We start from the raw sequence: 57,671 nt of genomic DNA on the forward strand, positions 1-57,671 counted from the left end.
AAGCGATCCAAACATGTTCATACCAACTAATATGTGAGTAATCCCCACAATTGCTGGGAATAAGAATATGAAGAATAACTCTTTATAGATTGATTTTGTTAATAATTCTCGGCGAACACCAATTTTACGAAGCATTTGATAACGTGCTACATCTTTTGATGCTCCCGACAGAACTTTAAACATTAAGCAACTTGCCATCATTGCTAAAAATGCAACTCCAACGAAAAAGCCCATAAACATTAGTCCGCTGGAAAAATCATGACTCGTAATATATTTTTGATACTTACTATCCAATTCTTCCGCTTTCACATTTTTATATTTTGCTATCTGTAATTCATCAAGTTTTTTCCATTCTTTTATGTATGATCCAAAATCATCTGTTTTCCCTATAAATACAGTACTTTCTTTACCCTTCAACCCATCGTATATGTTTTGTTCTACAATTTTGATTTCATAATCAGGATACATATAATTTGGCTGGATCGTTCTGAAAGCCTGAATCCATTGTTTTGTGTCGATCTCTCCTTTAACCCATTTTATTGAAAATGCACCAATTGGTACTTCCTCTGAAACTTTCTCTATTTTCATACCTTGCAAGAAAGGACGATTTTTTTCTACATCTTCTTTAAGATAATAAACATACCTATCATCAACTTTGTAATGGTATTCAAATTTTTCTTGAAATAAGATACCACCCAAAATTGTCTTTTCTTCCGCAGTTGGATTATGAATGACTGAATCGTAAATTCGCATTTGATCTGTCATGTTTATAATGTTGTTTTTAAATGCCATACCACAAGCAATTCCACCAGCACCAAGAGCCACTAAAATTGCTACTGTTGCAAGCACATTTGTTAGACTATTAATGCGGAAATTTAATTGTGCAAAAGTAAAAGCATTGAGGCCTTTTTCACTACGTTTTTTATTACTCTTTAGCTTGTTAATCATAACTGGAAGAAGGGATCCAAATATAAGGTAAGTACCAACGGTTGCTGAGATTAATCCGACGGCCATTAATCCCAAAGCAATTAGCGGATTTGCATATGACATATAGATCAGTGATGCATAACCAATACCTAATAAAAGAATACCAAGGAATGCAATTACAACTGTCATTTTTCCTTTTATGGCAACACGTTCTGTTTGTGCATCTGCATGTACAAGTTGCAGTACAGAAATACGCGATAATTTAATACTATTCATAATTGCAGATAATACAAATAGTGCAAAGAAGAAGACGCAAGTAATAGCTATTGATGGCAGATAAAATGCTTTATAACCTTCACCAGCAAACTCGAGTTGTTTCATTAATAGCTGACCGATACCTTCTGCAAGTCCTACACCAATTGTAATTCCAATCAAAAGAGAGGTGGCACCTAATATGATTGTTTCAATGAACATAAGTAAGGTAACTTTATGCTTTTTTGCTCCTAACATCATATACATACCAAATTCTTTTTGACGAAGAGCTGATAAGAAAGAGTTTGCATATAAAATATAGAAAAATGTGATAATCGCTAACAAAACGGAACCAATTTTAAAGACAGCCACAATATCCCTAATAGAAGAGTTAGATTCAAGGAACGTTTTATTGGATGCTAGCGTTTGAAACATATAAAAAGTTGAAATAGAGACAATAAGACCAACAAGTAAAACAATGTAATCTTGCAACTTACTTTTTAGGCCTGACATAGAAAGCTTAAATAACATGATTGAACTTCCTTCCTTACGCTTTTTCTGTGCCTAAGTTTGCAAGCACATCTAAAATTTCTTTATAGAATTCTTCACGGGTACTACCGCGATGAATTTCTTTATATAACTCACCATCTTGAATGAATAAAATACGTTGACAGTAACTTGCGCTGTAAGGATCATGCGTAACCATCATAATGGATACACCTTGCTCTTTATTTAAGCTTGTCATGGCATTAAGTAAACTCGTTGCATTTTTAGAATCTAGGGCTCCAGTCGGCTCGTCTCCCAAAATAATTGCTGGTTCATGAACTAACGCACGTGCTGCTGCGGAACGTTGCTTTTGTCCACCAGATACTTCAGAAGGATATTTTTGAAGTATAGCTGTAATGCCTAACATATCAGCTACTTTTTCTACTTTCTTTCCAATATTACGAGATGAAACACCTTGAAGTGAAAGTGGGAGTGCGATATTTTCATAGATAGATAAATTCTCCAATAAGTTAAAGTCTTGGAAAATGAATCCTAACTTTTGTGAACGAAAATCAGAAAGTTCACCCTGCTTCATCCTCGTAATATCCGTTCCTGCAATTTCAACAACGCCGCCTGTCGCTTTATCTAACGTTGAAATTACATTTAATAATGTTGTTTTACCAGAACCAGAAGGCCCCATAATACCGACAAACTCCCCCTCTTGAATTGAGAATGATACACCTTTTAATGCATGTGATTGATTCTCACCTTTTTTACCGTACAATTTTTGAATGTTTTTTACATCTACAACTGACTTTATCATTTATATCCTCCTACATTTTTTATTTCATTACAATAAGCTACTACGTTTGTTTACTACTAATAAAATAGTCATATTGCATTCACCCTAAAGCTACAATGAAGTCTTTCCTTTTTTCTTCTTTGCTCACCTCATCACTTTGAATACACCCATGATAAACTATAAAAATTAGGAAACACCCTGTAAAATCCTTAAGAATTCTTAAGTTTTATAAAAAAAGCTTATGGAACCTGTAATTCCATAAGCCGTTCTATTTGATTGGATGTTCAACAATAAAGGACATCCAGCCATCTTTATATTCTGCATGTATATTACCATCATGAAGTTCAACAATTCTTTTTGAGATAGCAAGTCCCAGTCCATTTCCTTGATTATTTTTTCTTGCCTTATCACCCCTGAAAAACCTTTCAAACAATTTATTTGGATCGCTAACAGGCGATCTCTCGACTTTATTTGATACTTTTAAAATTGCTTTGTTATCCATTAATTCAAGACATATGAATAATTGGGATGGTTTCATGCTGTACTTTATCGCATTCATAAACAGATTTTCATATACACGTACCATTTTTTCTGCATCTATGAAGATAGGTATTATTTCTTGTGTAATTGATTTTTGAACGATTAAACTTTCCTTTTCAAATATAGGAATGTATTCTCCAACTATTTGCTCCAACAGACCTGATAAATCAACTTCATTAAGATTTAACTTAGCATCTATGCCTGATAAACGAGTATATTCAAACAGCTCATCAATTAAATATTTCAGTCTCTGTGACTTTGAATAAGTGGTTTCAAGGTATTCCTGTAATTGTGTGTTATTGTTGTATTGCCCTCTTTTTAATAAATCTAAATAACCAATAATAGATGTCAACGGTGTGCGTAAGTCATGAGATACGTTAGTTATGAGCTCATTTTTTGTACGTTCTAATCGTCTTTCTTGTTCAAATGTATTTTCCAATTCCTTAGACATATAGTTGATATTTTTAGCAAGTTGGGTCAATTCGTCCTTCCCCTTAATCCCAATTGTTAGACCTAGTTTTCCATTGGCAATATCATTCACGTTATCAGAAATAAGCTTCAAATATACTATTTTCTTTCGAACCAATATCAAAAAAAGTATAATAAAGGTAAAGATTGCGAACGCGAATAAGAACAACATTGCGACATTGAATTCAAACATACCAAATTCTTCGTGTTTTATAAATAATGGATCTATGACGTATGCCAAAATGAGGATTGTTAAACCAAATGAAATAAAAAAACTAATTGCAACAGCACCAAGAAGTTTTATAATGATCTTATTTCTGAAACTAACATTCTTCATATTTTATACCCAATTCCCCAAACAGTTTTAATGTAAATGGGATGTTTAGAATCCTCTTCAATTTTGTCTCTTATTTTTGTAATATGCACCATGACGGTATTGTCTGATTTATAAAAAACCTCTTTCCAAACTGCTTCATATATTTTTGCTACACTCAGGACAATCCCTTTATTGCGGGCAAGTAGTTCGAGAATAGCAAACTCTTTTGGAGTTAACCTTGTTTCTTTTCCTCTTACCCATACTTGACGTGTATCTGTATTTACGGTTAAGTCACCAATTTCTAGAATGCTTTTATTATGTTCTACGGACGTATTGTATTTTTTAAATCTTCTTAATTGGGATTTCACTCTAGCGATTAATTCTAATGGGTTAAACGGTTTTGATAAATAATCATCTGCACCAGAGGCTAGGCCCTGAATTTTGTCTATATCCTCAGATTTTGCAGATAGCATAATGATAGGCATATTGCGATCTTCCCTAATTTTCATACATGCTTCAATGCCATCCATATTCGGCATCATAATATCTAAAATAACCAAATCAAATTCCTTTTCTTCTAACAGTTGTAAAGCTTGTATAGCATCTTCTGCCTTTTGAGTTTTTAGGCCTTCATTTTCTAGATATACAGAGATAAGATTTCTAATCTCTTTATCATCATCAACAATAAGAATTTTTGACTCCATATTATTCCTCCACATTAAATGCAATAAGTATACAATAAAGCATATATTTGTTGTTACTTAATTAATAAACTTACTAGAGATAGTTTCTATCTTTTTTTCTTTAATTAAGACGATTCTTTGTAAAATACACAAAAAGACCGTCACAGTATTGTGACGGAAAAACAGGAAAATTTCAATAACTAATACTATTATTATTTATTTTTAGCTTTTAAGACGCCCAGCGCTATTTTGGTTGCTTCTGCAATAAGCTTATCATCGTATTTAGCATCCTCTTTATCATGATTAGAAAGTATCGCAAGAACAATTGGTTTTTTATTTGGTGGCCAAATAATTGCGATATCATTTCTGGTTCCATAAGATCCCGAGCCCGTCTTATCAGCTACTTCCCATCCTCCTGGAACTCCAGCACGAATTAAGTTGTCTCCGGTAGTATTCCTTTTCATCCAATCTATTAATAAATCCCGTTTCTCAGTTGAAAGTACATCTCCTAACGCAAAAGCCTGAAGACTAGTAGCTAATGCCTTTGGGGTACTAGTATCATGTACGTCTCCTGGATGCACTTCGTTTAACTCTGGTTCAAAACGTTCAGGATTTGTAACGGTATCTCCTATTTCTCTCAGTGATTTTTTGAATTCGCTAGGTCCACCTAATTGTTTAAGAATAAGATTTTGTGCAGTATTATCACTATATCGAAGGGAAGCATCTGCAAGCTCTTTCAGAGTCATCCCCCTATCAACATACTTTTCTGTAATTGGATTGTAATTAACAAGATCTTCACGAGTATACAAAACTCTTTGATTTAGATCTTCTATTGATTTCTTTTGTAAAAGTACTCCCACAGCTAAAGCTTTGTGGGTAGATGCGTATGCAAACCGTTTATCTGATTGATACGTAACGGTTTGATTCGTATCAGTATCCAATGCATAAATACCAAGTTTAGCATCAAATTCTTTTTCAAGTTTAGCAAAAGAATCATTACCAGTAGTTTCTTGTTTGATTTGATTTGTTTGTTTCGTTTGTTTAAGTGATTCAGATTGAGTATTACCATCGGAACAGCCTATAAGCGTTGCACATGAAAGAAATACTACAGGTACCATCTTTTTGTAATGTAAAATGTTAAAAAACTTGTTTAAGACTATCATACATTTTCAACCTCTTTCAAGAATATATAGTTTTTCTAGGTGTTATACATACCGACACAATGAAAAAGTCTATCGGATATCACTCTTCTTGCATCTCACTTTTCATAAAGTGAAATGCAAGAAGCCCTCACCAATCGGGCTTTTACGGGTAAATAGCGGGATAAAATGAGCGAATTATCATGAACACCTGTTTTATACGTATACTTAATAGACAACTTAAGTAACAAGTTTGTTCCATTTTTATCAGTAGTCGTATCTAGAAACCTAAAAAAGTCCATTTAGAAGATCTAAATGGACTTTTTTACTCATATAATCCTATCTATAGTTAAACGAATAAGATTAAATAAATTTAAATTTTCTTGCTTTATCTACTAAACTGTTTAGGCATTTCTTTAACGTGCTTATCATCATCACGCCAATCATAGGTTTCTTTCTGTGAAATATCTAAAGTTTGATCTCCAATTCTAACAATATTCTTATTTACCCATTCAATATATGGATCGGTATCTGGATAATTCCAATATATATTTTTCTCTGAATCTGTATCAAGGTTAACTAATTCACCCCTAACAGCATCCGCACTTAATGATCCTGCATTATGAAAATAAGTCTTGATGAGATATTTTCCATCTGGAGATTTCACTGTTCGAATTAATTCCCCTTTTGGAACACCTTGCAAACTAAAAAATTTCCAATATCCAAACCCAATTATAATTACTAACATAGTAATTATAGTTAGTAATACTTTTCTTTTTGTTTTTTTAATTTCACCTTTTGTATTTATAATACTCATTCAACTCCATTCCATAGAACTAATACCATATTATACCATTAAATAAATGGTATAATATATCAAAAATAAAAATCCTCCCGTAATAGTATTATAAAAAGGGCATGTGATGGTCTCCCTATTTATAAAGTGAAACTTTAATCCCACTCACCAATCGGGCTACCCGTTAATGCGGGATAAACATGAAAATTCCCCTTTAAGAAAAATATAAAAAATCAGACAGTATACTTGAATTGCTCTTCGCAAGAGAATATACTAATAAAGCAGGCTATGACGTTCCTTCCTTCTAACTTCTTTGGCGAAATAGGGATGTTACTTTCCTGCTAAACACATAGGCTATGACAATTCTTCCTTCTTTTCCAGAAATTTCAAATAGTTTTAGAGTTGTCAATTCCCTATGAAAAATAATTAGACTATAAAACCTCTTTCTTCTTTGGGATTGAATAAACTTTAGTTTATCAACCATTGATGTAGAGGTTTTCTTTTCTTAATTAACAAATTACCACTTAACAACTAAATGTTATACCCCTAATTTTTCACTAAAAAATAGCTATGTAACCTCTGTGTATTTTTCTACAATTAGTGTGTTTATGCATGTAAAAATAAAAATCTACCACTGAAAGGAGGACAGTCAGACTATTCCCCTCTTTTATAAGGAGTGAATAGCTGGCGTTCTCATGAAAAATTCTATTTACATAAGAAGAAGTTTGAAAGTAATTATAAAAAGAGAAGAAAATAAACTACCGAACATTTATTTAGCCACTGTTTTAAAAAACTTGGAAAGTTTAGGATTTACTTTTTCCGAGCCTTTAATAGAAGAGTTGCAAACACTTTCGGTTGATACATTCACATCGTTTTACAAAGAGTTGGTAAAACATTTAAAAGAAATGGTTGGTGCACATATTCAGTTTGCTCCTATGTATCCAAACTTTCCGCAACAAATGATGGATTTAAGTGACGCTGATTTATACATTAATGCTATTATTCATTATGTGACGTTGCGCCTACCTGTATCAAAAGTAGAAGAACGACTTCCTCTTTTAGATAGCGTTGATTTGAAAGTTATTAACTTAGGAAGTGAAGAAGATTTCAATCAAATGATTTCTCAATTGATTAGTGCAAACAGCTCTATTTCCTCAACTGATAAGACAGATGTAGAATGGGCTATTACACACACTGAAGATGTTTCCTGTTTTCTACCTAATGTAATTCCTCATAAGGAAAATATGTCTTTTATAATTGGAGTTTTATTAATAAACAGAAAAATATCAGCCGATGCTGCTGCAAAGTATTTTAAAACAGCAACTGATGTTCTTCGCCTTGCAGTTGCTTTATCTGAAGGCGATGTGAGTTTAGCATCTTCCGTTCGATTCAAGAAGTTTAACCGAGCAGAAAGACGCTTCCTTTTAGGATTGTTAGAGCAATGCGGAAACATTACCGAAGATATGCTTCGATACAAAAAACGTTGGATTCGTCTAGGTGAAATTCTTCATCCAGCAGAATATCATACTCGTTTCCCAAAAACCCACCGAGCATTTGAGATTCTTCGCAACAACATTAAAGTTGAAACATTTAATGGAAAAATAGAAGCAGCTTTGTTGAATCGTGATATCATGACAGCGAAAAATCTTTTAAAAACTCGCCCTGGGGAATTTGCCAGACGCTTGGATCATTTAATCCGTTTATGTAGTGATAAGTCAACAGATGTTTTCCATATTCTCGAAGAGTTTCTAAGTATAATAGGAGACGTTTCTACTCCTGTATTACTTCAACTCACAGCTCATTTTAAGCATCGAAATGATAAAAATGAATTTCGTACCTTTTTTTCAAAGGGAAATGTAGCAAAAGCTATAGGTATTGAAAATACACTTCCATTTATCTCAGAGGATATTTGTTTAATGATTGTAAAAATGTGTGAAGATACTTTAAAAAATCGCTTCGCAAAACTTCCAAGTCTCGGAAAAGTATTTTTGGATGAACAGTTAAAAAATCACTTAGTTCCCTTCTCTCAACGTTCAGCCAGCAAAGCGCTTCGCACATTATCTCGAGGAAGTAAAGTAGATTTGCCAGAAGGAGATACGATTCGTTTTTTCCTATGGTGGAAAGAAGGCTATGTGAATGGACAACATACAGGACGCGTTGACATTGATTTGTCTGCTGCAATGTACGACGAAGATTGGCAATACAAAGAACATGTATCCTTCACGAACTTACGTTCAAAAAATTTCAAAGCCTACCATAGCGGAGACATTACTTCTGCACCAAAGGGGGCATCTGAATTCATTGATTTCGATATTCCGTCTGTGCTGAAATATGGTGGACGCTATGTAGTCATGACTTTGCTTTCTTACACAGACCAACCATATAAAGATTTACCAGAATGCTTTACTGGTTGGATGGTTCGTCAATATCCTGGTTCAGGTGAAATATTTGAACCTTCTACTGTTCAAGATAAAGTGGATATTACTGCCGACACCCAAATCTCTATTCCAGTTATCTTAGACTTAAAGGAACGAAAATTGATTTGGACAGATTTATCTCTTACAAGAGATCTAACTTATGATAATACCATCGAGGCGAATCAAAAAGGTATGATACTAGTTGGAAAGGCTTTAACTAATTTAGTTAAACCGAATTTATATGACTTGTTCCGATTACATATTGAAGCTAGAGGTGAACTCGTTCAAGACATCGAAGAAGCAGAAACTATTTTCTCTTTGGATAAAGGGATTACTCCTTTCGATATTGAAAAAATAATATCTGATTTTATAGCTGACCCACAAGGCTAACTACATTACAAACATTGATAATGTGTGGAAAATATCCATGTATAATGTCTATGTGAAACAGGACCTGATAGATGCATATCAGGTCCTGTTTTTTATTTAGTAGATACTAAATAGTCCGGTTAATCATTATTCAGCTAAATACACGATACTAATAAAGTGAAATTTATTCGAAAGAAGTTCATTAGTTAATACGTATCTAATTAAGAAACATTCATATACCAGCCCAAACATCTTTTCCATATCGCCCTTCATCTTGCACACGATCCAACCAATTCCTTGCTTCTTGTTCACTGACTTCATGAATTTCTTGATATGCTTGACAAAGGGTATCTTCTACATCCGGAGCCATTTTACTGCCATCACCACATATATAAAGATGAGCTCCATTATCTAATAACGAAATTAAATTGATACTATCTTGTTTTATTAAATGCTGTACATATGTTTTGGGATGTCCCTCTAGACGAGAAAAAGCTGTGTGTAAAGAGATTAATCCATCTCTTTCATCATTTTCTAGCTCTGTACGATAGAGATAATCTTTTTCAGGATGACGACAACCAAAATATAGATGCGCTTGTCCTAAATTAATACCTTTTTGCTTTTGAACACGACGCGCTTGCAAGAATCCACGGAATGGTGCAACTCCAGTACCTGGCCCAACCATAATAATTGGTGTTTCTGGATCTTTAGGTAATTCAAAGTTTGATTGTGGCGTTCGAATGAAACAAATAATCTCATCTTTATTATGACGCTGAGCTAAATAATTAGAAGCGACTCCTTCATATGTCCCTTCTCCACTCCATGCAGGCGCATTAACAACACCGACCGTAATGCTCAGACGATTCTGTGCAACAAGTGGAGAGCTTGAAATAGAATAGTAACGCGGTTTGAGCGCAGGAAGCAGTTCTAAAAAGCGTTCAAATCGGATTTCACAAGCCTCATACTTTTCAAGAAGATCCAACATTGAAATACGTTTCTTTAGTATTTGTTCATGATAGACCCCTTCTTCTAATAATGCTTCCAATTCTTTTTTATGAGGAGGGCATGCTGTGAATGTTACCATTTCCCGTATTTGTGCACGAGTGGCTGCTTCTTGAACTTCGACACTATAACTAAGAAGGTCCAATAAACTAACAGGACTGTCTAAAGGTATGTGATTTATACTTCGTCCACTTGCACTCAGTATGACTTGATCCTTTCCGTTTAATCCAAAGCGTTTTAAAATTCGATTAACATTCTTCTCGCTATTAATTGGCAGCACTCCAAGGTGGTCTCCTTCTTGATATGTAGCGCCTTCTGGCAAGGATACCTCGATATGTCGTGTACTTCTATCGCTGCTGGATGATTGGAGTTCACGATTTTCTAGTATAGTTGCATAAACTGCTTCATATGTTCGTGCAAGAGGAGATCCTCCAAGACGACTGACAAATTGCAGACTCAAAGTACTACGCTCTTTCTCCATATTTTTGTTAAATTCCAATCCAAATGCCTTCATCGCATCAGACCACATGCCTTGTTTCCATTGCTCGAGCTGTTCCTCAAAATCACCACTTGCATCTGCTTCTCCGCGTTTAGAAAACCTTGTTGCTCCTTTTTGAGCCATCTGCTCATCAATGTATCTTGGAATCCGTTGATAGGTACTAGCCCAATTATGATCTCCACAACCAAAAACTGCGTATTGAACACCTTTTAGCTCATCTGGTTTTAGTTCCTCCAACCATTGCACAAACTGTCCTGCATTACTTGGCGGTTTTCCATTATAAGAAGAAGTTACAATAAGAACCGCTCCTTCTTTCGGTAGACTTCCAATTCGATCGTTAAGAGCTACTACTTCCGTTTGAACCCCTTCTAAACTAGCTGTATCTGCTAATTCTCTTGCAATACCTTCTGCTACACCTGTATCCGAGCCGTACAGAACAAGAAGTGAAAGATTATCAGCCCCAATAATAGAAGGTGTCTTCTGAACGTGCTGCTTAATTTCATGGTTTTTCAGCTTGTCCTCTGTAGGTGCAAGAACAGTAGGATGACTAATAGTTTGTTTTCGGGGTAGAATCCTAATCTTAAAATCACCGGGCTTTAGCGTTAATGTTTGTTTTACGTCCAGCTGATAGTTTTGATAATCGATTAATTCAAAATGTTGAAGAAGCATTCCCATTACAAGAGTGGCTTCATGAAGTGCAAATTGCATACCGATACATGCTCTCTGGCCATTTCCAAATGGCTTATAAGCATGATGAGGAACCTTATCCAGCTCTTCAAATCGTTCAGGTTGGAATTCTTCCACATTGTCTCCCCATGCATCTTTATCCCTATGCAGCTGTGGAATAAGAACAGAAATACGATCTTCTCCTTTCTTAATTGGGTATTTCCCGCCAATCACTGTATCTTCTTTTGCATAGAGACTGAATGCTGGAGCGGTAGGCCATAGACGTAGCGATTCATTTAAAATCATCCGTATATACTTCAGTTTCATAACTTGTTGGTATGTTGGAGTAGGATCTGTCAAAATACGGTCTACTTCTTCATAGGCTTTTTTTAACTTATCCGGATTCTTTAATAAAAAGTAAATTGCAAAAGATAACAATCCACTTGTTGTCTCATGCCCAGCTATTAAAAAAGTGATAATTTGGAAACGAATGTTTTCATCATCTAATTTTTCACCAGTTTCCGGATCCTGTACATTTAACATACGGGAAAGTAAATCATTTTCTTCCTGATCTCCACTACTTTTACGTTCAGCAATAATATTATCTACTAAAGAAAACATAGATTGGATATCATGCTGAAATTGACGTTTCGTTCTCCACATGAGTTTGTCTTCTATATCCAGCCGCTGCAATTGGTGCATTGCCTCATCTAGAGCACGGCTCATGCTAGTGATAAAAGGATGAGGGGTCTCACGATAAAAGCTATTAAATCGGTAATTAAAACCACATAGACCAATTGTATCTAACGTAAGGCGAGTCATATCCTCCGGAACATCTACGTCTTCATTCGGATTAAGCCGTGCCCATTTTTGAACGAGTTGTACAGCAAGATCGACCATCATGGCATGGTAATCTTTCATTGCCCGTTGGCTAAATGTAGGCATCAAAATATTATGAGCTTTTTTCCAGTTAGGCTCGTGAGTCTCGCTAGTAAATAATCCGTCTCCAGCAAAGGCACGAACCTTTGCCAAAGCACCCTCTATGCTTTTATCGAACCGCGTTTCGTCACAAACTTCTGCTACCAGTTCATGTCCAGAAACGACAATTATGGCATCACTTAAAGTTTGAATTCGAAAAATGGGACCATACTCTTCCGCCAGCTTAATAAACGATAGAGTCGGTTTATCTTTATCGATTAATGGGAGATTACCCAGCGGTCCATATGTTTTCGGCTGGGGAATGGCAGATACTTTTTTTTCCATTTAAAACACCCTTTCAAAAAAGCATGAAATAGCAACTAATTGCCTGGGATACAGATATGTAATTGATTACCTTATTTTATCTTTTCCCTAACTATTCATGATTATGATATTGAGTATAAGCTTGGCAATTAGATTTATAAATTGTAGAAAAATACTAAATTAAAATGAAGTGAATAAATATAATTGGATCCTTTTAATATTGGCGTTAAAAGATAAGCTAAAATTATAATGTTTATGAGAATTTGCAAACGGATCTCATCTCTTGCATTTGTTTATAAAACGATCATTTTGATTTATTTTCTTCTAAAACACCCCAAAATAGAGAAGTTGACGAGCTTAAGATTGTAGTATTCGAAAAATCAGTAGTTTAGTTAAACCAATACGATAAGCAAGTATACCGTGTTACTAATGAAAGAGGACCTGATATGAACGTCAGGTCCTCTTTCACTATATATAATTATTTCACTGCTTCTTTCAGCTCTTTTCCAGCTTTAAATATCGGCGCCTTAGCAGCAAAAAAACTTGTAGGAATCATTATCTAGCGTTTTATTCTTCTCTACCGATTTAACTTCTCGACAGCTTCCGCACTTGTATCTACACGTTTAACGAAAAAAACTAATAGTAGTGCAACAACATTCATGCCAAGCGCTACATAGAATGAATATTGAATTCCGGATAATAAAGCCTTCTGAGTTAACATTGCCTTCGTAGCCTCTGTGAAGGTTGTTGGATCTACATCAGCCATTAGACTTTCAGCTTTTGTTTTTGTTACAGAATTCATAATCGTAACAAGAATAGCAGTACCAATCGAACCGGACACTTGTTGAGCTGTATTATTAACAGCTGTACCGTGCGGATTTAAGCGCGTTGGCAATTGATTGAGGCCATTTGTCATAAGTGGCATCATCACCATCGCCATCCCAAACATCCGCAATGTGTAAATAAGAATAATATGTGTGTGACTAGAATCGAGTTGCAGATTTGCCAGCATATAAGTTGAAACGGCTGTAATGGAAAGTCCTACTATACCAAGAATCCGAGGGCCATATTTATCAAATAGTTTACCTGTAATTGGTGACATAACCCCCATTATTACCGCACCTGGAAGCATCATCAGCCCAGAGCTCAGCGGTGAAATACCGCGGACGTTTTGTACATAAGCTGGTGTTAAAATCATCCCCGAAAACATGGCCACTGCGTTGACAATTGCAATTACAGACGCAAGTGCAAACATTGGGTACTTGTAAACACGTAAATCCAATAACGGCTCATCCATTTTTAATTGGCGGATAATAAAAGCAATTAGGGCAATAGCGCCTATGATTAAGGTTGTTAAGACAACTTTATTTGTCCAACCATCGGAGCTTGCAGAACTGAATCCATATAACAAACCGCCAAAACCGACAGAAGATAATAGTAATGAGAGATAATCAAGTTTTGCATTTTTGTTTTGTTTCATGACATTCTCAGATTTCCAAATCCCTAACAGTAAGCTAATGATTGCTAACGGTAAAATCATTTCAAAAAGCAAACGCCAGTCATAATACTCTACAATATAACCTGATAGTGTCGGTCCAATTGCTGGAGCTGTAATCATAACTAGTCCAAAAATCCCCATTGCTGTTCCCCTTTTTTCTCTTGGAAAGCTTACTAGCATAATATTCATTAACAAAGGCCCCATAACTGAAGAGCCTGCCGCTTGAACCATCCGACCAGTAAGTAATAAACCAAAATTCGGCGCTACAGCTGCTAAGGCAGTACCAAGAATAAAAATCACCATAGATGTAATGAATAGGCTTCTATTCGAGAAACGCGTTATTAAAAATGCTGATGCCGGAATTAATATACCACTTACAAGCATATACCCTGTAGAAAGCCACTGGATCGTTGAATAATCTTGAATGTCTAAATCTTTCATTATTGATGGCAAGGCTACATTTAAAAGCGAGTTATTTAGAAATGAAACAAATGCCCCAATAAAAAGGATTACAAGCATTAAATATGGTGGTTTTCTTTTATGTAATGTTTCACTCATATATTTAATTGCCCCTTCATTATAAATTTCATTGATTCGTTTAAATCGTTTACATATTTGCACAAGAAAACATTACCCTTGCAGTATTTTGCCAAACTCTTCGAATGGATATTCTCTTTTTAGCAATTCCACTTGCCCAACATAACATTTTAAAATCTTTTTTTGATTAAACCTTTATAAAAACGTTTGTTAACGGAATTTAAATTAGGCTGAAATATATAAAAGAAGCGACTGAAAATACCCTTCTAAAATAAAGTGAAACTTTAAATCAACAAGGCCACACACCCATTCCTTTAAATACAGGCTTGTAGATCTAGTTATGTAACCATCCATAAAAAGGAATATTACATAGGCTAAGTCTAACATTACATTTTTAAAGTGAGGAGAATAAGCGTATGCACCAATATTGGTATTTGAATTCAAAGGGAAACGGGGAACAATATACTAACCAAATTTCATTATATTCACAGCCCGAAATAACTAAATCTGAGGTAATGAATGATTTGAAGATTCCTGAGAATTGGAGTTACCGAGTCTATCCAGTTAGTTGGGATTCATCAGCCAATTATACGGGATTCACTCCCCAACCCCCTCCCTTCTCTTGGGGGGAACCAATCAATTATGCAGGGATAATGCCACAAGGTCACCCTACTAATTGGCCTCCATTACCAGGTCATGCAGGTTTTAATTTTCAAAAACCTCCCTTCCCCTGGGCCCAACCATTCAATCATACAGGGATGTTCGCACAAGGTCATCTTGCCGCTTTATTATCGCCGCCAGCTAAGCCTTTTCATATCAATACCAATAACTCGGGTGTTTTTGGAAACCCTCCAGGATGGGGTAGTCCGTGGGCCCCAATGGGATGGGGAAATAACGGAGGTAACGGTCAGCTAGGAATGCTTGGAAACTTATTTACAGCAGGAAAAGGCACCATGAGTGGAATAGGAATGATTAGTAGTCTAATCGGGATGGGGAAGTTCTTCTTTTAGTTAATTAGAACAGGAGAATGTGGCTGTAGCTTTAATCAACCACATTTAAGGACAGTAATCTCCCACCTAACTTCCTAGCATAGCATTCGCGGAAATTTTAGGTGGATATGTATTGTTACAAGTTACTGTTTTACTTTGAGTGCTCCTTTACTTTCTTATCAAGTGCCTTACTATAAGCATCTTTGTTTTCCTGCGATAACTCATAAATTGCTTTTTTCCAATGCTCTCCGTCTACACCTGATAAAAATTCAGTACCTTTCATTGTAGCTTCTTGAACCTTCTGTTTATCTTCTTTACCAGCATCCTTAATTAACTTCGTTGCTTTTCTTGCCTCTGTTACCCCTTCTTGTATGGATTTGTGAATGTCTTTGTATGTATCAGGTACTTTTATGTGTTCCATATTGTCTAAAATTTTATCTATCTCGTTTGATGTTTTTAAAACAGCTTTTGCTTTTTCTTTGTCCTTTAAGGATTCTCCTAAGTTTAGTAATAGTTCATCCTTCTTAAATTGGAACTCTACCACTTGCTCACATATGTAGTACGGATACTGTTGTTCGGAAAGTACTGTTTTCGTTATTGCTTTACTAGTTTGCTCAGTCTTATGAGTAGAATCTTTATCTCCTGCCTCGCATCCGACTAACAGCATAAATGGAACTGCTAACGTTACTAGTTTCTTTGCTCTCATTATGTATTCTCCTTGTAGAAATTATTGTAAGTAATTAACATATCAAACTATAACATACATTACATTATGGTTCACTTCCATTACGCTTTTAAAATGCAAAATAAGAATACACCCCATAAGCCGCAAATAAGATTAATAGAATAGAAATGCCGAGTACTGTATATAATCCATTTTAAATTTGAATTCATATCATCCTCCTACCTCTCAATAATTCCAGTATATAACAAAAAAGCATTGGATACCCAATGCTTTTTACACTTACGCAAATAAAGACGTATTCGCATATAAAGCTGGTGAACCACCTGAATGTACGAATAAAATATTGTCTTCCTTATTAAATTTACCTTTTCTAATTAAGTCGATTAATCCCGCTACCGCCTTACCTGTATACACTGGATCAAGTAAAATACCCTCTGTTTTCGCAAGTAACTGAACTGCCTCTACCATTTCCGGCGTTGGTAACGCATAGCCTGGTCCTACATATTCATCAAAGCACGTAACAGCGTCGCGCGAGATAAAGTTTGGAATACCAACGTGTGCTGAAGTTTCATCTACAAGTTTTGCTACTTTCTCTTCTTGCTCAGCTTTTCCTCTACTTACGTTGATTCCAATTACAGGAATGTGGCTTTGTGTTCCAGCAAAACCAGTAATTAAACCAGCATGCATACCGCCGCTACCACTTACACAAACAACTGAACTGAAATCAATTCCTTGCTCAAATGATTGCGCCATAATTTCTTGCGCACAAGCAACGTATCCCATTGCGCCCGTAGGATTTGATCCACCAACTGGAATTACATATGGTGTATTACCTTTTTCACTAACTTCTTTCGCTACTTTATGCATCTCTTCCATAAGATCTGCCCCGTTTGGTACAACAATTACATTTTCAGCACCTAGTAAATGATATAAGAAATAGTTTCCGTTAAAATCTGGCTTCTCTTCTGGTTCAAGCCCTTCTTCTAATACAAGGATACATTTCATTTTTTCTTTTACCGCAGCTGCCAGTGTTAGACGGCAATGGTTTGACTGAATACCACCAGCTGTAATTAACGTATCTGCACCTTTTTCCTGTGCATCCGCAACTAGAAACTCTAACTTTCTCGTCTTATTACCACCAGCTGTTAAACCAAGTAAATCATCTCGTTTAAAATAAATAGTCGGCCCACCAAGTACTTCAGAAAAATTGTTTAACTTTTCAATTGGTGTATATGATTCTGTATATTTTTTTCTCGGGAATTTAGCTAAATTCATTGTAACGCTCCTTTTGTACTTCTTTCACAATATATGTAACATTACTATTATTACACGTAAAAATGGTGAAGTCATCTTTCAGGGTTAAAAATGTATTAGAATTTCGTTTTGATAAGTAAAACCGTATTAATGATTTTAACTTAATTACGGTACATGAAATTTATATCAACGATTTTTTAAATATATCGTTCATTCCTTACAATATATCAACGATTTTTCAAATATATCTATCGTAACTTGCAATATATCAACGATTTTCTTAATATATCAATCTATCGACAAAAAACGACAGACAGGCAGCCATTTCTCATCAACAAAAAGAGCCACACATTCAAATGCAGACTCCCTCCAATCACTTATTTATCGAAAAACGAAGTAACTGTGTTAATCCCGGCTCTAAATTCATTTCACCTTTATGGCGTACATATACCACTTTATCCCCATCAAATTTCGGAGGGTTTGCTTTACTATACGTATGCCACTCATTCGTTCCTTCTATAGAATACTCCATATATTCAGTTGCACCGACAATTATATTTTTACTATCATCTGCCGCTACATTTGGTGCCATCTGCGCAATTTTTGAATCACTAATTAATAACTTCTTTATATCCTTATCACGTTTGTAATCGTAAGCTGTCACAATTACATCGTTACCATATGCTTTCACTTGTAACCCTTGTTTAAATGAATAGCCATCTGGAGCAGTTTTCTCTCCTCCATTTGGTCCCGCTGACATCCAGCCTGTTTCAATCCCGCCCGTATTTACAACAGTGAAACCTTTTTCATCTCCGCCTTTAATTTTCTTTTTACCAGCCCAGTCAGGTAAGTTTAAATCCCAATGCGTATGACTCGTGAAGAAAACAACTTGCGGATAGTCTTTTAATATATCGTACAATTTATCCACGTTTAAATAATCTTGTAAATACGGCGATTGTCTTGATCCAGATACCGTATCAGGTAAAACGTGATGAGAGAAAATAAAGATTGGCTTATTTTTATCTTTTTGACTATACTCTTCTAAATTTTGTTTTAACCAACCTAATTGCTCATCACTCATATATACTTCGTCCCACATTTTTGAATCGTGGTATTTCATATATTTTTCAGTTCCTAAAAATAGAAGCGGATACCCATCTAATTCTTTTTTATGATATACCTTTTCTTGTCCACTAAATTTCAGATAGCGGTTAAATAAAGTTTCCTCAGTTACACCATTTGGCCATGTACTTTGAGAGAGTTTCCCATCTGCTGTCCATTTCCCAGCATAAAACTCATGATTCCCAACAGTAGACCATACATTTTCTGGATGCTTATTTTTATTTAACACACGCTTTACATCATCATATTGTGACTGTTGTCCAGTTGGCGTTATATCCCCATTCATAATAAGCGCTCTAGAAAGTGGCGTCACTTTGTTCATATCTTTTAGCACATGATCAAAATCCCCTAAATCCCCTTGAATATCACTAATAACGTTAAAAGTTGTAGCTGATTTCCGGACTTGCTCTTTCCCTTCCGCATGTGCTGAAAACGTCGGTAATAATGCCGCCATAACTGCTAACGAAGCAACTGTCTTTTTCATACAAATTCTCCCCCTAATAATAGAATGTACAAACTGACATGTTCTGCTTTCTCTTAGGTGCTTGTCCAATTCACATTATAGGGGGCGATTGTAAAGATTAATGGAGTAAAAATTTAAGTGTTTTTTAAGAGATTTTGTCTTTTTTACACGCCCCATTTAACAATTAACACTAATTTTTCTATTAACCTACTAATATTAACTGAATGTAAATTTATACGATAAATCACTTCGTTTAATATGTTGTGTTTTAATTTCCTTTACACAATTTCAATAAAGTACTTTACCATTTTAAATTCTCTTCATTAATCCTCAACTTCTATTCCAGCCTGTTTTAATGGTTCTAATACTTTCGGGTAACACATTGAAATATATTCCACTGTTTTTAAATTTTTTAGATTTTGAAATCCTTCAACAGATATAACATCAAATAAACTGTCTTCACCGTCCCAATCAGGCTTTAAAATATGATAAATTTCATTCCCACCATCAAAGCAAAGGGACTCAATCTTTTCCAAATCACTTATTTCCAAAGTTAACGCTTCTAAAAAAGCTTTGATTTCAACAATTGGCCCAGCTCCTGAATACCATTCAAAATAATTCGTATGCTTTTCTATTAAGTCTTTCAATTCTTTTAGAAATAGTGGCTCTTTATCTAATAAAGCTTCAATTACCACTAACTTAAAATTAAAATCCTGAAACATTTTACTCTTCCTCATTTTAAATTCCTCCAATGTTATAACATCCTTGTCCAAATTATTATAAGTAAAACATATCCAATTGCAGCTTCTTTATTTCTTTCAATATCACATTAAAAAGGGATATGCTTAATTGCATGTCCACAATCGAGAAAATATACATTATACATATTTTCTTACTAATTATATTCTTTATATACTTACCTTCGCTTCTCTAGCATCTTGTTTCTTAATTAAGTCTAAGTAAAAATGCGAGACAGTTGTGTTGTAATAAGGGGAAATGAATATGAATGACAGATTAAATGTAAACATGCCTATAAATGCAGTTAATAAAAACCAACCAATAAAAGATAACCAAAGAACAAATAACTTGAACTTATGTCCTTTCATTATTCTTTTACTCTCCCTTAATGCTTCACTTGCTGTATAATCCGGATTCTCTATTAAAATATAATATGCCATTGAATAAGAAAAATATTTAATAATACCTGGAACAATTAATAACAGACTCCATAAAAATAGAAAAACAGCCTGCAACACTCCTAATTTCATTGATTTACACAAATTATTTTTCCTAAACCCCACAAATACATCGTCCACCTTAGCATCTTCATTTTTACCTAAGCGTAAGGTGAAAACAGAATACCCATAATTAAAGATACCTTGTATGACACTGTAAATTAAGAAACAAATCAGTCCTATAAAAAAATAACTTAGAATAAGTAAAACTAGTGCTGTTAGATCTACTTGTAGTTGCCCACCCATTGAATAAATAAAGAAAACATCCAAACCAATTATCCCAATAAACAAGCCAAATATTAAATATATAAAACTAGCGATTGCTGATGCACTTAAAGTTGGTACAAAATAGTATAACGCCGATATCCCTATACTTACTCCCCATTTCCCATCTAACGAATTAAGTGCTGCTTTCTTTAAATTTCTTATCAAACTTGCATCCTCCTTTTTTCCATATTTTAGCCAATAAAAATTTTACAAATAAAAAACTTGTAGCAAGCCCCACTACAAGTTCTTTTAGCTAAACATTTTAGCTTATCAAAACAAAATATACCTTCTACACAATCGGGGGTAATTTCTAAAATATGGTTTATTAAAATCATTATATAATATAATCATGGATTTTTGTTGAATATTCTATGTTTTCCGACAAATATACCCGAAACTCTTCCTGATGTTCATTTAGATATAATAACTTATATAGCAATATATTTATCATTATCTTTCCCAATAAACCCTATCCTCTTGTTTTCCACAAAAAAGCACAGAGATTCCTCCCCATGCCTACTAATTTCCTACCTTTTTACCGCATGTACATAATGTACTGTCTCAAAAGCTTCTAAATAATCGTTTCGTCCTTCAAAATATAATACATCAATATCCTCTGGTGATAAATGCTCATAAATGAGTAAGCCCGCCTTCTCTAACAGTTCTTCCATTTCAGCATAAGAATAACATGATTTCATCGGTTCTCCGCCTACCGCAGCCATTTTCACCATATTTTCAACTCGATTGGACAGTCCTTTTTTCTTAAATAAGTTTTCATCGGGATAATCGAAAACGATAGAACTCCCTACTGGAACTATCTCAAACAAGCACTCTATTAAACTAGCAAGTTCCTCTTTCGTTAAATAGTATGTTACACCTAATAGACTAAAGAACGTCTTTTTATTTTCAAATCCTTCATTGCGTAACTGTTCATAGGAAAATCCTTTCGTGAAATCCATCGAAACAAAATGAAGGTTATTTGGAACTTCAAGTTCTACTTCTTTTATTCTTTCCTTCTTAAACGCCTGCGTAGAAGGATGATCCACTTCAAATATTTCTATTTTATTTTCTAATTCTCGGTGTCTAAAACTGAACGTATCTAAGCCTGCACCGAGTATGACGTATTGTTTCGCTCCTAATGTAATTTCATGTAGTAATACTCTTTCACAATATGCGGCACGTGCTAAAGGTGTTGGTGATAACTGAACTTGCGTAATCCATTTTAATATTTCTTTTGGATTGTCTTGAAACTGCTCTGCAATTTCTTTATTGAAAAAGTGAATCCCTTGAACCATGTTCGTTTCAATATTGTTACGTTCTTTTTGTGAAATGAAATCTTTAGCTACATAATCATCAAAGATTTTAGGATTATCAAATTCACTAGTAAATGTATTATTAACCCAAAAAAAGAGTCTTCATTATGAAGACTCTTTTTCTTTTATTTAAATGATCCCCAATAATCTACACGCTTTCCGTTTGCGCTCTTACCAGTTGCCATGTAACCATATGTTCCGTTTGCTCGTGGTTGTCTGATCCAAACGTGACCATCTTGCTCAATGCCATAGCCATCATATGAAACTGATTGACCCTTTGAAAGAGTCGCGATTAATGGTGCGTTACTGAATGGAGCTGTACGTAAATTGATAGTTGTATTCAACGTGAATGCTCCGCGCTCTCTAGCAAACCAACTAGAATCATATTGTCCAGAAGGTAATTGTGGTTGAGGTTGTGGTGTTGGTTCAGGTGGTACATAATCGCCAGAAACTAACTGTTGTTTAAACCACTCCACACGACCCTCAGCCAACATACGATGAGGACAATATTTTCCGTTTCGTTCCTGGTGTGTTTTAACGCGGTCGATTGGAATATTGAACTGATCCATTAACTGTCTAATGACAATGATCGTATTTTTTACAGCCTGTTCATAGCGTGAGCCACCAGATTTAGAATAACATATCTCAACTCCAATAGAATGGCGGTTACCGCGTCCGTTTGCGCCGTCTCCAGCGTGCCACGCGTTGCGATTGAATGGAATTAATTGAATTGCTTCTTTATCGTCTACAGCAATGTGAAAACTTGTTCCGGTTGAGTTGTTAGCGACATTGTTTCGCTCATTAATTGCTGGGGCGTCATTATAAGTATTATGGAAAGTAATTTCCGTTGGCGTCATAGGATTAGGACATAAAGTAGGGTAACGGCTTTCTGGTACTAACATTTGTTTGATTTGCATGTAATCAACCTCTCTAATTTTGTTTAATAGAATTGGATTAAAGTGCGCTGATATTAAATCAATGCACTTCGTCCACTTCTTTTTCTTTCGTTTTAATTTGTAATATATGTTTAATCTCGCCAATATCTCGAATTGATTCAGCTTGTTGTTTCATAATATCTTGATTGTCTCTAATGACTGTTACATATTCTTTTTCTCGTTCGACACCTCTTTCGATAGTGTTTTCTAGCTTCTCTTCCCTTATCTCGTTACGCTTTAAGACATAACGGAAAAGCCAAGCAAACCCACCGATACATAAACCGACAACGCCGCCACTTGCAAGTTGCTCCATGATGAAATTTTCCATTTTAATTTTATCAGTCCTTTCCAAGTAATTCTAACACGGCTTGTAATTGACTTTCTACCTTATAAATTCTATCGTTTAAAACTTTTATTTCTTTGTCTTTCTCCTGTATTGTTTTGTTATTCTCTTGTATCCCTTTCCACGAAACAGAAATCATAGCGTATAAATCGACTGCTGAACCATCTTCATTAGTAATAATTTCAGGCGCGAATTCAGAAATAACACCAACATGTATTCGACCATCTTCTTCAATATCGGTTTTAACTTCTACTTCTTTTCCATCTGCATCCACAAACGGTTCTTTAGGTCTCGTGTTTTTATAGCGATAGGTCATTACATTGGTATTCATAATTAAATCTAACGCCGATTCTTCAAAGTTTTGGATATCTTTTTTCCAAACTAACGACGATGCATTTTGGAAAGAACCTGCCGCCGCGTTTACCCAATTAGAATCGTTAGCATTACGAAATTCAAAACGTCCAGCATTAACTTGCCATTTCAAAATTCCTTGCCCTGGTCCAAATTGAGTTATGTAATTCGCGTCACCTTGTCGCCAAATCGAGAAAATACGGTTTCCGTTTTGATTAAAGCTGATTCCGCCTACATATGCAGAAATTTCCGTTGTTTGTGACGAACCTTTACCGACGCCAGTTAGGAACTTTATACGCCCATCACCATCTCTGATAGACCATGTAGCGTTCCCGTTAGAATGTGGACCACCCGAAATGTTTCCATAGCTATCGAAATGAATAGATTGATTATCTTCGCCAATTTGTAAAGCCGCACCACCATATGTATTTTTAACTAAAACACCGCCGTCGGCTTCTAATCGCCACCCATAACGATCACTTCTCGGTAAAACGTCAAGACTTGCCCGTGCATACATACCGCCTACAAACATTCTAAGCTCAGTAGGTTCTAGCGCTGAACTTCTATCACCTTGTCGAGCGTTTAATCTAGCGGGCAAAATGTATGCTTCTTTATCACCGAATGGAGAACCGCTTTCAGCCATTTCATAAATGTATAAGCCGCCTTCTTTCATTTCGGCGTAGTTTTGTTTCTTCAACACCTTATCCATAGGACCATAGCTCTTTATTAAACTGTTTTCGATAACTACTTTATTAGTAGCATTAGAAGGGTTAACACTTTCATATCTAACACCCTTAATTGTTCCAGCCTGGAAATGGTCAGCTGTAATATATCCCTTTAAATTAATTCGCTTAGCTTCTAGTAAAATTGTTTCTTTTGATACATTGATTTTAGAAATAATGTTATTTTCTTTAACTGAAATGCTAATATTCTTTTCGTTAACACCTATCCGCGCTTCCATTTGATTTACTAATGCTTTTCCTGCAAAAGTTCCATCAGCTTGCGTTTTAGTGTAGACTTCATTTTTTGTTGCTTTCAGTAAAATCCCATCAGCATTAGCTTTGATGTCTCTACTTAGTTCCGTCACCTTTTTGTTAAAATCTTCAGTAGCTACACGATGCGCTATATCATCCGCTAACTTATCATAGTCAGTAACATCTTTAGGATGTAACCAAAACTCTGTTGCAACTTTACCACGTTGTAACATAGGCATCGCAACACGTACACGTCCGTTTCTTTGAACATACCAACGCCAACGTATAAAAACTTCATTTGCGCGCGTTTTCTCTTGCAGTGCAACCCTTATCCATTCACCTTGTTTAGACCATTCGACTTTCACACGATTTGTTCTCACCCTAGTTTTACTAGTGTTAAAAAATTCGAGTTCTAACCAAATACCACTATCTATAGACGCGATGTTATCCGTTGCAAACCATGCTGAACCTACAAAATCCTCACCTTCTACACAATCAACAAATTCACTCATACCGCCTGACCAATGATCCGTAGTTTTGCCAGTGTATTCACTCCATGCGGTAATGTAAGTTTTAAACTTACTCGATGGTTGAATTGTTGTTCCAACAGCTAATCCCCAGTACAAACCACTGACAAAACCTGCATTTCTAAGCTCATTTATAGAGCCTAAACCGCCTACATAATCCTCCATATCTTTCTTTTTTAGAGTTAAAGAGATTTGCTCAGAATGTTGCTTGATTGTCGTTTGTGCTTCAGAAATTTGTTTACCTTGTGCCGTTTGCGCTTGTTGTATCTTGCTCACGTTTTGTGTAATACCCTCAGCGTTTTTTTCTACTGCTGTTACACGTTTATCGAAATTAGTTTGATCATTTTCAACCTTTGTTATAGTCTCTTTAATACCTTTAACACTAGTTTCGATTTCGGTTGTTTTCTTAGTAAAGTCAGTTGTAGAAACATTTTCTTCAGGTGCAGCAGTCCAATCCAACGGTTTATTGCCCACATATAAAGCGACCCATTCAACAACTGCCTTTGTCGTGTTGTTAGGATAGTTGTAAAGAGATAGTTTCTTTTCATTTCCTGCCGTTGCCGCTACCGCCTTAAACGTAACATATGTAACGCCGTTAATATATGCGTTTGTTGCGTATCCTACATTGTTGGAACCGCCATTTTGCCAAACACCAAACTTTTGTCCTGCAGGAACAGAACCTTTAATTATAAATGTATATTCTTGACCTGTAACCCAGTCTTCAGAAAGTGTATATTGATTAATCAAATAGTCAGTAGTGTTAAAAGCCTTCTTAGAATCCTTTAATAAGTTGCGGTTACCTACTTTAATATTATCAACTTTGCTAGTTACCTCTGTTAACTTCTGGTTAGTTTTTCCTGCTTCTGTCTTGATCTCTGTTGTAGTTTTTGTGAGATTGTCAACACTTCCGTTTATACCTTTTACATCGGTTTGGATTTTACTGATAGTTTGTTTCGTACCACTTGCATCCTGTTCGATTTTATTTATCTGCTCACTAGTTTTACTAGCATCAGTTTGAAGCTTATTAATAGATTGTTTGAAACCGTCAGCCGTTTGTTCTTGCGTAGTCATTCGTTTTTCAAGTTTCCCTTGCGAATCCTGCACATTTGAAACGCTTGAGTTAATGCCATTAACAGTTGTTTCAATTTCAGTTGTTTTCTTTGTAAGATTATTGACACTTCCAGTGAGACCACTAACATTAGATTTGATTTCACTTACAGTTTGTTTAGTTCCTTCAGCAGTTGTTTCAATTTCATTCGCCTTCTTCTCTAACTGATTCAATCCTTCATTTGTCTTTGAAAGCTCCGACTTCTCTGCTTTTTGAGTTAATGCTTCATTCGTTTGATTGATAGATGTATTTACCTCTTTAAATTTTTGGATATTCCCTTGTTTATCGGTTTCATATACTTGTTTTCCGATAAAACCAGCTTTAATTTCTTCTTTTGTGTAAACACCTGATTTATCAGCCTTATCTTTTAATTCATTGTTAATCCATTCTTGATCAACTTTATTTTCTATTTCCTTTGATACATCAGCAATTTCGCCTTTTATTTTAGAAGCTTCTTCTTTTAAAGATTCAACTTCTTTATTAAGATTACTTTGAACTTCACTTATTTCTTTTGCTACTTCTTCTAAAACTTCTTTTTTGATTCCTGTAACGTCAGGCACTACAGGCTCCCACTTTCCATCTTTCCACATTTTTAGAACTCCTGGTAATTCTTCAGAAGTATCTAACCATAATGTTTTACGATCAATTAAATTTTTAGTTGGAGCTACAGGACCTTCAAAAATTTCAACCAAACCCTCGTCTAAAATATTTTTAACCTTTTCGGCAATATCCATCGCCGCTCCACTTTCTTCTTTAACTGTTTCTAATTCCTTTTTCTGTTTCTCTAGTTTCTTTTCTAGCTCGTCTAGTAATGGTTTACTTGCTTTATCATTAAGAAGACTTAACACCTTGTTATAAAGCTTCTGAAGCTCGTCATTAGTGTTCTGTAATTCAACGAAATTACCAAACTTGTATTTATTTGTTTCAGGGTTGGTATGCGATTCTTTGCCGCCAATTGCGCGCGCTTCTAAATATAAAGCGGGTGTGAACCCTTTATCAATGATTCGCAGCGTGTCACCTTCACCTATCATTTCATGATTAAGACCAAATATGGATGCAATATCAGCAGCGTCAACTTCATATTGTACGGAAGCATCGGTATGTTTTTTAATCTCTGTTTTCATTAAAGTCATAAGGCGTTCAGGTGTTATTTCCTCTTCTGTTTCAGGTTGATAGATTGCAAAGATATGTTGTCCATTTTGGGACCAACGTTGAAAGGCTTCATTATCTACAATATAAGGAGAACCGTTATTAATACTTTCTACAGTGACAAGATTGCCCTCTCCTGTTTTAGAATATCCTAATAAAGCTGTACAGATATTTTGTGTATGCTCTTTTCGAATGATGTTATTTAGGTCCTTACCTAATCGAATTTCTTTACCTGTATAGGTCCCACGCTTTTCGATTAAATCAACGTACCATCCAGTAATTTTAGAAGCGACAACCTCAACACGGTACTGTAATTCTGATTGGAATAAGTTTTTAATACGTTTCAGGAAGTCTAAAGGATCAATAAATGTATCAATAGTCATAGTATGGAATGATTTGTAATCAATCTTCCCAATTTCGAATTTAGTCCCCGCTAATGCCAGACTTAAAAATTGGTGTGCCGTTTGTGATTCAATACGTTGCGGGCGAATAAAGTTCGCACCACGTAAAGAAACCCACGCACCCACGGCTCTGACTGTTATGCTTCTGTCGCTAGAATCCTTTTCGCATTCATCCATAATGATATAAGGAATCATTTTTCCATCACGAGTCATACGCAAGACATAGTTTTGTTGTATTAATGTAGCTGCTGCTTTTGTCCCATCAAATACTTTAAATTCAATATAATCCACATTATCTTTTAATTCCCACGTTCTAACATCTGCCCAATAGTCATGCGGTTGGAATACAGCCACGATCTTATTAGTCTTAAAATCAACAACGTGTAGAGATTTGTTTATTTTCATTATCTGTACCTCTCTTTATAAATAACTTTAGCGTCAAGGGTAGCGGGTAATACAGTTATTTTGTTTGTACCCCGTTTTATTACAGGAAATTCGCTGAATACATCTTTTGAAGCAATAGCATCCAAACCGTTTATAGTAACTAAACTTCGTTCTGTATCAATCACAACCTTATCGCCTTTTTCGATTAAATAAGGCGTTTGATTAACCAATACATTGTTTTCTTTCCAAATAACGACTTCATGAATGCTCATAACCTCACAAGGTTCATTGTTTTGCCAACCTGAAATTGCTATCATAACTTGTGCAACTTTAGTTCCAGTTACAGTCATAGGGTTAATATCATCATCAAAGAACCATTCCACTAACTTTCCGTCTTCTATATCTGTTCCAGGTCTAAATTTAGCAACATAAGCAGACCAAGTGTGACCACGGCGTGCCATCGCTATTTTACCCTTAAAATTGTTCAGGTTTACGTTTGGTTTTCCGTCACTATCCATAATCTTATAAGTGTTTCCCTGGTCATAGCGCTCACCTATACGCATATGTGCTTTAGTGAGTTCAGTTGTCCAATATAAGTCATTGATATTCATATGAGCTACTTCTTTTCCTGCTTCATCTAATAATATAATACTCACTCGACCCATTTCGAAAGAAGTTGACGCCAAGGAAACAGTGGCTTCAAATCTAAAGTTAGTAAGCGGACCGCCTGGTATGCTACGTTTCATAATCGCACTTCTAAATTTCCCAATAGTATTAGGTGGACCCCATTCATTGATATGGAAACCATTTTTATCTGCCCTCATTGTGCTGGAACCGTCCATGTTGTCATGTTCTAAAACCCTTGTCCACAACGCTGTATTATTCATAGAGTCTTTTAATTTAACCTCTTGCGCAGGTACAGCTTCATTTTCAATACTCATAGGATAACCTAAACGGAAATAATCTTGATTGTTTTTGTCGTATGTATTTCCGTGCCATACATCTATATATGTACTAGGTTGACTTGCTGTAAATTCAATTAGGGCAGGAGTATCAACGCTTCCCTTATTTTCAAACGTCGCAGAAGATACACCGTCCCAGGCTTTCAATTCTTGAACCTGCTTAGCACCTAGTTTGTAAGGCATAGGACAAACGAAATGTAAGACGCCTTCACCTAAATTCACCAATTGTTCAAGGTCAAACCCTTCATCAATGACAGCTAAAAAAGTTCTGTCTTTTTCGTCGTCAAAAATAAGTTCGGCGGGTTGATCAGTAATTAACCAGTCAGCAATTTCTTCTTTTAACTTCTCGCCTTCTTCAGCAGTTTCATATAAAAGAGCTACAGGTATTTCAATTCGTCTCATTTTCGTTTGTGTGCTTAGTAAGCGCCCGCCTGGATAATGAGGTACTTCTAAGTATTTCCTTTCTAATCTAGCCCAGCCAGGGCGTTTAACGCCCTGCAATGGAACTACATTAGACATGCGTTTCCCATTGAATGAGAAGAAACTTAAATCACATGTCATAATCTTTCACCTCTTAGAATAATTTTCTTGTTGCAACTGCTCTTTCTTGATTCTCTGTAACAGGCTCGTATAATTCTCTAGCAATCTCTTTCTTATCAAGATTGACTACTAACTCTATTGGTCTTCCATTATTCGAACCAGTGTTACCGCCATTCGGCATTGTTTCCATAATCTCGCGACCAATTCGACCTAATGTATCATTTTTCAGTGGTAATACAACTTCATCATAGTTAGGAGCATCCCCAACCCCTACGAGTGTAGGTGTACCAGGTTTGACAAGTGCACCATTTTTAGCCCATCTAACATTGACTGAAGGCAAACCTTGTGAAGCCCAGTTAACAGGATTCAACGAACCGTTAACGCTAAATTTTGGAGTAGGAATACTAATGCTAGTGAATAGAGATTTAAACGCGCTAGCTAGCGCACCGCCCATAGATGATAAACCGTCAATAATCCAATTGATTAAATCTTTACCTAGCCCCTTCCAGTCAATATCTTTAACTGCTTTCAAAGCATTATTAGCAACTTCTTTTAACTTATCCACCAGCCAAGAACCTGCATCAATAACACCGTTAACAATGTATTTGATAAGTTCTTTACCAGCAGAAAGGAAAGCGACCGCTACAGCAAGCAGAACAAGACCTATAACTTTTAGAATCATCTTACCTAGCTTCTCAGTGAAGTTAGGTTCTTCGTCAGTTGAACCTTTAATCATTTCTTTGATCATTTCGCCGCCTGATTTTTTTGCTCCTGACTTATTCGGAACATTAGTGAACCAATCTTTAATAGTTGTTAACCAATCATCTAACCATTGTTTAACGTCATTCTTAGTTTTGGTAAACCAATCAGACATCTCTTTCCACCAGTTAGAAAACCAGTTTCGTATTTTTCCGGGCATTTCAGAGAACCACGTTGAAATAGATTCGCCCCAGCCGTTTAATTTCTCGCTGATACCGTTTTTCGTTTCATCATACCAATTAGAAATAGAACTCCACCAATTAGTAAACCAGTCAGAAATTCTACCAGGTATAGATTCAAACCATTCTTGAATGTTAGTTCCCCATTCGGTTAACTTATTCTTGATATTCTCTTTTGTTTCGTCGTACCAATTTGAAATTCTTTCGCCCCATGCAGTAAACCAATTTGAAATTTTATCAGGCATTTCAGAGAACCACGTCGAAATATTTTCGCCCCAACTCTCTAGTTTTTCAGTCCAATAGGTTTTAGTTTCTTCAAACCAATCAGCAATAGCATTCCACCATGATTTTAGATCATTTTTTAATTTCTCTATTTGCGCTTGATTCCATTGATCAAGAGTTTCAGCAACTTTCCCCAACCATTCTAGAGTCTTTTGTGGTAATTCATCCCACCACGTAGAAAGAGTTTCGCCCCATTGTTGCAGGTGATCACTCCACCATTGTTTTGTATCAGTGAACCATTGCGAAATAGTATTCCACCATTCTGAGAACCATTCACTTATACGCCCAGGCATTTCAGAAAACCATGTTTGAACAGCATTGCCCCACTGTTCCATTTGTACGCCCCACTCTAGTGTCTTAGCTATTAACCAGGTAGAAATGGTATCCCACCAACCTGAAAGCCATTCAGTGAATCTACCAGGCATTTCAAAGAACCATGTTTTAATAGATTCGCCCCAACTCTTTATAGCTTCATACATGTCTTTTGCTTTTGAAACGATGTACTGAACCAAAGGTAATGATATTAAGCCTTCCCACCAGGTTTTCATGATTACACCTAAATCTCTGAATAAATCGCCAACTAGATTTTTAAATGATTGCCACGCGCCCGAAAAGTTACCATTTAATAAATTAAAGAAAATATCTAGAACATTAATTAGAACGTTCCATAATAAAGTCCAAATATTCGTAACCTCTTCGAATAAGTAAGAGAACATTACTACAACATTTGTTATTAAGAAATCAACTACTTTCATAATTGAATCCTGGTGTTTTTGGAACATAGCGCCCATTCTGTTAAATACATCAGAAACATTTTTAAACCAGGAATTAAATACATCGCCTAATCTTTTAAACGCGTCTGACATACCACTGCTCATTTTTGCGGTGCCGTTCATTAGGCTAAGGGTCCACTCTAGAACACCCGCCATACCATCAACTAACATTCTTAGCCCTGGACTTACTTTCTCATAAATGGCAATAGCTACCCCCTCTAATTTAGAAAGGAAGTTATTCCATGATCCAATAAGGTTATCATTCATAGTGTCAGCCATTTCTTTAGCGGCACCATCGGCTTTTTCCAACATTTTGGTGTTTTCACCTAATTTTTTTCCGCCTTTTTCGAGAAGGACAGCCCAATGTTTATATGCTTCCGCACCGAATATCGTAGAAAGAGCAGCCGCTTTTTGTTCCATCGTTAATCCTTTTGTTTTCCCTTCGATTTCTCCGACTAATTGCGGTAAAGGTTTCATTTTACCTTGACTATCAAAGAATGTTAAACCAAGTTTATCCATTTCTTTCTGCATGGCTTTTGTAGGTTTTGCTAAACGGGTTAAAGAAGACCCAAATGCTTGACCAGCAAGCGAACCTTGAATACCAGCATCAGACATAGCCATAACAGCAGCCGTTGATTCTTCCATGCTCCAACCAACTGAATGAGCAGTAGGAGCTAAATATTTCATCGCTTCACCCAATTGACCGACATCGGTATTTGCATTTGATGCAGCCTTCGCTAGAACGTCAGAAGCGTGACCTGTTTTTTCTGCTGATAATCCAAACCCTGCCATGATATTTGATGTGATATCGGCAGCTTGTCCCAAATCCAAAGCACCAGCAGCAGCTAAGTCTAATAGACCTGGCATAGCTGACATAATATCTTTTGTTTTATAACCAGCCATACCAAGAAACGCCATACCATCAGCAGCTTCGGAAGCACTGAATTTAGTTGTCGAACCAAGTTCTTTAGCTTGCGCGTCAAGTAATTTCATTTCTTGTGCAGAAGCCCCCGATAACGCTTTAACCTTGCTCATTTGTTGTTCGTAACTTGCGCCCGCGGAAACAATTCCAATTAAAGCAGAAGAGACGCCGACGGCGATTCCAGCCATGCCACCCATAGCAATAGCTCCCGCACCGATAGCGCCCCCCATTCTGCTGAACGTAGGTATTACACTACTAAAACCCTTGTTCATTCTATTAGAAGTATTACGCGCGGAGTTGTCCAAGTCTCTTAACCCTGCACGGGCTTGTTGATCCCGTAACATTACAGAACCAAATATTTTAAAGACTTCCATTGTAGTTATTCACCACGCATTTCTTTATGTTTGTTTGATAATTTCATTGCTTTTGATAGAATTCTATCTTTTTCTTCTTCTGTCATACGATTAGACTTTTTAGTCTCTTCTGCACCACTGTTGTTTTGTAGGTGACTCTTGTTATCATAAGCAGTTACATTACCCGATAGAGCCATAATAGGAAGTGAAGCCAACCACGCCTGGAATGACCTTTCCTCTTGCTGGCGTTCCAGGCTTTTGAAATAAAGCCCGAACACCTGATTAAGAGGTAAAGACATGATATAAGACATATCACCGTAGCGACTAGCCAATGAATCAATTACATCTATTTCGCTAATTCCATCAAGTTGCGTACTGTACGCAAAAAACCCTCTTTTCCTGGATTCTCCATGAAATCAGAAACCAGTAAATCAATTTGATCATCTAAATAATCCATGATGTATGCAGCAGTTGTACCGTATAGCCCAGCTAACCATTCAAAGAATTCCATTTCCGCGTTACCTAAGTTAGTGAATAATGTATACATCATATCTACACCTAACTCCATTTGAGCTTCATCAGGATTGACGCCTTCAGGAAGTGTACCGGTTGAGATTTGCGCACCTCGGATAGCCAGGTCTTTAAATTGATCTTTAATATCCATTTTGTTTACAATACGTGAGAATGCGAATACGTCACGAATACCTAATTTACGTTGTTCAAAATTTTTATTGTTTAAAGTGATAGCCATTTATACCAGTCTCCTAATCATTTGTTTTTATTTAGTTAGGAGGGTTTGACCCCTCCATGTTATTACTCTTCAATTTTTTTAATATCTTTAGTAGTCATAGCACGTGTTTTTTGAGCGCCTGTTTCATCGACACCTGACGTTTCAGGCTTTTCAGGGATTTCGCAAACGAATTCTTTACCGCCGCCTTCAATCCAAATTTCAAATGGAGCTTTGTTGATGTTACAAGGGTCACGGTGTCCAGTAAATGTTGCTTCAGGCGCCATTTCATCGCCACCTTCAAACGCTGCTTCAATAGAAGAATCATTAAGAGCATTTTCAACGATGATAATAACGTCTCGACCATCAGCAGTTTCACCAACAAACGCGATATTTTCTAGGTATGAATCCATGTTAACGCGCTCGTGAGAAGTGATTACGTCATATTCTTTTTCGCCTTTTTTGCGTTTTTCAACTTCAGCACCAGGAAAGGCTAATTTAACTTTCGCAGGGTCAAAGAACTCCAACATGCCACCTGTTTTTAATTGCGTTTTAGATGAAACAATACGTTTGAATCCTTTTGTATCACCTTTAGAACCGTTGTACTCAACAGCTTTAAATTCAGGTTCATAAGTAAAAGCACCGCCGCCGCGTAACGCTCCTAAAGGAACCTCTTTATCTTTAATACCGAAATTAGCGATAATAGCACCCTCGCCTAAAACTAGTGCATAAGGGTTTGGTTGTGTTGCAGCCATTCATAAAACCTTCTCTCTATATGTTGTAGTATCGCGCTTTGAATCGAACTTCTTTGACTTTAATGAAAGGATCTTGTGACGGAACGTCATTTCTACCCGCATAGTCAAAAGCGGCAGTGAACGGCGCGCAATACTGTTTTATGTTTCCGTTCAATATGCCTTGTTTTATGTCTTCAGAAATAGAATCTAACTTGAACATATCTTCAAACGTTCCATAAATAGTGACAGTGAATATAAAGTCTTCCCTAGTTCTATTCGTGTTTGTTGAATCACTCATGCTTTCAAAGACTCCATAAGGCAACGCCTGGTCTTGATCGGCTTCTATATAGAAAGCGTTAGAATCATATCTATTGAAAATTTCATTAAGGAATGTATTCACGAATGCAATTAAGTTGTTCATTTTATTTGACCTCTCATAGCATTAGCCATAATGGAAACTACTTCACTTTTATGACCTTCGCCAGCGGTTCTAAATGCCTTTGTACCGCGCTTCCCTCGCGTCAGGTACCATTTACCTGTCTTTTTGTCTCTGTACTTCCATGGCGTCTTTCTGCCACCATTTTCAGCATAGATACCAGTTCCATATTCTTCGTAGATAGCGTTATCTTCGTTCGATCCCACAACGCCTTTTGGTGTATTACCTTCAGCAGTAACCTGGGTTGTGAATGACCTCGCTGTATCACCTGTTCGCTTTCTCGAATAGACATCTGTTAATCCTCGTACATGTTCAGCGCCTTTTTTAACAGCAACTTTTTCGGCTCTATTCATACTAGAAAGAATGGCGTTTAAATTAGATTGATAGTTAATCATTTGACCAACTCCAATATCGTTTCTATGTGATCGTCAGAGCTATAAGGATTAGCAACTTTCATAACGTTGAATTCTTTATCTCTCTGTCGTATCTTGTCACCCGACCTTAAATCAGTTGCAGCGGAATACATAACGGCGTCCACTTGATCAGAAACTTTTTTAGAAGAATAAATATCATTAGTGCCTTGTATGCCTTCATCAACGATCGCGATTATTTCGCCTATTTCCTTATATGAACCTTTGTCATAAGGATTTTTAGGGTCCTTTTCTTTTCGTCTTAATATAGTTGTTGGTTTACCGAATTTATTTAAAAGGTTATTGATCCTCATATTCACAACGCCCTTTAGGTTCTCGCCCTCTAATACGACTTGACGGTGTTCTCATTCTCCTGCTAAGACCTTTTAATAACTTAGTAGGGTAAATGCCATCAGTTCCATATTGTGCGCGATAGCTGCCCATTTGCTCACTTACAATATCGCCTTGCTCACCTGAAAGGTGATAAGTGATTAAACGATGTGCAACAGCTTCATAAGAAGCGGGAAATTCTCTGCCTTCAGCTCCAAAATCAACACCCGTATATCCAATAATGAATTCTGTAACAACAGGAATAAGTATTTCCTCAATGTATTCCTTTTGAATTTCTGTAAATTCTTTTTGTACCGCTAACCTATAACGACCAAAAGTAGTAATTAATTTCATGTTTTATACCCTCCCATCAAAGGGAAAGAGGGAAACCCTCTTATTTCTTTGCAGCTTTAGCAGTTGCATTATTAACATAGATAGCTTTCTTTTTAGAATTTAATACGAATGCATCATAGTAGAAACGACCTTCAACTAGTGAACCTGAAATACCAGGAGCATCTAAATGCACTTTTGTTTCTGCTAATTTAACAGGTGCTACAGTCGCAGACTTATGAGTGAGAATGAAGTCGCATCCGTTCATGAATGATTTGGGCGTTTTAATAACTGCTACGCCGTCAATTTCACCCACTTGACCTGTAATTAACATCACTTGTCCCATTTCAGACGCTTTAATGAAGTTATCGTTTTGTTTAATAAGATTTAAAGCAGCAGGTGTAAAGTGAGCAACACGGTTTTCAGGTACAAACGCATCATCAAGCACTTCTTGTCCTTTTAAGAACTCTGTATACACATTTTCTTTTGTTAGCGCAGCAGTAGCGGTTTCACCAGCACCTTCAGCCATAACTTTTAAGCGGTATGTTTCGATTTCAGGGATAACCACTTCACGTAATTGACGTGCAATAGCAGGAGCTACTTTCACTTCAGACTCTTCTTCATTCATTTTGTCCAGTGTGAATGTAAATGATCGGTCTTGAGTCATGATTGCATCTTGAATATCATTCTCTAATTCTTCAGCTTGTCCATAACGGTTTTGTCCCGAACGCTTATAATCATTCATAGGTGCAGTTTTTACAGATGTAATTTTGATACCTTTAGCCCCTTCGAACTCATAATCTTTGTTAGTAGATGCTTCAGTAACAGCCGTTGCGCTGAAACGCTCATCTACTAATCCTGAAAACTTTTCAGTTAATGTAATTGCCATTTATGTAACCTTCTTTCCAATATTGTTAAATAGAGTTGGAATAGCTTTTATAATGACTTCAATTCTGTTGGTCATTGTTATTAAGCGAACTCTTTATCGAACGCCGCTTTTACAGGATCAACAGTTGTTTGTTGTGCGCCTTTTGATTCATCAGGCGTTTTACCAGCTAATCCACCTTTAACACGTTTTGTTACTTCAGTTTCCATATTAGCTTTAAAAGCTTCAATGTTAGCCTGAATTTCTTCTTCTGTATCGCCTTTCACGTTAGCAGCAAAACCAGCACTAAAACCAGCAGCCGTTAACTTTTCAATAGCAACATCTTTCATTTTAAGAGCGTGAGCTTTTTGTTTTTCCTGATCACGTTCAGCCTTAATTGTTCGCATTTCGTCCATTAAGGTTTCCATTTCCGTTTTGTTCTTATCACCGAATTCTTGTTCAGCAGCAGCGCGCGCTTTTCGTGATTCGTCTTTTCGAATTTTACCCGATACGCGGTTTAACGCTTCCTGAAATTCTGCTTCTGTATAAGTTTTTCCTTTTGGCGGTGTTTGTTCACCTCCTGGTGGTGTTTGTTCGCCTTCAGGTGGTGTTTGTTCACCATTTCCTACGCCACCTTCAGAAAAGAACTGCAAACCGTTCTTGATATCTTTAAAAGATAGTGCGAATTTATGAGTCTGTTTAGCAGGTTCAACTAATGCTTCAGCTAATCGTTTCATATGTTACCTCCTGGTTTTAAGTCTCAGTGACTATTATTTAACCCTGGTAATTCCGTGTCCAGGTCCACGCTTAAAAGTTTGTTAATAACTCTTCTAATGCTTTTGTAAATAGTTCTCGACGTACTTTAGGTGATATTTCATCTATAGTAGCGTTGAATTTTTCAGCTTTTGAATCTAATAGCCCTTCAGGCAAAGCGGCTTGAATATATTCTAATCCTAATGTTGCAGAAAGCAAACCAATCAGGACAGCGTTCTTCTTGTCTCCCATCAAACCACTTCCCAATCATTAGCTAATAAATCAGTTTGACTCGCTAACCAAGGAACAAATGAATTATCAGCCGTTTTCATCATTACATATGGTAAGAATTTACATACTGTACCTTCAGGAAGTCCAGTTGCTTCTGCTGTATTCTTATTAATCGGAATTCCATTAGGATATGCCGATTGATGCACCACAAACATTTTCTTTCCGTTCCATCCTTTACGCGCTAAACGTTTCTTTGATAGCAGCGCTTCTCTGAATTCATCAGATAATAAATACATTCAACCACCTCTTATTTCAAAAATTGTTCTTTATACTCTTTGTACGACATATTGGCATCGACTTTAATAGACTTACCATCCTTATCTCGCGCCCACCTGTATTTAGGACCTTCAACGCCTTCAAAGTAAGGAATAGACAACGTTCTACATCTTGTGTGCAACGGCGGGTAATTTATACCAGCTCGTGCTTCTGAAGTCAGATAAACTTTACTAGCGTCTAGCGACCTACATATCTTTGAAGTTGCATTGTCAAAGGTTACGTGTAATTTATATTTATCAATTTCACCTTCATCATAGCTATCTAATTGAGCTTGTCCATAAATGAAAGCTGTTTCTGTATAGATAGTTGCTTGCGCTCTATGAAGTGGAACTTTCATAATAACAGCGAACTTTTCCGCTACCTCATCGGCGTGTAGTCCTTGTAGGACTCCTTGAACAAGCGCTTCTCTAAGTTTTTGAAGCATAACCCGTTTATTATTCCATATGCGATTGCTGAAATTTTCGCCGTTCCAGGGATATGATAACACTTTGTCAACTATTTTATTGTTTAAAGTGTATACTGGGGTATTAATTCCCAGACCTGCTAACTCGAATTTATTCCGGAGCAGTGTTTCTCTGTATACTTCTTTCAGTTGGTCCCGTATCATTTGTTCATCTTTTAATGAATACTCACCCGTTTGTATAAGCATTTCACTTATGATAGCGTCCAGACGGCTTAATTTGCGTTTATCCAGGTGTACATTGACATCTTCAGCTATTCTCTTACTTATCTCTGTATCCATATCTTTCAGCTTATCAAGGAAGTTTAATAGCGACTCTTTACGGTCTTTTATCTCAACTCTATTTAAAGCCTTCATTAGTTCGTTGTAATCAAAGCCTTTCCGTGTGAGATACGCGCGCATTTCGTTTTCCGCTTCTTTCAAAGCCTGGCGATAGGACGCCTTCAGTTCTTTTTCAATCACTTGTGCGTCTCTATTCCATCTAGCTTCTAAGAGTTCAACCCTTTTGGTCCAATACTCTTCTATTGTCGCCATTATTCTTCACCTTTTTTATTGGCTGGTGGTGTATTTCGTTCCCTATCTTGATCAGTAGACTTCGCTTCCCGTTTTTCCAAATCATCAGTTTCCCCACCGAATGAATATTCGTTTTCATAACGTTCCTGCTCCTCTTCTCTCTTCATTTCAATTAAATGTTCAACATCTTGCACGTTAGATAAATAAGAGTAAATGAACTTGTCAGGAAGTCCAGCAGCGCGTAGTTTTGTAACTAATTCCGCTTCTTCCATAAAGTTAGGCGGTAAATTAGGTGTAAATTGCAGCTTCACATCTTTTAACTCAAAATTAGCAGCTCCTTTAGGGAACTTAGCTAAGTAACCTTTAATAATAGCCAATTGATCAGTCAAAGCTTTATGAAACATGCGCTCTTTTTGCCCGCGTACTTGTTCTAATGCAAGTAACTTATATTTGATAGCAACACCAGTTAAATTACCACCGAACGCTTTATCATTCATATTCGGAACGAATGTATATTTGTGAATATTGTTTTCTAGTCGCTCTTTCATATCTCTCTTGAATTCACTATCAACTTTTTTAATTAGCCAATCCGCATCGCCTTCTTCATCCAGCAGCAAGACTTTATCCTCATTTAGATGGTTAATATCATCTGGACTCGTTTCACTCATGTTAACAAGCTTCAGGATTGCGTCAGTGAAGTCAGCAGCGTCTTCAAAGTCATTACTGTCCATATCGTTATAAGCATCAATTAAAGACAAGTGCGGCTCATAATCCCCTAATTCAAATTTATTGTTAGGGATTACTAATACTGGTACTTTTGGCTTTCCGTCTTCATCAGTAATCTTATGTTCTTCTAATTCACCTTCAGACGTTGGTGTGATCATTTCCGTAATATCCGCTTTAGTTTTATCCGCTTCAATCGTTTTATAATCAAACTCGTACTCTCTCATATGAATAGGATCATAGATAGTCATAGTTACCTTAATTGTATTATCAGCAGTCAAAGATTCACTGAAGTAAATAACATCCGTTACTTTTGGTTTAATCTTTCCATCAGTTACAACAATTGTGTAACGCGGGTCCAGGTCCTTGAAGTTTAGTTCTCCATCTTCATCATGGAAGAATAAACGATAAGCCTTGCCATAAATGCTCATATCTAAAGCATTGTCATAGTCAACCGTTTGACCGTCATTGTCGTCAATGATGTCTAAAGCAGGTTCTAACTGCTCCTTATTTGGCGTTGTGTACGTTACAGGTGAACCAATAAAGAAACCTGTTGAAATAGTTGATACATATTGCGGGTAGTTACTCACCGTTCTATACGTCTTGCGTCCGTTAGGTCGCTGCTTCTTGTTCACAATATCGTGTTCACCAACGTAGTAATCGTGCAGCTTTTGGAAATCAATGAATCCCTTTTGTTTCCCTTTACCGCGTTGTGTTTTAAATCTGAAAAATAAATCTCTAGCTTGTTTGAAAGTTAACATTCTTTCACTCCTTCCTAGTTAAATAGAATTGGATTTTTAGTTGTTAGAATCCTAATTCACTTCGTTTAACCGTCCTAATCTTCTTAGAACGTTTCATATCTTTCTCCATTGCGTAACGCGTCATATCAATTGCGTGATTATCTTTGTCAGGCAGTCGAGGACGTGGGTTTCCGTCTTTGTCGGTTTCCCAATCGGCATTCTCGAATTCTTTCAAAGCGTTTGGGCAGCGTTTAGGATCGATTACAATTGCATATAAGTCTCCAAGCCATTCAACGCCATACTCAACGGAATCTGGTCCTTTCTTAGCACCTTTAACCTTGTATATGTCATGCTCCTGCTTCAACTCTGCAATAGATTTCGGCTCTGCACTATCGGCTGTTATCTCGACATCCGTGTACCCCTTCTTCTTAATCCATTTAGCCAGTTCCCTATTTGATATACGTACTCCATACAGTTCATCAAAGATATACAGCGTTCGTTTCTTCTTGTCATAGTGCATACGACCAAAAGCCAGAGGATCAGTAGCATAACCGAAATCAACCGCTTGCCGTATGTTATCGAATTGACTTATCTGTTCATCGGTTATTTCAGCAGCGATGATATTATCAAACGGTACATTACCTGAACCAATCGCTTCACCCATATATTCCCAACGGTATTTAAGCGGGTTCATTTCCTTTTCAATCTCTGCTTCTTCATAGAACGCCTTAGTTAAATGTTTATTATCTAAGTAAGTAGAATGGTTAACGTGTGTATTTTCAGGTATGAAGCTGCTGTTATATTTCTTGTTCAACCAATGACCACGGCGTTTAGGAGGGTTGTAACTATAGAAGAACGTGTATTCATAGTTTGGTAGCTCAGAACGATGTTCAGGCTTGATTTCAAACTCACCTCGTAAAATTGATTTCTCAATAATAGAAACGTCTTCTTCTGCTTTGAATTCTCCTATTTCTTCAATCCACATACCCATGATAGGGAATTGAGCATCTTTAATAGATTTAATCCGTTCAGGTTCTTCGCAGCCCAGGAAGTATATTTTATTCCCACGCGGTTTATATTCCATTACCAGGCGGGAAGGTACGATATTGAATAGATGTGTTATACCTAGTAATACCATCGCTTCTTTAATCTGTTCAAACACCGACCTGACAATAGTATTCTGCACTTTACGCAGCACCAGCCAACTGATTGGGTATTCCATTATGTCCATTAGTATGCGGAATGGTATAAAGTAACTCTTACCTGAAGCACGACCGCCTTTTAAAACATACCGCAGGTGTTTCTTCATTTCTGATAGATAATAGACTTTCTTGAAACGCGGTGAAATAACGTTTCTCATGTCGATATGATTAACGTTTTCGTTCATGCTCTTCCCGCGCTTTCTTTTCATTTCTGTCAATTAGTGCCATCGGTACAGTTACTATCAATAACGCAGAGAGTGTCAGTAGCAAACCTTGATAGTTTTCAATCATTAGCATTCACACTCTTCATAATGTTTTCCGCACTCTTCGCACGTATCACCAATAGAACCGTTGATAATAACTTGTGCAACACCTTCAATTTCGTGTTTTTCAGTCCATAATCGATAACGTTTACCCAATTGGACAGCAGCGTCTTTCCGTTCTCCAATTGACGGCGCTATATCACTGATAACTTGTTCACCCATGCCTACGCCGCGTAATGTCTTTCCTGTCGCTTCTCCGCGCATTACCGATGTAAGAAACTCTAAAACCTCATTTGCATCAGCAATACGTTTAGAATCAACGCCAGCCATGTGAGAATCAATATATGCTGAAACATTAACATTCGCTAACAGACGAGAAGAACCAGCGGTAATAACCTTTTCGTTATCACTCTTGTATCCCGCCCGCCTGTATGCTTCTGAAGCGTTCCCTGTTTCAATGTAATAATCTGCAAAACGTTTTTGACGTTCGTTTAATTCATGCATGTTACCACCTCTCAATATTTCGTTATATGTTCGCCTTTTCAATATAACTCATACCGCTTAATAGAATTGAATATTTTCCATCGTTGTTAAATAGATTTAAAATAGGTTGCACATTAAGCGCAACCTATTTCTTTTTATATCCTCCTTCTGATAAAGAAAAGAAACAGAAATGGCGAAATCTCTGCTTCTCAACTTGTAACTATAAAAGATAAAAGCCCACGACTGGAATCGAACCAGTATAACTATAATCATTGACGCTTCTCAGGCATTTCCCCAGGGGTTTAATTATTCGCGTTACCAATTGCGTACATAGGCATATTGCAGGAATAGGAGGGATTCGAACCCCCGAAAATACTCGTCAGCATTGCGTTAAGCCACTTCGCTACTATTCCATGATTCAGGGTATAGACCCTGACCAATGTTTATAGTCCGTAGACTCGCAATTCATACCGTTATCGTACTTCATGCAATTTAAGTGATGTTATATTCGCTTAGTTATCATATTTTGCAGCTTCATTGCTGCTCTTTTATGATATTTAACTACCAATTTGTTTGATAATAACCTTTGATAGTTATTTCACTTTTAAGGGAAGTGATTACCCTCAGTAGAACAATAAACGCCGTACATCAATGCAAGTACGGATCATTATTGTTGTTTTGTGTTTATAAGTCAGTAATCAAGTATCTGAAAACAGCTTAAAAGGCTTCCACACCTCATTAAACGCATAAGAGAAAAAGGAGGACGGCTCTATGCCCAAAGCCGCTGTTCACCGTTCCGTGCAGCAAACATAAAAAACTCTTATACGCTTAATGAGAAGAAGAACTTCTCATATATGTGTTGGATTTGATGAATGCAGAAACTCTACACTAAGTAATAAAAACCACCTTCACTAACTTTTACAAGTAGATATCCAATAGTTTTATTTGTTTGAAGTTATTCACTTCTTTAAAAGCAATAGTTAGGGAATCGAACCCTTTTCACCTATACCAACCCTAGCGCCTTCACAGGAGATATAAGACAGATACGCAATTAAAACGTATGTACCACGCTATCACTTTTAAAGAAGGGAAGAACCCTTCTCACAATTTAAAGGAGTTTTTACAATGATTAAAACAAGTATTGAAGTAAGCAAGTTTATCAAAAACAGATAGATTGGAAAGGTGTTATAAACACCCTGGAAGGTACAAGTACGGTTATGTGTGAGCAAAGCAGGTACTTGAAAGATTAACGTTCTTTTGGAGGTGAACAAGTTTTCAGTACGCCTTATACCTTCCAGGCAGCTTACAGACTGCCTTTTTTTGTCAGTTCATTCAATCAGCGTGTCCACTGGTCAAACTAATGACGACCCATTGTGATAAAGACCTGTTAGTTAAAACAAGAAATCAAGACTTTTTACATATACTTAGAACATTTCAGAACAAAGGATAATTTACGTATCTACACTAGTAAGAATGTGAGTAATTACCATGTATCAATAAGAGCAAGGAACCACGTTTATAAAGAAATAGAATAATTTGTATGATACAAAATTTATTTTTTATTTACGCGTTTTCCGACGCTTGTAAGATATCCTCATGTCTTACAGTTACAATTGTATAACGTTCCAAATCTATTTAACAAAGATTGTCTAATGGTATCTATTGCGTTTTTCAGAATAGGTTAAAAAGTTTTTGGAAAATAAAAAAAGAGTCGTTTAGACTCTCATTAATCGTACGGACGGTATTTAACTCTCAATACTTCCAATTCTTCTTTTTTAGATTCTATATCTGATTTCAGAAACAAACTAACATTACTCGTTTTTTTAACTGGTGACAATTTACCAGCTTTGACTAATGCGCTCATTCGAGAACGATTGACATCTAATATCTGCATTGCTTCTGAAGTAGTCAGGACTTCACTATTAATGAAGTCCTCCACTTCTTTTCTAGAGTTTAAATGATACTTCACTTTTCCTCACCTCTAATACTTATCTTAACTATAAACATAATGGTATATACAATCCCTACTGCTATACACGTCCAATCCAGCCAAACCATTTCGCTAAAATCGTTCGTTACTGCCCATAAGAATAAAACAACAAATACAGTTACATCAATTGGTTTAATTTTCTTCATTATTATTTCGGCGATCGATATGTTATAATATTGTTGAGGGGAAATCGGCTCTCAACCTTTCCCCTCAACTTGCTTACTTGCGTTTACGTTTATTACGTGAACGCTTTTTATTTTGTTGTAACTTCTTCACTTTAGAGTGGATGTCTAAACTAATGTTTATTATTCCAAGAACTCCAGTGATTAGTGCTACAACCTTCACCATCATTTCGATCACCTTACCTCACCTCCTTATACTCTTATTATACTATACCTATATATGTTTGTCCATAGTTTTTTGTAAGTTTGTTAAATAAATTTGGATAAAAGTAAAAAAGAGTCCTCAGACTCCCTCGTTACTTTCGCTTTCTTTATATTCAGTATACGTAGGTAAATTAAAATAAAGGATAGATTCTATTCTCGCTATATCTTCATTATACTTTTCGCAATAAGCCATCATTATTTTCATCATATCAAACTCACTCAATGTATCTTCGTAAATGTAAACATTATATGTATGTTGCAATTGTTTGAAATCTTTTTCTTTGTCCATTATTTTCTCCTTTTCCTCTTAAACCTTGATATCATGCATTTAATCACTGTTATTAGTTTTCTTCTTTCTAAAAGAATAAAGTTATCCTTAAACCGTCAAAACATATGATGGTTTCACTTCGTTCTAAAAGACTTAAAACATTTAAGGTCAAAAGAACGAGGAAAGCACAATATCAAGGCTTTCCTCTAAACCATTATACACATAGCTTTTAAAACCTATTGCCTATTTTATATACTTACAAAAAGCAATCGTTTGTTAAATAGAATTGGATTGTATAAAATTATACATCGCTTAAATGAAATCACTCCATGACATGCCAACTAAATGCATATAACATGTACTGTTACAAGTACCCCATCTTCTATGATATTCATCAAAGATAGTTAACTCTTTTCCGCATTCTTGACACGGTTCTAAATAAGCATTTCTCTTCGTCCATGCATAACGTTTCTTACCTTTCTTAAATTCATCCTTCCATTCCTTCTCTTCACCCATCCAATAGTTGTGTTCTTTTCTAGGGCATTTAGTCCCATCCTTCTCTAACTCTACTTTAATTTTTCTCATTATACATTTTCTCCAACTCTTTTTTATACTCTTCTTTAGTTATCAATGTTGCAATACCTCTAATCTCTACTCTGTCACAATCAGCCCATTTAACAGAAACGATTTCCCTTACAATCCCATGTTTTCCGCCTTTATCATCATCTATGAAAATAGGTTCTCCTATCTGTAAATCCCTTGCATAACTTATGATTTTAAACATTGAATACTTCATTTATTTGTTCCTCCTGAATTGCGTTAGTAACTGGTCAACGTAATTCACATTTGGTTTATAGCGTCCTATAATTTCGTATTCCCCGCCACCTAATGCCTTGATACTTCTTAGTGACGTTATTTTGCCTTCAACACCGTCTATTAGTATTTGCTGTCCTGTACGGTAGTCAAGGTTAATACCCACGATTCTAAATACAATCGTTTTATCCATACCTATCTCCTCCATATAGCCTTTTGCGCTAAATCACGTTGTTTAGCTGCTGTTTTCTTATCTAATCCACCATGATATACATAACGGAACATTTCGAATGTTTTAGTTATGCCCCAGGCTTCTATTTCTTCACGACGTTCCCAACCTAATTTATCTATTAAATACGCCTTCATGTGATACATATGTCTTTCGTCATGATAACTTATTCCCATGATTGCAAACCTCTGCTATGTGATATTTTCCGCAACGTCTACAGCACCAAACCTCTTCCGTTATACCGTGGATAGTTACAGTTCCCATATAATAATATTTGTGACTCCCAAACCAATAGTTACAAACAAAACGTTTAATAGTTGCGATCATTTTTTTAATTCCTCCTTAATCTCTTTTACGCGCTTGTCCATGCTCCTAACTAGGTCTTTTATGTTTAACTTACCTTTTCTATGTTGGTCCATCATAAGGCTTATCATATTTAGATTTCCGTACACCTTATTTTCATTCACGAAAATTTCCACCCTTCTTTTTTGTCAGGCGTAACAATAACTAACTGTATTCCGTATTCTGATTCAAATAAATGCCTTCTCAATGACAAATCACGCGGTATAGATTTAACTGAACCTTTCACTTCAAAAGCTACCATTCCATAACCTTCTAAATGACATATAAAGTCAGGTGTATAAATTTTCGCTCTAACGCTCCTGCTACCTTTCTTATTTACAATGCTAGGTATTTCGTATCCGTCCAATAGATGGAATGATTTTTGCATTTCTGTAATTGTTGCTAACTTATTGTTTTGAAGATACATATAAAAATCACGTTCAGTCATAGAATCAAAAGTATGTCCATCGTATTCTACTTTTTTAGATATCACGCGCTTACGTACAGCCTTTTTAATCTTGAATTGACCTTTTATATCAAACTTCTTTTTAATTCTCGTTCTAGCTTGTTCCTTGCTTGTGAATCCACTTTCTAACATTATTTCTGTTCCGTCTTCAATGACGGCGTATTCATAATGTAAAACGTTCTTATCCCTCCTTTCTCTAATTTCGTATATAAAGAAATTATCTTTATTAACCCACGTTTTATTAAGCTTCAACAACTTCACCTTCACATCTAAAAACTGTTGTAAATGGATCGTACTGCATGAATTTAGCCCAGGCATTAAACAAATCTAAAGCTTCTTTACCTGTTGGTGCATTTACCTTTACTGTTTTAATTTCGCTGCTTGCATCATTTTTGTTAACTCTAAAGCTAATATGCCACTTCTTCATCTTTTCCTCCATTTAAGTTAAATAAATTTGGATATTCAGTTAATATTTTATCGCGTCTTCTTTCTGTCTTAATCAATTCACCCATTGTTTTGTTGTATTGATCCTTATGAAAATTCTTTTCCTTTTCAAGTTTAACAACCGAATCTGTAAGTTTACTTACTTCTGCTCTCAACTGAACTTTTGTTTCTTCCATCATGCTGCAATACCTCTCTTTCTCATTTCATTTATTATAATCCTGTTCCATTTCTCTTTATTTGTACTCATATAGAACATTAAAAGCCCAGAATCATCTCTCCACTTTATCTTTCCATGTTGTAATAGTAAGTCTATGATAACGATTAAAGACATAAGTTTATCTTCCTTCGCGCTCATATAGACTTCTTTAACCGTCACCACAAATGTTTTACTCCTTATCTATAAATATATTTGTCACGGTGTCAAACGTTTGAATGAATGTTCCAGCGCGTCCATTTCTGTACTTATCAACGATTATCTCCATTTCCTGGTATCGTTCGCCTTTTGTTTCGTTGTCGTAATAGTTCTCTCTGTGCGGCATTATAATCATATCAGCAACCTGTTCAATTTCTCCACACGCTCTTATATCTGCCATTGTCGGGCGCTTGTCTTCTCTGTTTGTATTCGCTCTGCTCAACTGCACTAGTAGAATAATAGGCACTCCTAATTGTACCGCTGTATGCTTCAACTCGCGTACGATGTGAGCAAACTTGATAATATCCTCTGTCATTCCATCTACGTTAATATGCGAAATATGGTCAATCATAAATACGTGTTTCTTGTCAGGATTATTTTTTACTTCTTTTCTCATATCCGCTTTTATCATGCGTAAATCTTTTTCTTCACTAATATCTAAAGGCATTTGACTTAAATCACCTACAGCCATTTGATACTTAGCAAAAGCCGTTCCTGGTTCGCTGTTCGTATTCTTATCGAATATTGGTAAAAATCTATTAGGGTTCTTCATACAAGCTACAGGAAGTTGCGACTGTCCCGCTATCCACCTATCAATACACTGACCTTCAGGCATTTCGGCGGAATAATATTTCCCTTTGTAAATACCTTTTTGGTCCCGTTCGGCGGCTCTACGCATACTATCCAGGGTCCACGCTGTTTTACCCATACCTGGGCGACCACCAACTATAATCAAGTCGCCTTCTTGCCAGCCGTCTGTAAAGTTGTTGAATTTATCCCACCCTGTATCGACTCCTGACAAACCATCTACTTTCATTTGCGCATGTTTGTCTACACGTATAGACAGCTTTTCCATGAACGTTTCCTTACTTACTACCTTTTCTTCACTCGTCTTCATAACACTGTTTATAAATCGTTCTGAAGCTTCTGAAACATTTCTTTCTTCAGTGTCGCTCAAAAATGTTGCTGCCAGCTTTCTAATCTCTTCTATTTCGATGAAATCAAACATTTTTCGCTGGTAAAATTCAAAGTTGGAAGTCAGAGAGCCATTTGACATGACTCTCATAACATCTTTAATTTCTAAATCACTATGACTTATAATCATTTGCGGGTTGATATCAATTTCTTTATCATTTAATTCGCAAATTGTTTTATAAAGTTCTTTGTTCTTACTGTCCAAGAAATGCTTTTGATTCAAACGGCATTCGTCAATCAAAGTATTATCCTCTAGCATTGCTTCCAGGACGCTTATTTCCATTTCCTCATGATTTGAGTATTTAGTTGCGATCATTCCATCATGCCTTTCATCATTCTAGCTTGTTGGATTGCTCTGAAGTTCGCCGCGTCTACATCATTGTTAATACTAAATATATCAATGAATAGCCCTATAAAAAACCAGTTAGCTGTAAATAACTTTGTAATCGCGCTAATGAAGTTCCCTGTATAGAACTTGTGCGCTCCGAACACTCCTAAGAATAACCATAATAACCAAGCTGTACTTTTTTGTTTCAATGTAATTTCCTCCGATGTATGTAACAATTATCGGCTTATAGGTTAACGATTGCCCAACTTAATGCATAACCTACCGCCCATAAAAATGCTAACACACCTGAACTGACAAATAAAGCTTCTTTAAAATCTTCTTTAATCATTATCAATTACCTCTTGCATATCTATCGTTCTCTCGTAATCGCATTCTATAAGTTCGCATTCAAAATGCGCTTCTTCTCCATCAAAATGAATGTATAAGCTGTTGCTACATTTAGGACAAGATAACCCTGTTGGTTCCCACATAATCAATTCCCCTTTCCGTTCACAATGCTGTATTCCATTTTGAATCCACTGTCAAAATCTATTGATTTACACCACACGATAAAGTTATTCATTGACTCAACACTTTCGTTTTCTTGCGTCTCATAGTATTGAATCTTTCCGCTTTCTAAATCGACTTGTTTAATAAATTGCGCCATTATGCCAACCACCAATCAGGGTTTAAATCTTCAATAATGTCAAACAACGTATTCTTGCACACACGGTTGTTAGCCCTTTCGAAATCTTTAGAAAATATATCTTCTGCAAGAGCTACAGCCTTACGCGGCTGAACCCCAACTCTTATTACAGCACCCATTAATACCTGGATAAATTGCGCCTTAGTTTCCGATACTTCACTAACTTCTTTATGAATAGATTTTATAATTTCGCGCTTTTTCATTGTATTTTCCTCCCTTTTAGTTAAATAGATTTGGATTCATTCGATTAACTTACTATGTATCATTTCTAAACGTGGCTGATCTGTGCCGCCGATACTTCTAAAACGCCTTGTATACTTTCCTGAACCTGGGTACGTCTCAAAGTGTAGTTCTTCTATCACTTCATTCACTCGCTTCTGTGATACGCCATAAAATACCGCTATATCTTTCACACTTACCATCATATCCACTCGAAACCAATCAGGTTGTAATTCCGTTACGTTCGGTCCTTCTAATTCAATATAGTTAAATAGATTTGGTTCTTCAATCAATTCAAGTTGATCGGGTTCAAATGGAGCCTTTTCTTCTTCCTTGATTTCCTTGCGTGGATCCCCGGTCTTTTGTAGAACATCCACTTTCCAATAGTCATGTTCAATTGTTGTAATGTGCTTAAAACCTTCATTACCTAGCTTCAAAACCAATGAACCGCGTTCTTCTCTATGTTTACGATCATACATATTGTATTTAATCGTTGTTACCGTTGTTAATTCATCTATATGTTTTGTTTGCACTTCTACCTTCATTTTCGTTTCCTCCCAATTAAGTGAGTGGCTTTTCTTGTCCATGACCACCCAGGCATTTGATTGCCTTGTCCCTTTGACAAGATTTATCTTACACCAATTTTTTAAACATGTAAACCATTTTATTAAACTTTTTACCCAATTTGTTAAATAAATTTGGATTAAACTGTGTCTTAGCCTAATCCGCAATCTATTATATTTAGCTTAGAAACTTAGTGGAATCCATGAATTGATAAAGTTCAACGCGTTATCGAAATCAACTTTAGCGATATCTCTGTAACTAGCAACACCGAAACGGATATAAACGTCTTTCCAGGCACCTGAATGCATCTTCTGTTTAGTATCATATTTGCTTAGTTCCCCGCGTTCTTTCCACATGATTTCTACACGGCGTTTCTTTGCTTGATTAAGTACGCTTTGTTCTCTGTAATCAATAGTCATGGTGTTTTGCAGCGTTTCAACATTGCCTTCTACAGTAGATAGGCGTTCTTCAGTATCAACAGAATTAGCCAACAATAACTTAATTTGATCAATCGGCTTTAATTGTTGTGGCGTCTTGATGTATTCTTCCATACGGTTGAATTCTTTGATATATTTCATTTTGAACTCTAATGCTTTTTTACCAGTGAATCCCATTGCTAATAGAGCGAAACCATCTTTAGTGATATTGCATTTAGGATACATTTGATCATTCTGTTCATGCTTGTATACAGTATGCTGAAAATTAAGCACACCCTTGTAATCACCAATAGATTCTAATTCTTCTTGTAATTTTCGTATAGATTGCATAACGTTTCTATGCTCTTTGCCAAATACTTCAGCCACTAATAAAGAATCTGTTACTACTTCATTGTTGTTATTTAAGAATACTAAGTTTGTCATTTTATTTTCCACCTTTTCATATGTTTGTATTTTAAATTCGTTAAATAGATTTGGATTTATCATGATTGATCATTTTGCTTTTTGTGGTCAATATTAGATTTAACATAACCTGTAATAAACATCCCAATCGCTATAATAACTACTTGTCCTATATTAAACATTGTTTTCCCTTCCCCCAACATTTTATTTTTCTTGGTAAGTATAAAAACGCCACTGGTTCATATTCAATTTCCTGGGTCCAATCAACTACTATATATTCAGCAACCCAACCAACAACAACCGTTTTCTCTTCATCCATTGAATAACCTACCATAACTTAATTTCAGCGCCTTCTTTAGCTGTGTCAGTTTTTTTCTTTACTTCATTCATACGTTTGTATTCCAGGTACCTCTCATCATTCAGGAAGCCTTCTAACATCTTTATATACTGCATATCTCTATTAGCACATTCTTCAGCATATTTAGTTACACCATACAAGATAACTTCATGACTATGAAACTTAGCTCTAGCTTCATTATATCTCTGATAAGCTTTAGGTTTGTTTCTTTTTTTAGGATATACAGACCATACTTCTTCAAATTCAGGAGAATAAGTTTTCTTGTTTCTTTTCGTTTTAACATCTTCAGCGTTAGCATTAGAAGTAGTTTCTGTTATTCTCTGTGTAGTCTCTGGTAATGGTTTAATCATATTGAGTATATCCAATTGTTCATTTTGATTAATTGTCATTTGATCATTTTGATTAGTTGCCATTTGATCATTTTGATTAGATGGATTACTCAATCTTTTGTAGTCGATAGAATACCATTTTGTACGGTCGATTTTTAATTTATTGTAGTTGCCCACCAGCAATAATCCACTATTTTCTAACTTTGTAAATGTTCGTCTTATAGTTGCGATTCCCCAAAAAGGAAATTGTTTCTTCCATTCTTCTGCTGAATTGTAAATCCATTTACGCCCATCATATTCATGATTAGATTTCTGAAGCCAGTAATGTATTTGCTGCACTATAATAGCTTCATTTAATCCAATCTCCACCGCCAAAGACGGTAATACAATTAATGGGTGTTCATTTAATAAGTTGCTCATTGTGATTCTCCTTACTTGCTTTTAATCTCTTTGTAAACTTTGTACCCTACCTGGTCTTTGTAAACTACGCCTTTGTTACTTCCCATTTCAAAGGTTAAATAACCGTCACTAACTAACGCGCTTAAAGCTTTTCTTACGCCCTGTTCCGAAATAATATCCTGGGCTTCTTCTATTAAAATTCTAACTAAAGCCGCTTCGTGTAGTTCTATTTCTTTAGGGTAAAGATCACACAAAAGATTATGAACGTAATTACGTTTAATCCCCTTATTAGAAAGGTATTCAACATGAATGTTATTGTCGGGATTCACACGCTCTTTTGTGAGTTTGAAAGAAGGTTTCCTATGTTGACCTGCTCCTTTTTTAAAAACTCCATATCCAGCGTCATGAAGCTTCTCAACAGTATTCTTAAAATGTATTCTATTATCCATGTATTCAGGTATTCCAGGTAGAATACTTTCTTTGTAATCGATCACGATTTCAGGACCTTCAACCTTCGAACGTTCATGAAACCTTTCTAATAATATTGCTGCATGTAAAGAAAATGTTTCTTGTGCTACTACTGAACTGAACCATATATATTTACTCATGCTGTTACCTCTGCAATTTTGAATTCAATTCTTTTACCGCTTATTCCACTTCCTTTTTTCATTTTTGTTGCATCACGTTTTAACAACTCGCCTTTTCTAAACATGCTGTTTAGTGCTGCATTAGCCGAGTCTTTTGTAAAGATACCTTCAGATGCATCACCTACTTCAACAGAATTCATCCAGCCACCATGTTCATGAAGAATTGTCAGTATCAGCATTCTTTTGGGTGAAAACTGACACTTTAAAGGAAACTTCAATAAATTGTTATCAGCTTCAGGAGTTTTTTTGCCCATTTTAAAACAGAACTCATCTTTTCTAAGGTGTGAAGAATATGTAAACAAACCCGCGTCCCTAACTTTTCTTAATGCTCTTTCAGTTGCTAGTGGTTTAATTCCTATCGTTTCCTCGAATTCTTCACCAGTAATAACAACTTTTCTTTTTCCTTCTAACTCACAAATATCTCTAATGTATTCCGCTAATAAAGCCGTTGTTAAACTCGTTTCTTTCGCTAATTCAGTGTTGAAATATAGTTCATTCATTGTATTTTCTCCTTTTTTGTTAAGTAGAATTGGATTAATTAACTTTAATCATCATGCATTCATAATACATAAGTTCTTTTAACATTCTTGTTCTTATTCCAACATCGCTATTATGTCTAGAAGATTGGTTAAAACGTCTTCTATTTAAACCAACGTTTTCGTTACGTCTAGTTTCAATAACTTGATAGAATTGTGTTTTAAAATCATACCCACGTTTTAGAAGTGCATTTGTTTTCTTAATCAGTTCCGGAACTGTTTCGCCCGTTACAGCAAACGGCAAACCTTTATCATTCGCTGGATTCGATTTACCTCTATTAGAATAGTTTCTTACAACTGTCTTCATTGTTTACACTCCCCAGGATTGTAATAAGTCTTTAGCTTGCTGTAATAATGAAGGGTCTTTAGTATACGGAACCCAACCTACAATATTTTGCGCTAATACTTCATTAACTTCTTCTTCTGTTTTACCGTGTTTCTTTTCTAACGCTTTTCGTTTTGCGTAAACTATTTTCCCTAACTTCTCCATATCATCATTACGAGAACCCACATTAGCCTTTTCGCTAATAGTCTTTTTGCCGCCTTCTGTATCTTCAGGCAAGTCTTCGCCAGCGTATATATAAAGACCTAAACCGTGTAGCGCGATAGCTTTAACCAGGCAACGTTTTTGATTTTTATTTAGTTCAAACGCGTTAGGATTTGCAATAGGTTTATTTCTGTGATCAAGTACAGGTAACATTTCTGTTTCTGTATGTCCATGAATAGTAACTGATACTTGAACAAAATAACCATTAGGCGTTTTAAGATAAGGCACTTGAATATCATGATTTCCTTCATACGGGAACCAGTGAATTTTTTGTACTGCAAACTGATCAATTTTTTTAGTTTCAGCCCATGCCCACGCCCACGAAAGATAAGTTAGATTTTGTTTCTTTTCTACTACATCATTTACATTGATTCCAAACATTCTTTTAAAGCTATAAAGTTCTTCATCTGTTACCACCACTTCATCAGGTTTGACTTCTTCAACCGCTTTTTTTTCTTTAGTCATTTTCATTTCCTCCAATTATTTAATTTGTAATGTTTTAGTTCGTTTAGTTGTTACACCTTCTATTTGAATGCCTTTTTTAATCGCGTCTAGTAATTGCTTTCTATCTAATGAAGGTTCAGCCGTCTTGTAATACATTTGCGGTATTTGAGCGCCTTCAGCTATATCTAATGATGGTGCGTTGTTTCTAAATTTAAGTGTTAACGTTTCGTTTTTCACTTCATCCATTTCAGCCGCTTTTAAAGATTGTTCTAAGAATGAATGTAAGTTTTTCGCGTTATTTTCTAAAGCTCTTCTTCTTGCCGCTAAACGTTTTTCTTCTATTTTAATAGTTTCTACGTTTCCCTCAATAGATTTGATGATGTAAGCCGTGTTTAAAGCCTTTTGTTCAATAGCTTCTTCAACCGCTTCTAATGTATCTTGAATCACTTCAGGGTCCACTCCGTCAGTAATCATGTTTTGAATGTTTAAAAATTGACCAGTTAAATTATATAAGTTCATTTTATTTCCTCCTAGAATTCAATATATTTGTTTGGTTTACCAGTGATAGTTGATAGAAGTAAATGTAGTTGCACTTCTTCAGCCTTAACTTGAAAGTTGCTTCCGAATAACTTTTCGTTTTTAGCTAATGTTTCAAGACGTGTATTTATTTGACGTTCAGCTAAATCAAGACGTGCTTGCATGCATTCTTTTTCGAAATTTTTCATTACCAACTCAAATCCTTTTTGTAATTTTTAGATGATACAACTAACTTTTTAGCTCCCATACCGCCACTATGTAGCACTATGTCACCTGTTCTATGACCTTGCACAGCGACACAATCAACAAACCACGTTATTTTTCTGTTTCTATATTCAACCGCCAGGTGATCACAAACAACATCCCAAGCTTCTTGTAATGTGGGCTGTTTATGAATTTCAATTACCTTTTCAACTACTTTAACTTCAGGTTGTTTAGTGAAGTGACGTTTCTTCTTAGCCATTAATAACACGCTCCATTTTTCTTAATTGTAATGTTACTTGCTTCAACTCTTCATTGACTTCTCTTTCTTTGTCCAGCCAGTGAATCATTGATTTAGCATAACCTCGCGTAACCTCTAAAGGTTCGTTTCTCGCCTTCCTTGCTTGCATTTGCACTAAACGTTGATTAGCGATGTAACTGTTTTTAGCTTGCTTTAACTCTATTACTCGTTCCCTTAATCGTTCGACTTTCATCATATTCTCCACCTTTGTTAAATAAATTTGGATTATCTTGTATAAACTTTATGATCGGTTTCAAAAATTGTTGCTGCTGTTCGGTTGTTAAAATTAATTTTTTCATTCAGTGTACCTAACTCCTTACATAACTTTTAGTTTGGTAGAATAATTGTGATTAGTATATAAATCATTATATCCTATTTTGTTAAATAAAAATGGATTTTAAAATAACATAAGTTGTCGCACACTAACAGCAAGTGCAAGTGTTACCTTGCTAAAAACTCGCTTTTCACTTGTTTTATGTAATCTTCCTCTTTGCCATAATAAAGCTTGAATGGATCAATATAATAAATGTCAGCCAGCTTCTTAGCAATTTCCATTTTAATTTTAGAAGTATCGCCTTCTAACTTTTGTAAGGTATTATAGCCAATACCAGCCGCTTTTGCTGCTTCTCTTAATGATAAACCTACGCGCTGACGCGCCAATCTAAAAGTTAACTCCATGGAACTTCCCCCACTATTCTATTATTTTTGTAACATAGTGATGTTCAAATATCCCGATATCAGATATGCAAACAGACCCCGCCCGATACGAACACTTGTTCACCTCTGCTACATGAGTAATCTTACCATGCAAAAAAATCAAATGCAATACTTTTTGTCCAAATTTATTTAATTTTTTGGGTAAAAAGTTCATTTTTATGAGTTAAAAGTATAGATTTTATTGTTCTTTCTATTATATAATGAATTAAGTAATACTGAGGTAATAACAATAGATGCCAAAAGGAGAAATTTACTATGCCTAGAAATTTCAAAACCGCCAATGATGATATGATGGCTAAAAAAATGAGTGAAAACATTAAAACCTTAATGAAAAGGAAAGGTTTAAGACAAATTGACTTATCTGATAAGACTGGTATAAAACGTTCTACTATAAGTAATTATGTTAATGGAAAAACAATAATACCGATGGTTGCCCTACAACGTATAGCAAATGCATTAGGAGTTACTAAGTCTGAAATCGTTGAATTAGATGAATCCAAAACTATTGAAGTAATTGGGATTAAAAAGGTTCCTGTATATGATGCTATAAAGAGTGAATTTGGATCCACTTCATTTAGTGACCCTATTGAATATATTGATACTCCTTTCAGTTGGATTAGTGAAGGTAACTTCTTCTATATAAATGTAAAAGATAATTCTATGCCTGGTATATTTGAAGGTCATAAAGTTTTAGTAATGCAAACATCAAGTTTAGAAAATGGGGATATGGCTCTTGTTTCTGTAAATAATGAAATTATGATAAGAAGAATTTATAAAGATGGTAATTCAATAACATTAGATTCAATTTATAAAAAAGATATTATAGATGATAGGAAAACACTATTTTCTATAATTGGACGTGTAAAGAAAGTTATTGGTGATTTCTAATGAGATGCGCTATATATAGAAGAGTCTCTACAGATGAACAAGCGGAAAAAGGATTCTCTTTAGAGAATCAGAAATTAAGACTTGAATCCTTTGCAACTTCTCAAGGTTGGGAAGTTGTTGAGGATTATGTTGATGATGGGTTTAGCGGAAAAGACACAAATAGACCTGCATTACAAAGAATGTTTAGTAATGTTGATAAATTCGATGTAATACTTGTATACAAATTAGATAGATTTACTAGATCAGTTAAAGATTTAAACGAGATGTTAGAAACAATAAAAGAAAATGAAATAGCTTTCAAAAGCGCTACAGAATCTATAGATACCACTACCGCAACAGGA

General features: G+C 35.8%; 66 protein-coding genes, 1 tRNA gene and 1 pseudogene (2 of these 68 cut by a window edge). 4 read left to right on the forward strand and 64 right to left on the reverse strand.

Annotated elements, in window-relative coordinates:
• The 6 genes from CN409_RS01460 to CN409_RS01490 form a co-directional block, all read right to left on the reverse strand.
• Positions 1-1,710 carry the 5' portion of an FtsX-like permease family protein gene (locus tag CN409_RS01460; RefSeq protein WP_000897822.1) on the reverse strand. It extends 120 nt beyond the left edge of the window, so 1,710 of the gene's 1,830 nt are visible here — the first part of the coding sequence; its start codon is at positions 1,708-1,710; the stop codon falls past the left edge of the window.
• Between the two features lie 16 nt (positions 1,711-1,726).
• Positions 1,727-2,488: an ABC transporter ATP-binding protein gene (locus CN409_RS01465; RefSeq protein WP_097981009.1), complete on the reverse strand. Its 762-nt coding sequence runs from the start codon at positions 2,486-2,488 to the stop codon at positions 1,727-1,729.
• Between the two features lie 247 nt (positions 2,489-2,735).
• Positions 2,736-3,812 (reverse strand): sensor histidine kinase, encoded by a 1,077-nt coding sequence (locus tag CN409_RS01470; RefSeq protein ID WP_000800283.1) that lies wholly within the window; start codon positions 3,810-3,812, stop codon positions 2,736-2,738.
• The gene (locus CN409_RS01475) at positions 3,809-4,495 is read right to left on the reverse strand and encodes a response regulator transcription factor (RefSeq protein WP_000444082.1); all 687 of its coding nucleotides are present in this window, start codon (positions 4,493-4,495) and stop codon (positions 3,809-3,811) included. The genes CN409_RS01470 and CN409_RS01475 overlap by 4 nt, the downstream gene beginning before the upstream one ends.
• 191 nt (positions 4,496-4,686) lie before the next feature.
• Positions 4,687-5,637, reverse strand: coding sequence for a class A beta-lactamase (bla, locus tag CN409_RS01480; RefSeq protein WP_000636466.1), 951 nt, complete (start codon positions 5,635-5,637; stop codon positions 4,687-4,689).
• A gap of 364 nt (positions 5,638-6,001) precedes the next feature.
• Entirely contained in the window at positions 6,002-6,430 is a 429-nt protein-coding gene (locus CN409_RS01490) for a DUF5412 domain-containing protein (RefSeq protein WP_000022536.1), read from the reverse strand.
• Positions 6,431-7,104: 674 nt separating this feature from the next.
• Between CN409_RS01490 and CN409_RS31315 the strand changes: the two genes are divergently transcribed.
• Positions 7,105-9,216: a TerD family protein gene (locus tag CN409_RS31315; protein WP_140159752.1), complete on the forward strand. Its 2,112-nt coding sequence runs from the start codon at positions 7,105-7,107 to the stop codon at positions 9,214-9,216.
• A 211-nt stretch (positions 9,217-9,427) separates the two neighbouring features.
• Here the strand turns inward: CN409_RS31315 and cypD are convergent, their stop codons facing one another.
• Positions 9,428-12,625, reverse strand: a complete 3,198-nt coding sequence (cypD, locus tag CN409_RS01505) for a bifunctional P-450/NADPH--P450 reductase (RefSeq protein ID WP_000412781.1) — start codon at positions 12,623-12,625, stop codon at positions 9,428-9,430.
• Positions 12,626-13,181: 556 nt separating this feature from the next.
• Positions 13,182-14,660 carry a DHA2 family efflux MFS transporter permease subunit gene (locus tag CN409_RS01510; RefSeq protein WP_000005102.1) on the reverse strand — a complete coding sequence of 493 codons (1,479 nt, stop codon included), beginning with the start codon at positions 14,658-14,660 and terminating at the stop codon, positions 13,182-13,184.
• A gap of 395 nt (positions 14,661-15,055) precedes the next feature.
• Here CN409_RS01510 and CN409_RS01515 point away from each other — a divergent pair, with 395 nt between their 5' ends.
• Complete coding sequence (locus CN409_RS01515) at positions 15,056-15,649, forward strand: hypothetical protein (RefSeq protein ID WP_000554429.1); 594 nt, start codon at positions 15,056-15,058, stop codon at positions 15,647-15,649.
• A 130-nt stretch (positions 15,650-15,779) separates the two neighbouring features.
• Here the strand turns inward: CN409_RS01515 and CN409_RS01520 are convergent, their stop codons facing one another.
• The 56 genes and pseudogenes from CN409_RS01520 to CN409_RS01780 all read right to left on the reverse strand — a co-directional run bounded on the left by CN409_RS01520 (position 15,780) and on the right by CN409_RS01780 (position 56,403).
• Positions 15,780-16,334 carry a hypothetical protein gene (locus tag CN409_RS01520; protein ID WP_001201794.1) on the reverse strand — a complete coding sequence of 185 codons (555 nt, stop codon included), beginning with the start codon at positions 16,332-16,334 and terminating at the stop codon, positions 15,780-15,782.
• 258 nt (positions 16,335-16,592) lie between these two features.
• Positions 16,593-17,588: a D-cysteate sulfo-lyase gene (cuyA, locus tag CN409_RS01530; protein WP_086390653.1), complete on the reverse strand. Its 996-nt coding sequence runs from the start codon at positions 17,586-17,588 to the stop codon at positions 16,593-16,595.
• A 352-nt stretch (positions 17,589-17,940) separates the two neighbouring features.
• A complete protein-coding gene (locus CN409_RS01535; RefSeq protein ID WP_000754274.1) occupies positions 17,941-19,173 on the reverse strand; it encodes a DUF4073 domain-containing protein in 1,233 nt (410 codons plus the stop codon).
• A 302-nt stretch (positions 19,174-19,475) separates the two neighbouring features.
• Positions 19,476-19,889, reverse strand: a complete 414-nt coding sequence (locus tag CN409_RS01540) for a DUF6892 domain-containing protein (RefSeq protein WP_001232168.1) — start codon at positions 19,887-19,889, stop codon at positions 19,476-19,478.
• 171 nt (positions 19,890-20,060) lie between these two features.
• Positions 20,061-20,819, reverse strand: coding sequence for a DUF975 family protein (locus CN409_RS01545; protein ID WP_000620770.1), 759 nt, complete (start codon positions 20,817-20,819; stop codon positions 20,061-20,063).
• A gap of 362 nt (positions 20,820-21,181) precedes the next feature.
• Positions 21,182-22,042, reverse strand: a pseudogene (locus CN409_RS01550) (class I SAM-dependent methyltransferase); the annotation flags it as partial.
• 50 nt (positions 22,043-22,092) lie between these two features.
• Entirely contained in the window at positions 22,093-22,884 is a 792-nt protein-coding gene (locus CN409_RS01555; protein ID WP_097807797.1) for an N-acetylmuramoyl-L-alanine amidase, read from the reverse strand.
• A 58-nt stretch (positions 22,885-22,942) separates the two neighbouring features.
• The gene (locus CN409_RS01560; RefSeq protein WP_235356507.1) at positions 22,943-23,215 is read right to left on the reverse strand and encodes a hypothetical protein; all 273 of its coding nucleotides are present in this window, start codon (positions 23,213-23,215) and stop codon (positions 22,943-22,945) included.
• A 25-nt stretch (positions 23,216-23,240) separates the two neighbouring features.
• Positions 23,241-28,160, reverse strand: a complete 4,920-nt coding sequence (locus tag CN409_RS01565; protein ID WP_097807798.1) for a phage tail spike protein — start codon at positions 28,158-28,160, stop codon at positions 23,241-23,243.
• Positions 28,160-29,662: a distal tail protein Dit gene (locus CN409_RS01570; RefSeq protein ID WP_097807799.1), complete on the reverse strand. Its 1,503-nt coding sequence runs from the start codon at positions 29,660-29,662 to the stop codon at positions 28,160-28,162. The genes CN409_RS01565 and CN409_RS01570 overlap by 1 nt, the downstream gene beginning before the upstream one ends.
• Before the next feature lie 13 nt (positions 29,663-29,675).
• Positions 29,676-32,930: a phage tail tape measure protein gene (locus CN409_RS32220; RefSeq protein WP_240516146.1), complete on the reverse strand. Its 3,255-nt coding sequence runs from the start codon at positions 32,928-32,930 to the stop codon at positions 29,676-29,678.
• Positions 32,931-32,935: 5 nt separating this feature from the next.
• Positions 32,936-33,241: a hypothetical protein gene (locus CN409_RS01580; RefSeq protein WP_235356509.1), complete on the reverse strand. Its 306-nt coding sequence runs from the start codon at positions 33,239-33,241 to the stop codon at positions 32,936-32,938.
• A 14-nt stretch (positions 33,242-33,255) separates the two neighbouring features.
• Positions 33,256-33,660, reverse strand: a complete 405-nt coding sequence (locus tag CN409_RS01585) for a hypothetical protein (protein WP_097807800.1) — start codon at positions 33,658-33,660, stop codon at positions 33,256-33,258.
• 62 nt (positions 33,661-33,722) lie between these two features.
• Positions 33,723-34,391, reverse strand: a complete 669-nt coding sequence (locus tag CN409_RS01590; RefSeq protein WP_097807801.1) for a hypothetical protein — start codon at positions 34,389-34,391, stop codon at positions 33,723-33,725.
• A gap of 16 nt (positions 34,392-34,407) precedes the next feature.
• Entirely contained in the window at positions 34,408-34,791 is a 384-nt protein-coding gene (locus CN409_RS01595) for a hypothetical protein (RefSeq protein WP_097807802.1), read from the reverse strand.
• The gene (locus tag CN409_RS01600) at positions 34,788-35,201 is read right to left on the reverse strand and encodes a hypothetical protein (protein WP_097807803.1); all 414 of its coding nucleotides are present in this window, start codon (positions 35,199-35,201) and stop codon (positions 34,788-34,790) included. Before CN409_RS01600 ends, CN409_RS01595 begins: the two co-directional genes overlap by 4 nt.
• Positions 35,198-35,530 (reverse strand): hypothetical protein, encoded by a 333-nt coding sequence (locus CN409_RS01605; RefSeq protein WP_097807804.1) that lies wholly within the window; start codon positions 35,528-35,530, stop codon positions 35,198-35,200. Before CN409_RS01605 ends, CN409_RS01600 begins: the two co-directional genes overlap by 4 nt.
• On the reverse strand, positions 35,517-35,900 hold the full coding sequence (locus CN409_RS01610; RefSeq protein WP_097807805.1) for a head-tail connector protein: 384 nt from the start codon (positions 35,898-35,900) through the stop codon (positions 35,517-35,519). The genes CN409_RS01605 and CN409_RS01610 overlap by 14 nt, the downstream gene beginning before the upstream one ends.
• A 40-nt stretch (positions 35,901-35,940) precedes the next feature.
• Positions 35,941-36,765, reverse strand: coding sequence for a major capsid protein (locus tag CN409_RS01615; protein WP_097807806.1), 825 nt, complete (start codon positions 36,763-36,765; stop codon positions 35,941-35,943).
• Positions 36,766-36,845: 80 nt separating this feature from the next.
• Entirely contained in the window at positions 36,846-37,478 is a 633-nt protein-coding gene (locus tag CN409_RS01620; RefSeq protein WP_097807807.1) for a capsid assembly scaffolding protein Gp46 family protein, read from the reverse strand.
• A gap of 70 nt (positions 37,479-37,548) precedes the next feature.
• Positions 37,549-37,746: a hypothetical protein gene (locus tag CN409_RS01625; protein ID WP_097807808.1), complete on the reverse strand. Its 198-nt coding sequence runs from the start codon at positions 37,744-37,746 to the stop codon at positions 37,549-37,551.
• Positions 37,746-38,021 carry a DUF2829 domain-containing protein gene (locus CN409_RS01630; RefSeq protein WP_097807809.1) on the reverse strand — a complete coding sequence of 92 codons (276 nt, stop codon included), beginning with the start codon at positions 38,019-38,021 and terminating at the stop codon, positions 37,746-37,748. Before CN409_RS01630 ends, CN409_RS01625 begins: the two co-directional genes overlap by 1 nt.
• A gap of 11 nt (positions 38,022-38,032) precedes the next feature.
• The gene (locus tag CN409_RS01635) at positions 38,033-39,055 is read right to left on the reverse strand and encodes a minor capsid protein (RefSeq protein WP_097807810.1); all 1,023 of its coding nucleotides are present in this window, start codon (positions 39,053-39,055) and stop codon (positions 38,033-38,035) included.
• Positions 39,055-40,518 (reverse strand): phage portal protein, encoded by a 1,464-nt coding sequence (locus CN409_RS01640; RefSeq protein ID WP_097807811.1) that lies wholly within the window; start codon positions 40,516-40,518, stop codon positions 39,055-39,057. Before CN409_RS01640 ends, CN409_RS01635 begins: the two co-directional genes overlap by 1 nt.
• A 43-nt stretch (positions 40,519-40,561) precedes the next feature.
• Positions 40,562-41,884, reverse strand: a complete 1,323-nt coding sequence (locus CN409_RS01645; RefSeq protein ID WP_042598313.1) for a PBSX family phage terminase large subunit — start codon at positions 41,882-41,884, stop codon at positions 40,562-40,564.
• 105 nt (positions 41,885-41,989) lie between these two features.
• Positions 41,990-42,466, reverse strand: coding sequence for a terminase small subunit (locus CN409_RS01650; protein ID WP_042598315.1), 477 nt, complete (start codon positions 42,464-42,466; stop codon positions 41,990-41,992).
• Positions 42,467-42,788: 322 nt separating this feature from the next.
• Positions 42,789-42,858 (reverse strand) — tRNA-OTHER (locus tag CN409_RS01655).
• A 1,313-nt stretch (positions 42,859-44,171) separates the two neighbouring features.
• Positions 44,172-44,414 (reverse strand): helix-turn-helix domain-containing protein, encoded by a 243-nt coding sequence (locus CN409_RS01660; RefSeq protein ID WP_042598319.1) that lies wholly within the window; start codon positions 44,412-44,414, stop codon positions 44,172-44,174.
• Positions 44,415-44,654: 240 nt separating this feature from the next.
• Positions 44,655-44,795, reverse strand: a complete 141-nt coding sequence (locus CN409_RS31660) for a hypothetical protein (protein ID WP_170948775.1) — start codon at positions 44,793-44,795, stop codon at positions 44,655-44,657.
• Positions 44,796-44,900: 105 nt separating this feature from the next.
• Entirely contained in the window at positions 44,901-45,110 is a 210-nt protein-coding gene (locus tag CN409_RS01665) for a hypothetical protein (protein ID WP_097807812.1), read from the reverse strand.
• A 291-nt stretch (positions 45,111-45,401) separates the two neighbouring features.
• Complete coding sequence (locus CN409_RS01670; protein WP_097807813.1) at positions 45,402-45,674, reverse strand: hypothetical protein; 273 nt, start codon at positions 45,672-45,674, stop codon at positions 45,402-45,404.
• Positions 45,661-45,885, reverse strand: coding sequence for a hypothetical protein (locus CN409_RS01675; RefSeq protein WP_097807814.1), 225 nt, complete (start codon positions 45,883-45,885; stop codon positions 45,661-45,663). The genes CN409_RS01670 and CN409_RS01675 overlap by 14 nt, the downstream gene beginning before the upstream one ends.
• A complete protein-coding gene (locus CN409_RS01680) occupies positions 45,886-46,095 on the reverse strand; it encodes a hypothetical protein (protein ID WP_097807815.1) in 210 nt (69 codons plus the stop codon).
• A gap of 2 nt (positions 46,096-46,097) precedes the next feature.
• The gene (locus CN409_RS01685; protein WP_240517838.1) at positions 46,098-46,307 is read right to left on the reverse strand and encodes a hypothetical protein; all 210 of its coding nucleotides are present in this window, start codon (positions 46,305-46,307) and stop codon (positions 46,098-46,100) included.
• A 287-nt stretch (positions 46,308-46,594) separates the two neighbouring features.
• The gene (locus tag CN409_RS01690) at positions 46,595-47,191 is read right to left on the reverse strand and encodes a DUF1064 domain-containing protein (RefSeq protein ID WP_042598327.1); all 597 of its coding nucleotides are present in this window, start codon (positions 47,189-47,191) and stop codon (positions 46,595-46,597) included.
• Positions 47,181-47,366 carry a hypothetical protein gene (locus tag CN409_RS01695; RefSeq protein WP_042598329.1) on the reverse strand — a complete coding sequence of 62 codons (186 nt, stop codon included), beginning with the start codon at positions 47,364-47,366 and terminating at the stop codon, positions 47,181-47,183. Before CN409_RS01695 ends, CN409_RS01690 begins: the two co-directional genes overlap by 11 nt.
• A complete protein-coding gene (locus CN409_RS01700) occupies positions 47,347-47,562 on the reverse strand; it encodes a hypothetical protein (RefSeq protein ID WP_097807816.1) in 216 nt (71 codons plus the stop codon). Before CN409_RS01700 ends, CN409_RS01695 begins: the two co-directional genes overlap by 20 nt.
• Positions 47,559-47,762: a hypothetical protein gene (locus tag CN409_RS01705; RefSeq protein ID WP_240516144.1), complete on the reverse strand. Its 204-nt coding sequence runs from the start codon at positions 47,760-47,762 to the stop codon at positions 47,559-47,561. The genes CN409_RS01700 and CN409_RS01705 overlap by 4 nt, the downstream gene beginning before the upstream one ends.
• Positions 47,763-47,769: 7 nt before the next feature.
• Complete coding sequence (locus CN409_RS01710; RefSeq protein ID WP_097807817.1) at positions 47,770-49,086, reverse strand: replicative DNA helicase; 1,317 nt, start codon at positions 49,084-49,086, stop codon at positions 47,770-47,772.
• The gene (locus tag CN409_RS01715; protein ID WP_042598336.1) at positions 49,083-49,307 is read right to left on the reverse strand and encodes an NINE protein; all 225 of its coding nucleotides are present in this window, start codon (positions 49,305-49,307) and stop codon (positions 49,083-49,085) included. Before CN409_RS01715 ends, CN409_RS01710 begins: the two co-directional genes overlap by 4 nt.
• A 132-nt stretch (positions 49,308-49,439) precedes the next feature.
• Complete coding sequence (locus CN409_RS31665) at positions 49,440-49,589, reverse strand: hypothetical protein (RefSeq protein ID WP_170948773.1); 150 nt, start codon at positions 49,587-49,589, stop codon at positions 49,440-49,442.
• A 2-nt stretch (positions 49,590-49,591) separates the two neighbouring features.
• Positions 49,592-49,765 carry a hypothetical protein gene (locus CN409_RS31670; RefSeq protein WP_170948772.1) on the reverse strand — a complete coding sequence of 58 codons (174 nt, stop codon included), beginning with the start codon at positions 49,763-49,765 and terminating at the stop codon, positions 49,592-49,594.
• Positions 49,765-50,007, reverse strand: coding sequence for a hypothetical protein (locus CN409_RS01720; protein ID WP_042598338.1), 243 nt, complete (start codon positions 50,005-50,007; stop codon positions 49,765-49,767). Before CN409_RS01720 ends, CN409_RS31670 begins: the two co-directional genes overlap by 1 nt.
• Positions 50,008-50,043: 36 nt before the next feature.
• Positions 50,044-50,568: a hypothetical protein gene (locus CN409_RS01725; RefSeq protein WP_042598340.1), complete on the reverse strand. Its 525-nt coding sequence runs from the start codon at positions 50,566-50,568 to the stop codon at positions 50,044-50,046.
• A gap of 201 nt (positions 50,569-50,769) precedes the next feature.
• Entirely contained in the window at positions 50,770-51,447 is a 678-nt protein-coding gene (locus CN409_RS01730) for a Rha family transcriptional regulator (protein WP_097807818.1), read from the reverse strand.
• Positions 51,448-51,595: 148 nt separating this feature from the next.
• The gene (locus tag CN409_RS31675; RefSeq protein WP_170948770.1) at positions 51,596-51,745 is read right to left on the reverse strand and encodes a hypothetical protein; all 150 of its coding nucleotides are present in this window, start codon (positions 51,743-51,745) and stop codon (positions 51,596-51,598) included.
• Between the two features lie 8 nt (positions 51,746-51,753).
• Positions 51,754-52,533, reverse strand: coding sequence for a hypothetical protein (locus tag CN409_RS01735; protein ID WP_097846255.1), 780 nt, complete (start codon positions 52,531-52,533; stop codon positions 51,754-51,756).
• An 11-nt stretch (positions 52,534-52,544) separates the two neighbouring features.
• Positions 52,545-53,120, reverse strand: coding sequence for a hypothetical protein (locus CN409_RS01740; RefSeq protein WP_095690531.1), 576 nt, complete (start codon positions 53,118-53,120; stop codon positions 52,545-52,547).
• Positions 53,117-53,659 carry a hypothetical protein gene (locus CN409_RS01745; RefSeq protein WP_097807820.1) on the reverse strand — a complete coding sequence of 181 codons (543 nt, stop codon included), beginning with the start codon at positions 53,657-53,659 and terminating at the stop codon, positions 53,117-53,119. Before CN409_RS01745 ends, CN409_RS01740 begins: the two co-directional genes overlap by 4 nt.
• Positions 53,660-53,693: 34 nt before the next feature.
• A complete protein-coding gene (locus CN409_RS01750) occupies positions 53,694-54,002 on the reverse strand; it encodes a hypothetical protein (RefSeq protein WP_097807821.1) in 309 nt (102 codons plus the stop codon).
• Between the two features lie 3 nt (positions 54,003-54,005).
• Positions 54,006-54,707 carry a Sak single strand annealing protein gene (locus CN409_RS01755; protein WP_042598351.1) on the reverse strand — a complete coding sequence of 234 codons (702 nt, stop codon included), beginning with the start codon at positions 54,705-54,707 and terminating at the stop codon, positions 54,006-54,008.
• 15 nt (positions 54,708-54,722) lie between these two features.
• Complete coding sequence (locus CN409_RS01760; protein WP_097846256.1) at positions 54,723-55,205, reverse strand: siphovirus Gp157 family protein; 483 nt, start codon at positions 55,203-55,205, stop codon at positions 54,723-54,725.
• Between the two features lie 11 nt (positions 55,206-55,216).
• A complete protein-coding gene (locus CN409_RS01765; protein ID WP_097807823.1) occupies positions 55,217-55,411 on the reverse strand; it encodes a hypothetical protein in 195 nt (64 codons plus the stop codon).
• Positions 55,411-55,686 carry a hypothetical protein gene (locus tag CN409_RS01770; RefSeq protein WP_097807824.1) on the reverse strand — a complete coding sequence of 92 codons (276 nt, stop codon included), beginning with the start codon at positions 55,684-55,686 and terminating at the stop codon, positions 55,411-55,413. Before CN409_RS01770 ends, CN409_RS01765 begins: the two co-directional genes overlap by 1 nt.
• Complete coding sequence (locus tag CN409_RS01775; RefSeq protein WP_097807825.1) at positions 55,679-55,918, reverse strand: hypothetical protein; 240 nt, start codon at positions 55,916-55,918, stop codon at positions 55,679-55,681. Before CN409_RS01775 ends, CN409_RS01770 begins: the two co-directional genes overlap by 8 nt.
• Before the next feature lie 248 nt (positions 55,919-56,166).
• The gene (locus CN409_RS01780) at positions 56,167-56,403 is read right to left on the reverse strand and encodes a helix-turn-helix domain-containing protein (RefSeq protein WP_042598360.1); all 237 of its coding nucleotides are present in this window, start codon (positions 56,401-56,403) and stop codon (positions 56,167-56,169) included.
• A gap of 294 nt (positions 56,404-56,697) precedes the next feature.
• Between CN409_RS01780 and CN409_RS01785 the strand changes: the two genes are divergently transcribed.
• Positions 56,698-57,330 carry a LexA family protein gene (locus CN409_RS01785; protein ID WP_042598361.1) on the forward strand — a complete coding sequence of 211 codons (633 nt, stop codon included), beginning with the start codon at positions 56,698-56,700 and terminating at the stop codon, positions 57,328-57,330.
• Positions 57,330-57,671: the 5' portion of a recombinase family protein gene (locus CN409_RS01790; protein ID WP_097807826.1), read on the forward strand. The gene runs 1,032 nt beyond the window's last position; only the first 342 of its 1,374 coding nucleotides appear in the window; its start codon is at positions 57,330-57,332; the stop codon falls past the right edge of the window. The genes CN409_RS01785 and CN409_RS01790 overlap by 1 nt, the downstream gene beginning before the upstream one ends.

This window comes from Bacillus sp. AFS012607 (assembly GCF_002558005.1).
Classification (GTDB): Bacteria; Bacillota; Bacilli; order Bacillales; family Bacillaceae_G; genus Bacillus_A; species Bacillus_A thuringiensis_S.

Coding starts and splice junctions, on each gene's coding strand:
- cuyA (WP_086390653.1), bottom strand. CDS start 17,588: ATGAATTTAGCTAAATTCCCGAGAAAAAAATATACAGAATCATATACA.
- CN409_RS01670 (WP_097807813.1), bottom strand. CDS start 45,674: ATGAGAAAAATTAAAGTAGAGTTAGAGAAGGATGGGACTAAATGCCCT.
- cypD (WP_000412781.1), bottom strand. CDS start 12,625: ATGGAAAAAAAAGTATCTGCCATTCCCCAGCCGAAAACATATGGACCG.
- CN409_RS01590 (WP_097807801.1), bottom strand. CDS start 34,391: ATGGCTGCAACACAACCAAACCCTTATGCACTAGTTTTAGGCGAGGGT.
- CN409_RS31675 (WP_170948770.1), bottom strand. CDS start 51,745: ATGGATGAAGAGAAAACGGTTGTTGTTGGTTGGGTTGCTGAATATATA.
- CN409_RS01710 (WP_097807817.1), bottom strand. CDS start 49,086: ATGATCGCAACTAAATACTCAAATCATGAGGAAATGGAAATAAGCGTC.
- CN409_RS01565 (WP_097807798.1), bottom strand. CDS start 28,160: ATGAAAATAAACAAATCTCTACACGTTGTTGATTTTAAGACTAATAAG.
- CN409_RS01665 (WP_097807812.1), bottom strand. CDS start 45,110: ATGGACAAAGAAAAAGATTTCAAACAATTGCAACATACATATAATGTT.
- CN409_RS01475 (WP_000444082.1), bottom strand. CDS start 4,495: ATGGAGTCAAAAATTCTTATTGTTGATGATGATAAAGAGATTAGAAAT.
- CN409_RS01560 (WP_235356507.1), bottom strand. CDS start 23,215: ATGGAGCAACTTGCAAGTGGCGGCGTTGTCGGTTTATGTATCGGTGGG.
- CN409_RS01620 (WP_097807807.1), bottom strand. CDS start 37,478: ATGAAACGATTAGCTGAAGCATTAGTTGAACCTGCTAAACAGACTCAT.
- CN409_RS01685 (WP_240517838.1), bottom strand. CDS start 46,307: ATGGGAATAAGTTATCATGACGAAAGACATATGTATCACATGAAGGCG.
- CN409_RS01515 (WP_000554429.1), top strand. CDS start 15,056: ATGCACCAATATTGGTATTTGAATTCAAAGGGAAACGGGGAACAATAT.
- CN409_RS01465 (WP_097981009.1), bottom strand. CDS start 2,488: ATGATAAAGTCAGTTGTAGATGTAAAAAACATTCAAAAATTGTACGGT.
- CN409_RS01600 (WP_097807803.1), bottom strand. CDS start 35,201: ATGATTAACTATCAATCTAATTTAAACGCCATTCTTTCTAGTATGAAT.
- CN409_RS31665 (WP_170948773.1), bottom strand. CDS start 49,589: ATGTGGGAACCAACAGGGTTATCTTGTCCTAAATGTAGCAACAGCTTA.
- CN409_RS01635 (WP_097807810.1), bottom strand. CDS start 39,055: ATGGCGACAATAGAAGAGTATTGGACCAAAAGGGTTGAACTCTTAGAA.
- CN409_RS01595 (WP_097807802.1), bottom strand. CDS start 34,791: ATGAACAACTTAATTGCATTCGTGAATACATTCCTTAATGAAATTTTC.
- CN409_RS01645 (WP_042598313.1), bottom strand. CDS start 41,884: ATGAACGAAAACGTTAATCATATCGACATGAGAAACGTTATTTCACCG.
- CN409_RS01725 (WP_042598340.1), bottom strand. CDS start 50,568: ATGAAGGTAGAAGTGCAAACAAAACATATAGATGAATTAACAACGGTA.
- CN409_RS01490 (WP_000022536.1), bottom strand. CDS start 6,430: ATGAGTATTATAAATACAAAAGGTGAAATTAAAAAAACAAAAAGAAAA.
- CN409_RS01540 (WP_001232168.1), bottom strand. CDS start 19,889: ATGAGGAAGAGTAAAATGTTTCAGGATTTTAATTTTAAGTTAGTGGTA.
- CN409_RS31670 (WP_170948772.1), bottom strand. CDS start 49,765: ATGGCGCAATTTATTAAACAAGTCGATTTAGAAAGCGGAAAGATTCAA.
- CN409_RS01680 (WP_097807815.1), bottom strand. CDS start 46,095: ATGGATAAAACGATTGTATTTAGAATCGTGGGTATTAACCTTGACTAC.
- CN409_RS32220 (WP_240516146.1), bottom strand. CDS start 32,930: ATGGAAGTCTTTAAAATATTTGGTTCTGTAATGTTACGGGATCAACAA.
- CN409_RS01585 (WP_097807800.1), bottom strand. CDS start 33,660: ATGGCTATCACTTTAAACAATAAAAATTTTGAACAACGTAAATTAGGT.
- CN409_RS01735 (WP_097846255.1), bottom strand. CDS start 52,533: ATGAGCAACTTATTAAATGAACACCCATTAATTGTATTACCGTCTTTG.
- bla (WP_000636466.1), bottom strand. CDS start 5,637: ATGATAGTCTTAAACAAGTTTTTTAACATTTTACATTACAAAAAGATG.
- CN409_RS01520 (WP_001201794.1), bottom strand. CDS start 16,334: ATGAGAGCAAAGAAACTAGTAACGTTAGCAGTTCCATTTATGCTGTTA.
- CN409_RS01610 (WP_097807805.1), bottom strand. CDS start 35,900: ATGAAATTAATTACTACTTTTGGTCGTTATAGGTTAGCGGTACAAAAA.
- CN409_RS01675 (WP_097807814.1), bottom strand. CDS start 45,885: ATGAAGTATTCAATGTTTAAAATCATAAGTTATGCAAGGGATTTACAG.
- CN409_RS01650 (WP_042598315.1), bottom strand. CDS start 42,466: ATGCATGAATTAAACGAACGTCAAAAACGTTTTGCAGATTATTACATT.
- CN409_RS01535 (WP_000754274.1), bottom strand. CDS start 19,173: ATGAAAAAGACAGTTGCTTCGTTAGCAGTTATGGCGGCATTATTACCG.
- CN409_RS01555 (WP_097807797.1), bottom strand. CDS start 22,884: ATGCAAATCAAACAAATGTTAGTACCAGAAAGCCGTTACCCTACTTTA.
- CN409_RS01510 (WP_000005102.1), bottom strand. CDS start 14,660: ATGAGTGAAACATTACATAAAAGAAAACCACCATATTTAATGCTTGTA.
- CN409_RS01625 (WP_097807808.1), bottom strand. CDS start 37,746: ATGGGAGACAAGAAGAACGCTGTCCTGATTGGTTTGCTTTCTGCAACA.
- CN409_RS01640 (WP_097807811.1), bottom strand. CDS start 40,518: ATGTTAACTTTCAAACAAGCTAGAGATTTATTTTTCAGATTTAAAACA.
- CN409_RS01740 (WP_095690531.1), bottom strand. CDS start 53,120: ATGAGTAAATATATATGGTTCAGTTCAGTAGTAGCACAAGAAACATTT.
- CN409_RS01720 (WP_042598338.1), bottom strand. CDS start 50,007: ATGAAAAAGCGCGAAATTATAAAATCTATTCATAAAGAAGTTAGTGAA.
- CN409_RS01470 (WP_000800283.1), bottom strand. CDS start 3,812: ATGAAGAATGTTAGTTTCAGAAATAAGATCATTATAAAACTTCTTGGT.
- CN409_RS01775 (WP_097807825.1), bottom strand. CDS start 55,918: ATGAAAGTCGAACGATTAAGGGAACGAGTAATAGAGTTAAAGCAAGCT.
- CN409_RS01760 (WP_097846256.1), bottom strand. CDS start 55,205: ATGAACTTATATAATTTAACTGGTCAATTTTTAAACATTCAAAACATG.
- CN409_RS01695 (WP_042598329.1), bottom strand. CDS start 47,366: ATGAAGAAGTGGCATATTAGCTTTAGAGTTAACAAAAATGATGCAAGC.
- CN409_RS01755 (WP_042598351.1), bottom strand. CDS start 54,707: ATGACTAAAGAAAAAAAAGCGGTTGAAGAAGTCAAACCTGATGAAGTG.
- CN409_RS01785 (WP_042598361.1), top strand. CDS start 56,698: ATGCCTAGAAATTTCAAAACCGCCAATGATGATATGATGGCTAAAAAA.
- CN409_RS01765 (WP_097807823.1), bottom strand. CDS start 55,411: ATGAAAAATTTCGAAAAAGAATGCATGCAAGCACGTCTTGATTTAGCT.
- CN409_RS01730 (WP_097807818.1), bottom strand. CDS start 51,447: ATGACAAACTTAGTATTCTTAAATAACAACAATGAAGTAGTAACAGAT.
- CN409_RS01570 (WP_097807799.1), bottom strand. CDS start 29,662: ATGACATGTGATTTAAGTTTCTTCTCATTCAATGGGAAACGCATGTCT.
- CN409_RS01750 (WP_097807821.1), bottom strand. CDS start 54,002: ATGAAGACAGTTGTAAGAAACTATTCTAATAGAGGTAAATCGAATCCA.
- CN409_RS31315 (WP_140159752.1), top strand. CDS start 7,105: ATGAAAAATTCTATTTACATAAGAAGAAGTTTGAAAGTAATTATAAAA.
- CN409_RS01615 (WP_097807806.1), bottom strand. CDS start 36,765: ATGGCAATTACATTAACTGAAAAGTTTTCAGGATTAGTAGATGAGCGT.
- CN409_RS01605 (WP_097807804.1), bottom strand. CDS start 35,530: ATGAGGATCAATAACCTTTTAAATAAATTCGGTAAACCAACAACTATA.
- CN409_RS01780 (WP_042598360.1), bottom strand. CDS start 56,403: ATGGAGTTAACTTTTAGATTGGCGCGTCAGCGCGTAGGTTTATCATTA.
- CN409_RS01700 (WP_097807816.1), bottom strand. CDS start 47,562: ATGATGGAAGAAACAAAAGTTCAGTTGAGAGCAGAAGTAAGTAAACTT.
- CN409_RS01770 (WP_097807824.1), bottom strand. CDS start 55,686: ATGGCTAAGAAGAAACGTCACTTCACTAAACAACCTGAAGTTAAAGTA.
- CN409_RS01630 (WP_097807809.1), bottom strand. CDS start 38,021: ATGTATTTATTATCTGATGAATTCAGAGAAGCGCTGCTATCAAAGAAA.
- CN409_RS01745 (WP_097807820.1), bottom strand. CDS start 53,659: ATGAATGAACTATATTTCAACACTGAATTAGCGAAAGAAACGAGTTTA.